Origin of the sequence: Prosthecobacter fluviatilis (assembly GCF_042655725.1) — a bacterium.
GTDB classification, from domain to species: Bacteria; Verrucomicrobiota; Verrucomicrobiia; order Verrucomicrobiales; family Verrucomicrobiaceae; genus Prosthecobacter; species Prosthecobacter fluviatilis.
The window spans coordinates 1260277-1307368 of the sequence record NZ_JBHSMQ010000001.1; the positions used below are offsets into that span (position 1 = coordinate 1260277).

The window sequence follows — 47092 nt, forward strand, 5'->3', positions numbered from 1 at the left end:
CGTCTGCGCGGGTGGCACCGGCGCCGGCATGCCTCTGCGGGAAAAACGCCCCGGTGGTGGCGGCGGCGGCGCTGCCCCGGCGCCCGACTTCGCACTCGCAGCCGGCGCGGCACTCTCACCCCCATGCCAGTAGCTGTAGAGCGAGTCGCGTATCAGGCGCGCCGCCAGGCTCCCATACGCGCTGCCTGGCAGCGCAAACGCGGGCGGAGCTGCCGTGGCATGCAAGGCCGTGCGCGAGCAGGACAGCGCATGTCCGCCCCACCAGAGACCGCCTGCGGCAGCCAGCGTCAGGAGCGTGTGCGAAAGAGACATAACCCAGAGATGGAGATGGCGGCACCCTGCAGGCCGAGCGTGCCTGCCGCAGCGGCAAAGTCCGCGAACGGCAGCGGGCCCATTTTAAACACCAGCCGTGGTGTCAGATCGGCCAGATGATAATGCGGCAGCGCCAGCCAGAACGACTGCAGCACTCCCGATTCCGCGCCACCCAGCAGCGGGGCCAGCCACGCAGCGCCAAACAAGCCCAGCAGCAGCAGCCCGGTGGGCACCAAAAACGCAATGACCTCCGCCGTGCGCGTGCCCAGCGCCACCGCCAGCAGGCACAGCGGCGCGGCGCACAGACTGTAGAGCAGGCCATATTGAAACACGAGCATCATCCACATGCGCGCCTCTTCAGGCCGCTTTGGCAAAGTCCACGTCAGACAAAAGACCACCGCGATCAGCACCACCGCCAGCATCCAGACCCAGATCGCCGCGCTGAGCTGCAGACACTGGCTGATGCGCCCCGAGCCTCCGGCATGCAGATGCTCCAGCATGCCCTCGCGCCGCATGCGGTGTCCGAGCGCCGAGGCTTGAAACGGCAGCCAGGTGAACAGCGCCATCCAGGCATAAAACCAGGCCGCCTGCGCACGTGCGGGCTGCAAAATCTGCGGGTTTTCCTCCCACGGCGTCAGCAGCGGCGCGACCCAGACAAACAGGCCGGCTCCCAGCAGCAGCAGCCAGCAGCTGCCACGCCCCATGAGTCCGGCAAAGCTGAGGCGAAACAAAGGCCAGGCGCGCAGGGAGCTCATGATTGCAAAGTGCGGTAGGTTTCCATCCAGGTGCTGCCGCTGCGGCTCGTGGCATGCCGCAACTGCCCCCCGGCAATGGTCAGCAGCGAGTCCGCCTCACGCACGCACTCCAGCTCATGCATGATGACGAGGCGCAGCGTTTGCGTGCCTGCCGTGGCCCAGAGCTGCGTCACCTGCTCGCGCGTTTCGGCATCCAGGCCGGTGAGGGGCTCATCCATGAGCAGCACGCTGGTTTCACTCTGCGCGGCCTTCACCTCGGCCAGTATCAGCAGCACCTTCTGGCGGTTGCCGCGGGAAAGCTTGCCGATGGGCGTGGCCAGATTCAGCCGCAGCGTATCGGCCAGCTTTTCCGCGGCGGCGAGTGATGCGCCCGTGAACCAGGCGCGGAAAAACGTGCGCGGTTTCATCTCGGGGTCGACCCGCAGCTCATCCGCGAAGTAATGCACCTGTGCCGCGGTCGTTACCCGGCCTTGCAATGCCGGAGACAGCCCGGCAAGCGTTCGCAGCAGGGTCGTTTTGCCCGAGCCATTTGGCGCCACTAGCAGGTGCAGCCCCATGCCGGCGCGGATGTCGCCGCCCACTTCCACCAGGCTGCGCTCCGCCCTCTTCCACGGCAGACCGGTGTAGTAGCCGAAGCGGGTTCCGCCGGGGATGTGTAAAAGAGTTTCGGTGGCCATGGGGCAGGAGTACACTTTCACTGCCCGGCATCCCAAAGTCCATCACTTCCGCTCGATGAAGGGTCATAGACGGACGAGCCCAGCAGCAAAAGCGGCGGCATGACGGTGTGATCGACAGTCAGAGGCTCATCATTCAAACTGACCAGGGCTGGCATCGTGGTCCACCCCTGCGGCAGATAGGGTTCCAGCTGATCGGTGGCCACCACGGCAATGTCCGCGGTGGGATGATCGGAGAGATAGGCGCGCTGGGCGGCAAACACCGCCTGGAGTGCCACTGAGGCATCCTTGCCACGCTGCCAGTCGCGCACGGCAGCGATGTTCATGCCTGCAAAGGTGGCCAGCCCCAGCAGCAGTCCGATCACAAGGCTGATCTCGATGAGCGTGAAGCCGCCATTGTGGCGGGCAGGACGGGAATGGAGTTTCATCATGCTTCAGGGGCGGGTTTTGAGGATCTGCGCCACTTCCGACTTGGGAATGATTTTCACGGCCCCCTGACGGACATTGACCATGGCGCTTGGCGCCGCGGCCTCCGCCGTTGCTGCAGGCAGGCTCTTTGTAATCTCCGCAGGCAGCGTGGCGCGGCGGTGAATGTACAACACACGCGCACGGTCCGGATTCGCACCAGCAGCAGCAGCCTGCTGTGACGACACCGGCTTGATCAATGGGGCCGCGGCTTTGACCGGAGCCGCAGCGGCCATGCCAGGGATGGGCCGGGGAACGAGCTTCTGCGGATCAGCCGCCACGACCGCCGTGGAGGCGAGCAGCAGGGAGAAAAACAAGCAGCGTGTTTTCATAAGGGTGGGTTGAGTTCACATGTTGCCCGACTGCATCATGCGCGGCCCCATCAGGAAGATGGGCAGCATGGAGCCGGTGAAGACGAAGCCGATGAGCACCACGGCCATGGCCAGGGTGATGAAATTGATGACCTGGGTGAAATCCGCCATGGTCGCGGCGGTGTCCTCCTCATAGATGTCACGCAGCAGCTCAAGCTGCTGTGGCAGGGAGGCCGAACGCTCGCCGATGCCGATCATGTGGATGACCTGCGGATCCAGATTGGTGTTGCGCTTCAGCGCCTCCGCAAACGGCACACCGGAGGACTCATAGACCTGCGAGGCCTTGATGAAGTCCGGATACATCGGCGTGCCCAGCAGCACCCGCGCGGACAATGCGGAGGCGCGGGCGAGATTGATGCCATTGGCATACAGCATCTGCAGCGTTCCGATGTAGGCGCTCTGGCGCAGGCCCATGACCAGCTTTGTCAGCAGCCGCCAGTGCTTCATGAAGAAGAGCAGCAGCTTCTGCCTGAAGGCCTCCGAGCGAAACAGGGCGGTGATGAAGCTCACCAGCGCGATGACAAAGAAAGGCCACGTGTGCTGCACCACATGGCTCACCGAAAAGATAAACACCGAAATCTGATCCGGCTCCTGGCGCACGCTTTTCAAGGTCTCCTCCACCTGGGACACGACAAATATCTGCGAATAAATGAAGAGGCCGATCTGAAACAGCACCACCAACGACGGCACCAGCAGCGCCGTGCGCAGCTTGCTGGCAAACATGAGCTCAATCTTGATCCGGCGCGCAAGGGAGGAGAACGCATCCCCCAGCTGTCCGGCATCCGCACCGGCCTCGATGATGGTGATGATGGTGCCGTCAAACGTCTGCTCCTTGGCAAAGGCGATGTGGACCGGCATCCCGGATTCAAGCCGGTTGCGGATGTTCATCAGCGACGATTGCAGCTCCGGATCCGGCAGCCCCTGCGAGTAGTAGAGCAGCGCGTCTGCCGTGCTGATGTTCGCCTTCAGCATGGAGGCGAGGCCGCGGAAGAGCTTGATGAGCTCTTTGCGGGGGATGGGCTTCCTGGACTTTTCACTCTTCGGCGTGCCAGCGAGGGACTTGACCAGGGCCACGCGGAAGCCGGGCTTGCTGACGATCAGCGCGGCCTGCTCGCGGTTCGGCGCCTCGCACTCGATCACCTTGGAGATCTCGGGCCGCTTGATGTTGCGGAGAGTGACTTGGAAGGCGTTCATGGCTTAGGTTTCGTAGGTGAGATCGAGCACCTTTTTCAGCGCATCCAGGTCGGTCCTGCCCTCTGCCATCAGCTTCAGGCCATTGTCGCGCAGCGACGGCAGCCCCGACTCCCGGCGCACTTCCTCCTCGAGTTCATAGGGCGTGATCTCCCCCTTGGCCAGCTTGTCCCCGAGCTTCGGAGTGATGGGCAAAATCTCCAGGATCGCGGTACGCCCGGAGTACCCACGTCCAAGACACTCGGCGCAGCCTTCCTTGTGGTGCTTGAACATCGGGCGCTTGGCCCAGGACGCATCGAGATGAAACAGCCGGATCTCACGTTCGGACACACCTTCGATGCTCTCCTTGCAGCTCGGGCACAGCAGCTTGACCAGCCGCTGCGCACAGGCCGCCTTCAGCGTCTGCGCGATCTTCCAGCGCTCCATGCCGAGCTGCTGAAAGCGCTCAATGATCTGCGAAGCGCGGGGTGTATGAATCGTCGTCAGCACCTTGTGGCCCGTGATGGCGGCCTCAATGGCCAGCTCTGCCGACTCACGGTCACGCACCTCCCCCATGAGGATGACATCTGGGTCGGAGCGCATGAAGCTCGCGATCATCGGTTTGAACTCGGTCGAGTCGCGCAGGTCGCAGTGCGTCACGCCGGGAATCTCGTCTTCGACCGGGTTCTCCAGCGTCAGGATGTTGTCCTCCGGGTGGTTCAGCTCCCGCAGCATCGCGTTCAGCGTGGTCGATTTGCCCGAACCGGTGGGGCCGGACATCACGATGATGCCGGAGGGCACCGACATGGCTTTGTCGAGCTCAAACAAGGTCTCCTCATCAAAGGCCAGCGTGCCCATGCCCAGCCGTGCCTCCAGATGCGTCTTGTCCAGCAGACGCATGGTGACGTGATAGCCCCGGTACGTGCGGTGCCGCTCATAGCGCACCCCCACGGCGCGTCCGTAGTAGCTGGCGGTGAAGCGGCCTGAGATGCCCGGACGCTTGCTGCGCTCCTCCGGTGCGAGGCGCATGAGATTAAGCAGAAACGCATCCACCCGGTCACGCAGCTTCACCGGCATTTCGAACCTCACCCCCAGCGCCCCATCAACGCGGAAACAGTACTGGAAGCTGGTCTTTTCCGTCTTGATGTGGATGTCCGAAGCGTGCTGTTTGATCGCATCACTCACCATGCTCGCCACCAGCTGAGCGATCGGCTCATCATACTGGCGCGTGACATCAAAGTCCGGCGCTTCGGTGGAGAACTCCTCCACTTCCACCGCCTCAAGTTCCGCACGGCTTGGGCCCGAGGAGCTGGAGGATCCCTCGATGATGGAGGACACCTCCGAGGCGAGCGTGACCACCTTCAGCACTTCATCCTCCGGGAAACGCGCCGCGCAGTAGTCGTCCGCCCGGTAGTCCCACGGATTTGCGACTGCCAGCAGCACCTGCTGCGCGTTGCGCCGCAGCGGCACGAACATGCCACGTGACATCACCACGGGGTCGCAGTAGCCGACAAACTCCGCGTCCGCCATCTCCCGCACCTGGGGAAAGGCCGGCAGCCCCGCAGCACGGCCGACGGCGCCCAGCATGCGCGTTTTCGACGTGCGGCGCACCAGCGCTTCATCCGACTGGCCTTCCTGACCGCCCGTGGCCGCCCGCAGCTGGCTGATGATCAGCCGCTGGATCGTGTGATTGAACTCGATGCCGAGATTCAGGTTCATGGGGCAAAATGTCGCTGCATGAGCAGCTGCCATGCAGGCAGGTCGGTGAAGAAGCTGAAGACAAACGGAGCATCGCCTTCAGACGTGCGGTTCAGTTCCTGGCTGATCCAGAATGACGCCGCCAGAGCTGAAACAGGATTGAGCGAGGTGACATGAACGATGCTCGTCTCTCCTGCCAGGATCGCAGGACAACCAAGCGCCATGCATACCGGGCGCAGGACCGGACAGTGCTCATACAAGGCCGAGGCCCGGCCTGACAAGGGACCGAAACTCCAGCAGTGCACCCGGTCGTTCAGGCTGTTGCGCAGCAGCCTCTGCATCCGCGCCAGTTCGCCCTCGGCCGTCAGCGCATGCTTTTGCGCCTGGTATTCTGCGGCGAATTCCAGAAAGTCGGGCATGAAGCCGGACGCCGCGGCGAGCTTCTCGCCATAGGCGGCCAGCAAGGGCGCGGATTCACTCTCCGCCAGATAATCCCCCTGCTGGAGGTACATCACCGTGGTTCCGGCGATGCGATCAAGCACCGGACGCATGCTGTTGCGGTCCGTCTTGGCCGGGAGCTGCAGGTTAGGAAGAAGGGCTGACATGAAAAGCTGCGTGATCGATGGCGCTCACGGGGCCGGAGACGGACTCCGGACACCGTCCGCGGTTGATTTACTGGCTGGGGGACTTTTTCGAGAACAGACGCTTGAACCACGAAGGCTTCGGCGCTGGCGGCGGCTCGGCACCCCGGTTTTTGACGTTGGGCAGGTTGTGATACCAAGGAGCAGAGGTCGGCGGCAGTTCCAGGGTGGTGTCCTGAATGTCATCCGGCTGCATGCCGGAGAGCTCACGCACATGCCAGTTCGCCTCAGCCTGGCCTGCACCCGCACGCGAGGCATCATACACACGCGGAGTGATGATGAACACCAGGCTGACCTGTTCGAGCTTCCTGTTGTTCGAGCTGAACAGCTTGCCCACCAGCGGAATGGTGCTCAGCACCGGCACCTTGTTGTTCCCCTCGCTGTTGCTGTAGTCATAGAAGCCGCCAAGAAACAGCGACTGTCCCGCCGGAATGCGGCTGATGGCCTCGACCGTGGACTCGCTCACCCGTGGGAACATGTTGTTGCCACGACCAGCGATGAGCTCGACAATCTTTGCCACCCGCGGACGCAGCTTCATGCGCACCGTGCCATCTGGCAGCAGCGTGGGCGTCACCGACAGCGTGACACCGATCTCGCGGTTCTTTTCCGGCTCTTCGGTCGCGCTCGGATCCTCCTTGTCGATCTTGTAGCGCACCACATCCGTCACGTTCTGGCCCGCCGCAGTGTTGGTGATGTTGGACGTGATGACGGGGAAGCGGTCCACGATGGAAATCAGGCCCTGCTCATTGTCCTCGGTGATGATGCTGGGGCAGGCCTCCTGCGTGACGACGTTCGCATTCACCAGGGCGCGCAGAATGGCCTGCACCTGCGTGTTATCAAACACGAGCCCTCCCCCCTGCTGGTTGATCTGATTGATCGAGTCCACCGGCGCAGACAGGCTGCCGGTGCGCGTCACCGTGCTGACGTCTGGCAGGTTGAAGAGCGCGTTCAGACTCTGGTGCATGGTCAGGCTGGTGCCGGTGTCCCCCAGGGCCCGGCTCCAGTCCACCCCCACCTGGCGGCCCTGGTCGCGCTTGATGCGCAGCACCCGGACGTTGACCAGGATCTGCGGCTTCGCCTTGTCGATCCCTTCCAGCAGCTTGCGCACCCGTTCGAGCTTGATGCTGTTGTCGCTGACGAGCAGCGTGTTCGTTTTCTCTTCAAACTCGATCTGTCCGATGTCGTGCGTGAGCATGGGGCGGATGATGGCCTTCAGCTTCTCAAAGTCGGACTGAACCGCACCCGGGGCTGACTTAGCACCACCACCACCACCGTCCTCATCACTGCTGTCCTGCGCGGCCGGGGCGGATATGCTGCGGTTGAGCGGAGCCCCCCGCAGGTACTTCAGCGTGTAGCTCATCACCTCCACCGGGAGCTTCGCGAGCTGGGCCTCGTTCATGAGCCTGACACTGGAACGCTGCTGGTGCAGCGTGAGACCAAAATTGACCGCCAGCTCCTCCATCTGCTGCAGCGGGTTGTCCGTACGGAGATGCCCGGTGATGCTGAACTGCGGATCGTTCAGTTCATTGTTGTAAAAATACTGCAGGCCGGCGCTGTGCGCGAGGTACTGGAACACCTCGTTGATCGGAGCGTTGTCGATCCAGTATCCGTCGTCCGCATGCTGCGGCGGCTTGGGCAGACTGTTGAAACGCGAGGTGACGTCCACCGTGGCGGCCGGCAGGGGTTGCAGCGTTTGCACCTGCGGCGCTGGCACCTCCGGCACTTGCGGTGCTGGCACTGCCGGCACTTGTGGTGCAGGCACCTCCGGCGCTTGTGGTGCTGGTACCGTCTGCACTTGTGGTGCAGGCACCTCCGGAGCTTGCGGTGCGGGTGCCGCCTGCGCTTGCGGCGCGGGTGCCACCTTCACTTGCGGTGCTGGCCCCGCCTCCTGGGCGGTGAGTGCAAAGCTCGCACCCAGGCTCGCCAGAGAAAAGATCTGCAACATGCATCGGCTCATGGTTTCGTGGGCTTCGTGGATTGTGTGGGCTGTGAAGGTTCCATCGGCGTCATCCGGCCCTCCATCTGGGAGGCGATTTTTTGCAACGGCTCGATGCTGAGATGCGGCAGGATGTCGTGCTTGAGCACGCCTGACTCATCGCGCTGAATATCGCGGAAATGCAGCTGCGTGGCGCCCACTTCCATGACTTGCGCCTGAAAAATCTCCCCCTTGTAGGCCAGCTCGATCACGTCGCCTTCCGCCGCACGGCGGCCGCCGATGAGGAACTCTTTGCGCTGCAGATTCACACCGTTGATCTTCAGCGTCTGCAGCGCCTGGTTCAGTGTGATTTTGGGCGTCGCACGATACACATCCTCGGTAATCACGGGCGCGTCATCCTCGCGGGGAAAGGTGGACAGTCCAAACGGGTCCATGTTGCGCTGACGCACGCCAATTTTTTTCGCCAGCGCCTCGATCTCCTCCGCCTTCGGCAGCAGCTCCGAGCGCGGCAGCCAGCTCGCACTGTCAATTCCGATGAACAACGGCGCGCGTTTGGCCACCGCAGCTTTAGTCTGCGCCAGGGCCTCGGTGGCTCCAAACAGCATGACAATGCACAGGATGTGTCTCATTTCTTCTCCTCCGCCGCCTTCCAGCAGGTATGCGTCATTTCCATCACCAGGAACTCACGCTGGTTCAGCAGTTGGTCGGTCTTGCGGGTGATCTTCAGCTCCTCCAGCACGGCCTGCGGCATGAGCGACTCCACCTGCAGCAGAGCCTCCTGCATCGGCCCCAGCCCCCCTTGAAAACTGCTCTTCACACGGGCCAGATCAGTCTTGACCTGGCGCCCGAGGCGGCCGCGGTCGAGCGGGAAGACCAGTCCGCTGCGCTCCAGTTCGATCTCCTTGTACTTCGGCAGCAGCGCGTCCAAAATTCGGGTGAAGAGATGGCCGGGATCCGCCTTGAGCAGCGCTTTCTGATCCTGAAAAGTCTTGCGCTTGGGCGCCAGCACCTCCTCCAGCTTCTTCATCGCGGCGAGGCGCTGCGTCTGCTCCTTGTAGAGTTCCTCCTTCTCCGCACGCACCGCCCCCAGCTTGCTCACACCGGCGACCACCCCGCCCAGCAGCAGGCAGTTGAACATCGCGGGCATGATCAAGCCGTAACGAAGGATGGGACGGGTATAGGCGCTCATGGGAGGGTTCAGAAGGGTTTGTCCAGCGGCAGGGAAAGAGCGTCCTTGTCCGTCAGGCTCTGGGTGATCGTGGCCTCAAAACTGAACGGAAATGCCAGCGACGGATCACGCGCAAGCTCGCCGGCAGATGCCTGCGGATTGAAGCGTGCGTTGCGCCCCTGGGTCAGTGCGATCGTCATCTGGCGGGTTGGCTCCGGCCGGCATGCCTCATCTCCGGTAACCTCGGCCACCCTTTCAAAAAAGGCGCTCAAACCACGCTGACTGTTCAACGTGCTCAGCAGCTGCAGCGCCTTCGATTTCACCAGCCCCTTGAAGATCCAGGTCCGCTCCATGCCGGTGGATTCGGCTTTGGCACCTTTGCCTCCGGCCATCGGAGCGCGGGACGCCTCAGCATTGTAAACAAAGCTGTCCAGCCTCACCCCCGAATCCTCTGGAAACAGCTGCAGCAGAAACTCGACCGTCACCCAGCCGCGCGAGCGCGGCTGCAGCAGACGGGTCACGATGTCGATCTCCCTTTTCTCTTGCAGCAGCTTGGTATGCTTGTCCTGCGTCAGCTTCATCTGATACGGCGTGAGCTCCCAGGATGGGTGGTTCATCGCGGCAAACAACGACCAGGTGCCGTACCCGCCGGTGCCGATCACGGCAAAGACCAGCAGGTAGATGAACCAGGATGAAAAGCGCAGCACCCGCAGATCACGCAGATCGGGATACAGCTGATCCAGCCTTGCCGTGTCCATGAAGCTCTGCCTCGCCCAGCCTCGCCACAATGAACGGAAGGTCTCCGTCCGCGCCAGCGGCGTGCTCCCGCCGCTCACCTGCTCGACTGCCGCAGTGTCATAGATCAAAAACTCAGGCCGATTCCCCGGCACCTCTTTCAGCGCCGGATGCTCTTCAAGATTCAGCAGCTCAAACTGGATCGGCTGACGGCTGATGGCGTACATCTCCAGCTCCTGCGCGACCGACTGCAGCGCCCGCGCCTGGGTGGAAACGACCAGCACCTTCGGCACCGCCAGCTCTGCGCCCAGCGCCATGTTCCACAGGATGTCCCCAAAGCCCGTCGGCACCTGGGAGCCGCCACGGTGGCTCAGACTCCGCGCCGTGCAGAGTTCGCCCTGGGGACTGATGGCAAAAACGGCGGTAAATTTGTAAAAACTGACCGCCACCAGGCAGCCACCTTCCAAGTTCGATTTCAGCAGCGGCAGCGCCGCCAGCGTTTCCATCGGGGCGCAGGTCACCGCCACGCGCACGGGTATCCGCAAATCCTCTGCGCAGTCCAGCAGCTTCAGCAGGAACGCCTCCCGGGTGCGGGACAGCGACACGGCGGTGCAGCGTGTCTGCCCCGGGGCCGAGCCCCAAAATGGCAGCAGGCGCCAGGTGTTTGCCTCCACCGAAACCTCGCGGTCGGCCAGCACCTCGCGCGGATCATCGACCAAATTGTAGCGCAGGATCTGAAAGTCATCCCCGGCCTCGCTGGTCACTTCTCCCGCTTGGGCGATCTCAGCCAGCCCAAACTCATCTGCGACGTGCAAAATCACCCCAAGGGCCTTCGGCTTCTCCTGAAAGTGAGCCGCAGACATCAGCTCACCGAGGATCTCACCCACCCCTTCTCCGGTCGTCAGATTGGCCAGAGGCAGCGTCGGCCCCGGCCGCCAGCTCTGATGCTGCTTGGAAAACACGGCGGAGCAGACCTCCCGACCGCCATCAAACCACAGATGCCACTGCCACGGCAGTTCCTCCGGCATCCGATACCAGTGGCTGTCCGCGCCCCGGCTCGTCTTTGACGCCACTGTGCGCGCCTGACGGTAAATGTCAGATGCTTTGAGTTCACAGGGATCAGTGATGCTGAGCATGGAACAGACAGGCTGGTGATCGGATGCAGGAGCGCTAACTTGTTTACCAGTCGGTTGTGTCGGTGGCCGCCAGGACGTGAGTCGAGGTCGCTCCGGTGCCTGCAAAATCGCAGTTGCCGTATGGGGTGCCGACCGTGGGGACAGTGCCCAGCCAGGTGTAGGCTCCGCCGGAGGGGCAGACCGGTGCATTCTCCATCAGGAGACCGGCACCAAAGACATCACCCTGTGCCAGAGCCGCTCCGACGTTCAGGTTTTGCATGTTGGCGGCGGATCGCACCGCCTTCTGGACGGCGGCGAGCTGCATCTTGCATTTGGCCTTGTCAGCACCCTGACGGTAGCTGCCCAAGCCTAGGAAAACCACCGCGATCAGTCCCAGGAGGAGAGCGATCACGAGGCTGATTTCAATAAGAGTCATCCCGGAACGGTTGAAGCGTTTTGGGAGACGACGATTTAGAGCGGGCTGTATGTTGATTTTCATTGCTTTAGTGTTGCCAAGGTAGGCAACACTATAATATCCACAAAACATCATTCGATATAATAATAAATGCTTCGCACTTTGACTAATTCTATCTAAATACATACTTAGCCGCATCTACCATAATCAGAGCAAAGTCGCGCCTTTGTTTTCACTGCCCTAAAAGACTGCTAATCAGCCTGTTATTAAATTTTGCCAAACAAGGAAGCCAGCATGAGTATTACAAAAGTCAGCCAGCGCATGTCGGAAAGTATGGATGCCGGTGAAAATGGATACCAGATGCTCGTAATCCGCTAAAACCACCTATCCTAGGTATATTTACTCTCAAGCACCCACCACTTGGGCAATGGCACAAAGCCTATTTTGGCTTCCAAAAGCTTGACCACTTCCAGACGTATTTCATGGGCCTGTGCCCGCTTTGCAGGTTCTTCTCCAACTTAGCCTTGGTCCGCCATTGGCTTCAGAGCAGCAGGCATTCATCCAGCGCTGAGCCTGCTGGTAAACGTTCTGCCGGTGCAGCCCGCAAAACAGCACGGCTTCACTCACCTGCATCCGCACGGCGCGGCAGCTCGCGCGCCTCGCGCAGCGTGGTGTCCACCGGCACCGCCAGCACGCTCCCCAGCACATGGCCCAGCGTGGAGCCGATGAAGAACAGCGGCGTCACCTCACTGCCCTTGAAGCCGCTGGCCAGCGTCACCGAGGTGAAGACCGTCTTCCACAGCCAGCTCAGCGGCTGTGGCTCCGTGTGTTCAAGGCTCTGCCGAGATCTCACGCGGTCTCCGGCATGAAGGTCGGGAAGACGATGCCTTTGGCACCCGCGACGGGTGCGGTGGATTGCGCGACGTGGAGCTCCACGTTGCGCGCGCCCCAGGAGTAAGCGGTGCGCACGAGGGCGGACGCGGCGCAGGGGGCGAGGAAGACGAGCGTCTGACCACGCAGGCCGTCGAGAGCGCGCCAGAGCAAGGCGAGGGCGGTTTCTTCATCGATGGCGACACCCGGACCGATCATGGTGAACGATGGGTGCACGCTCATGGCGAGGAAGCCGTTCACGCTGCCATCTGCGGCCTCGGAAACGAGCACACGCCAGGCACCGACTTCGTTGCGGATGAAAAACGCGAAGTCCTTTTCGCGACGAATGCCCTGCTGAGTTTGCTCGAAGTCGGAGATGCGCGGGACATCGGCCAAAACAGCATCACGCACATGTGCGATGCCTGCAGGCGCGGGGGCGGCCAGGCCGGTTTCGGGAACGGTGATGAGCAAATCTTGATACATGGCCCCGGGGACGAATCCGAGCCGCGTGTAGAGCGAGAAGGAGTCGAGGTTCAGCAGGCTCGAAACAAGCCGTGCGGGCTTGCCAAGGCGTTTCGCCTTGTCCAAGACGAGCGACATCATCTTCTTCGCGATCCCACGCCCCCCAGCATCTGGCGCGGTGGCGACGATACCCACGGAGACATGCGTTTCACGCTCGTGCGAGAAACACACGCCGACGATCTCGCCGCTGGCTGTGCGGGCAGTGACGCATTCGCCGGGATCGAGCGCCTCATAGACGTCCGGAAAGAGGGTGAAGGGCTCGTGGCTCCCGCCAAAGCGTGAGCCCTGGCCGAGGCGGCTCTCATACCAGTGCACCAGCGCCCGGTGCAGAAGGCGGGCGATGGGTTCGCGGTCGGGTGCTGTGAGGGCTGTGAAGTCAATGTGCTCGCTCATGGCCTAGACGATCTCCCAGCCTTTGCGGTATTGTTCTTTGATGAAGGCGTCTGCGGCAGGCAGGCCTTTGGCCTTCATCGCCGCGGCGTCCCACTCGATGGGCTTTTGCGCGCGCAGCGAGAGCACGCCCAGCAGCGCGATCTCCGTGAGGTGGGCCGCGTAGGCAAAGGGGCTCGTCGCGGGCTCGCCGCCTTTGCATGCATCGATCCAGTCGCGATGATGGCCGTTGGAGCGCTTCAGCCGTGGTGCCGGCTTCTGGTATTCCACGCGGCGTTTTTCGGGGAAAAGACGGGGCGGTCCGCCGCCGCCATCGCACTGGATCACTCCTTTTTCGCCGATGAAAAGGCAGCCGCGTTTTGGCAGCGGGAAAGCACCCAGCGCCTCGGGCGTGGGCGGCATCATGCCACCGTCATACCAGGTCATGCGGATCTCCGGCCGCGAGCCGGCAGCGGGGAAGGTGTAATAAATAAGCGCGCCATGCCCAGCGATGTCGCTCGTCATCAATCCGGCTGCGTGAGCCTCGATGCGCGAGGGCACGGGCAGATCAAAGGCGCGCACGGCGGTGTTCATGTCGTGGCAGGCGAAGTCGCCGATGCCCGTGCAGCCAAAGTCCCAGAAATCACGCCAGGCTACAGGGAAGTAGGCGGGATGAAACGGCCGCTCCTGGCGCGGGCCCAGCCACAGGTCCCAGTTCAGGCCCGCAGGCACTGGCGGTGTGTCGGTGGGCTTTCCAGCGAGCGTGGGATTCCAGCGCTTTGCGCCCACCCACACATGAATCTCCTTCACCGCGCCGATGGCACCGTCCTGGATGTACTCGATCGTCTCGCGTGTGCCGAGCGACGAATGGCCCTGGCTGCCGAGCTGGGTGGCCACGCCGGTCTCTGCGGCCACCTTGGCCACGTGGCGTGCCTCCCAGATGTTGTGCGTGAGCGGCTTCTCGCAATAGACGTGCTTCCCGGCCCGCATGGCGACCACCGAGCAGTAGGCGTGCAGATGGTCTGGCGTGGCAATGAGCACGGCGTCGATGCTCTTCTCCTTCTCCAGCATCTCGCGGAAGTCGATGTAGTCCGCGCAGCGGAAGTTCGGTGTCTTGGCGGCGTAGTGTTTCTCGATCTCCGCCTTCACCGGCAGGCGGCCACCCATGCCTTTGAAGTAAAAATTTTCCAGGCTGAACGACTCCGCCGGATCTGCCACGGCGATGATCTGGCAATCGTCAAGCGGCAGGAGATTGCGCACATTGGTGCGGCCCTGCCCGCCGGTGCCGATGATGGCCACGTTCACTTTTTCGCTCGGTGGGACAAAGCGCGGCCCGCCGAGAACATGACGGGGGACGATGTTGAAAGCAGTCACCGCTGCGGCGGTGGTCTTGAGGAAATGTCGGCGGGAGGAGCTCGGAGCGGGATTCATGCGGTGATGCAATACGCCGCCGTGAGTTGCATTCTTCAGACGTGTTGCCGCCGATGACAGATGAAAGGTTTGCAGTGCCGCCGCCGACTTGCATGGATGAACCGCCGCAAGCTCCTCGCCACTCTCGCCGCCATGCCAGCAACCTCGTGGAGTGTGGAGGAAGGTCGTGAGCTGGAAAATCCGTATGCAGCGGTGGATTGGGATACCTGGGAGTGCCTGCACTCGATGTCGCATCAGCATCAGGGGCAGAATGATGCCTCGCGCGATGGCTTCCTTGGCATGGGCTACGGCCATTTTGCCTTCAGCAACTACTACCCCTCCGCGCCCACCTATCCGCTGCCTGCGGAGTATGCCGCGAAGCATCCCCAGCTCATCGCCGCGCCCAATGCGGAGCATCATTCCTACACAGACGCGGGCCTGCATGCCAATGCGCTCGGGAGCCTGCTTGCCACGGGTTACGGCGGTTCGGTGAGCGCTGAAAAATGCGCCTCAACGCCTGTCTCGCACCGCTTTGAAAAACTGAGCGTGTTCGATGCACAAAAGCCCTGGCTGGGCGTTTACCGGCTGGATGTGCGGCTCGCCGCCAAAGATGCCAAAGCCATGGCCACGCTCAGCCTCGATGGCGCGCATGAGTGCGATTTTCGCAATGGCTTCGCGGACAAGGGACCGGTGCATGAGCGCAAACTCCCGTCTGGCAGCCACACGATCTATCTGCGTGCCACGAGGGACAGCATTGATGCCAGGCTCGACTTTGATGCCGCCGCCATGTCCGTGACGCAGTACCGCCTCATGCAGGGCACGAACCGCCCGTGGCGGGATGTCTTCCGTGAGGCCTTCGACAAGCTGCAATACCCCGATGGCGGAGGCATGACGCTGAATCATCCCACCGGAAAGCTGGCGGACTATCTGCCGATGCTGGACTTTGATCCCCGGGTGCTCGGCATTGAGGTGTGGAACCAGCTGACCTCCGGCTTTGGTTCCAGCCGTGGCTTCTATGACGACAGCGGCGCGCCCACTCTGCACTTCTACCAGCTCTGGGATGAGATCCTGCGCACCGGGCGGCGCTGCTGGGGTTTCTTTGTCAAAGACCACAACACTTACGGCCGTGGCCGGAATGTGCTGCTCGTGCCGAAGCTCGACGCCTTGCCGGCTGCCAAACGCGAATCCGCCGCGCTGCGTGCGTATCGCCAGGGAACTTTCTTTGGCTCCGTGGCCTCGCTCGCAGCCAGCGAGGCGGGGGAAGTGGTGGCGCCGTATGATCGCAGCAGCTTTTGCTTCAGCCGCATCGTGGTGCAAAACGACACCCTGCAAGTCGCCGTGGCAGGCAACGACGCCAAACGCCCCAGGCTGCAGATCCGCTTCATCACGGATCAAGGCATCGCCAGCATCGTGGATGGCTCGCAGGCGGAGTTTCCGCTGAAACGAGATGCTAGAGGCCGGCATGAAGCGGCTTTTGTGCGTGTGGAGGCCTGTGCTTATCCGGAGACTCATCAACGCGGCCAGCCACTCACTGCGGACATGCTGCGCGGCATGAGCGTGCATGACATCTCGTTGCTCCATGACCAGAAAGCCCTGCGAGGCCCCGCCTTCGCCAGCACAGCTCCCGCCCTGCGTACGCCCATCCCGATTGTGGACATGATCTTTTCCCAGCCGCTGCGCCGGGTCTAAGTTTTTTTTGGGGAAGCAAAAAATGGCTACTGTGCCGAGGCACGCTCGATGATCCTCGCCACATCTTCCTCCAGCAAAAAGCCCTCTTCGTGGAGTTTCTTCGCCGCGTTCGCGATTCGGGCAAGGTAGGCTTCTCGTGTCGGGTAGCGTTCTTCCAGCGAGAGGCGCGGGTCGCCGGTCTTTTTGCGCTCGGCTTTGGTTTTCGCAAAGGGGAGAAACATGCCGTCCAGCGGCGCGAGCATCGTTTCAGCGCCCGCCTGCGGCGAGCGGAGATTCCAGCCGGTGTAGGTGCCGCGCGGCACGGCCACCTCCGGAAGCACGATGCCGCTTGTTTCATTGCCATCGGCATTCACAGCGGGCAGCAGCGTGCGAAACGGCTTTCCGGCTTTGGGCGGGATGATGTCGGCGATGCCTTCGCTGTGAAAACGCGGCCCGAAATCAAGGCGCGGTGGCTGGTAGGCGTGCGTGGGCAGTTGGCAGCCCGGAATCTTGGGGAACTGCTCCTTCCATGCATCGAAGCTCACCAGCGTGTGATCTTCCATACGCGGATGGCGGCTAGGCGGCGGTGTTTTGCCATGCTTCACCCAATCGACGAGGTGCAGCAGCATGGCCCGCAGGACGGGGCCACGATCATCGAGCGTGTTGCGCGGCTGCTGGCAGATGCCTGGGGTGCCGTCGCTCTTGCCGAGATGCTGCGCCCCGGCCACGAGGTACACGCGCACATCGTCGGGCAGCGTGAGATCGCTTTTCCCTTCCACATCGGTGTGCAGCAGCGAGGCGGCGCGGCTCCAGTACTCGGTGGAGCTTTGCGTGAAAAGCAGGCGCGGCGTGTGGCCGGACTTTCGGGAACGCGCCAGCGAGTCTCCGGATGCGCCCGTGATGGGATCTGTCTGCGGCAGCGGTGCCAGCGGGAAGAATTCGCTGCCGGAAAGATGCCCTTCGTGCTGCGTGCCGAACTCCGTGCTCATGCGGAAGCGATGGTTGAACATGCCCTTTCCGGAGCCCGCGACATGGATCAATGCGCCGTCGAAGACCGCGCGTCCCTGCTCGTCGGTGTTCAGCCCCTCATGCTGGAAGTGATGAATGACCCGGCCCGACTGGGAGATGCCGAACACGCAGGCTTTTTGCACCGCGCCCGCCAGCGGATTTTCCTTCGCTGCCCCGTGACGGAAAAAGGCCACGCAGTCTCGCAATGCGGTGAGGCCGAGCCCGGTCACGCGAGGCTCCTTCGCTGTGTAAACGAGATCGTAGAGCCAGCCGGGGCGCAGACCGGCCTTCACATAAACGTGCGTTGCATCCGGGATTAGCCGGCCCTCCTCCATGCGCCCAAACGCCCACTCGCCATGAGGAATCTCGATGCCTTCTGCATCGCGCTGCGGGCGCATCGTGAGCGTCGCGTCCGTGTTGTCCAGACTCACCGATGGAAACGCCGCGCCGATGCCCCAAGGGCTCCACGAAAAGGCCCGGCTAAAGACTTTTTCCGTGGTGCTGATCTCCAGATGCGCCCGCCCGGTGATCGTCCGGCCGTCCTCGGTGGCCACCGGCAGTCCGCAGAGCAAACGCCGTGTGTCATCGGCCTGCACCTCGCCGTTCCAGCCGCACCACAGCAGGGAAAAGCCGTGCTTCATGAGAAAGCCATGGCCCGCATGCGACTCTGACTTCGGATCATTCGTGCGCTCGCCATCGTTGAAGGTCCAAAGAGCGAGCATGTTGCCGCGATTGTTCACGTCATAGAGCAGCACGCCGTTGCCCTTCGTGGCGTCGGTCGGTTTCAGCAGGAAGAAGTCCGCCCAGCTTTCCACGCGCCCTCCGGCGTTGTGCGGCGCCCGCTGAAGGTCGCTGATGCGTTCATTGGCCGCGTTGCGCGGGTCCGTTTCAAAATACATCCGCCCTTCAAGACGCTCATAGGCACCTGCGGCACCAAAGACCTTGCCCGCTGCAAACGGCGAGCGTCCGGTGATCTCAATACGGGTGACTTCCGCATGAGCCTGGCCGATGAAAAATGCGGCGACGATGATTCGGGAGAAAAAGAGGCTCATCAGAAGGGCAGGGGGGTGTTGGGGGCCACGGAGTCTTTCGGCCAGGGGTTGCCGGCATTGAAGACGAGCATTTCTTCTTCGGTCTCCACCTTGGCAAAGGTCTCGTTGATCTGCTCCTCCTTGGCCCAGGCGCGCAGGCTGTTGAGTCCGAGGTGACGGATGAAAAACGGATAGGCGGCCAGTCGCTTGCTCGGCCCATAGTCGTGCCCCTCCAGTGGGAAATGAGCGTTCACGACCTTGTCTGTGGCTCTGTAAAGGCTGTAGATGTGCTGGATGTAGCGGAACTCCACCTCCGGGGTGTGCTGGGTGTAGTCTGCGCCATTGGAAATGATGAGCTGAGGCCTTGGCGCGGTCATCGCAGCGATCTCGGCGTTGTTCGTCTTGTGGTTCGGCCCCCAATGAATGGGCATGCCGCTTTCACACGGGCAGCCGCCAAAGAAATGCGCGGACACCTGGCAGCTCGGCACCGCCACCGCGATGCGCTCATCCAGGGCGGAAGTGAGGAACGTCTGCGTGGCACCGCCGGAGTTGCCGGTCATGCCGATGCGCTGGGGATCGACCCCTTCGATGGACGAGACGAAATCCAGGGCGCGAATGCAGTTCCACATGATCAAGCGCTGAATCTCAGGCACTTTGCCATGATCCCAGCCCGCTTTTTTTGAGTCGCCATAACCTACCATGTCATAGTGGAACACCACAGCCCCCATGCGGGCCAGCACCGCACAGCGGGTCTGGCGCGATGGAAGGAAACGGCCACCGTGCCCGTGTGCGGACACGATACCGGCATAGGGGGGCTTCATCCCGAGAGGCCGATACAGCGTGCCGGTGATGTAGAAGCCGGGCCAGCTGCGGATGTACACACTCTCCGCCGTGTACCCCTCATAGGTCCGCTTGTTGGAGTACACAGGGTCCAGCGGCGGCTTCTCCGGTGGATTCGCCAGCCGTGCTCCTTCGAGGATGCCGCGACGAATGGTCGCCTTGCGCTTTTCCCAGCTCGCCAGATCGGGGGTGGCTTTTTTAAAGGCCTCCAGCTCGGCGATGGCTTCCGCAGGCGTCTGGGCCTGGCCCATCCGCAGATGCCACCCCTCGGGCAGTGGCTTCTGTCCCTCCTCTCCGAAGAGGGACTTCCCACACCAGCCGGACAGCAGCGCCGCTCCTGACTTGGTGAGCAAAGCACGACGTGTGAATGAAATCGGTGCAGGGGATTGGTTCATGGTGGGCGAGAATTTTCCAAAGCGGCGAGCAGACAAGATCGTGACGGCTGGTCTGACGAGGCATGATTCTACGCGCCTTGTTGGTGGCGCTTATCGTGTCTATTGGAACCGCTGTAGATTGTGGTATCGCTCTCGGAGCAAAAACGCTGACAAAAATCTTGTGGAAGCTGGGTATTAACCCAATGCGCCTTTTTCTGCTCTCTTTGTTCATCGCAACCTCTGCGGCTGTTGCTTCGGCTTCAGATCTTCATGTGGGCGCGGCCACCGTTGACATCACGCCAGACCGCCCCGTGGCGCTGGACGGACAAATGCATGTGCGGATCTCTGAGAAACCCGAAACTCACATCTATGTCACCGCACTGGGACTGGAGTCGCGCGAGGGAGACCGGGTGCTGGATCAGGCCATCATGATTTCCTGCGACATCGTGGCCATCCGCGAGGGGCTCATCAAGCTGGTCCGCGAGAAGGCCAGGGACAAGCTGCCTGGATTTGATCTCAACAAGCTCTTCCTCAATGCCACGCACACTCACACCGCGCCGGTGACGATGAAGGGGGATCGCTACAGCCTGCTCGGCAAGAATGTGATGCTGCCGATGGAATACACCGACTTCCTGGTAGATCGCATCGTGGCGGCTGCGGCGCAAAGCTGGGAGCAGCGCAAGCCCGCCAAAGCAGGCTGGGGCCAGGGACAGGCCGTGATCGCTCAGAACCGCCGTGCGACCTACGCGGATGGAAGCGCGAAAATGTACGGCCCCACCAACGTGCCGGAGTTTCGCGGCATCGAGGGCTATGAGGATCACAACCTCGAAGTGCTGTTCTTCTGGGATCTCAACAACAAGCTCATCGCCACGGCGGTGAACGTTCCATGTCCTTCCCAGGAAGTCGAGGGGCTCAAAGTGATCCACGCCGACTTCTGGGATCCGGTGCGCCGCCAGTTGCGCGAGCGTCATGGCAAGGATCTCCACATCCTGGCCTGGACCGGAGCCGGAGGAGACCAGGTGCCGCGCCCGATGTATGGCAAGGCGGCGGATGAGCGCATGCGCCGTCTCCGCGGCCTCACACGGCTGGAAGAAGTCGCCCGGCGTGTCGTGCGTGGCTGGGAGGAGGCGTATGAAGGTGCCAAACTGGAGCCGGTGACCGGCGCGGTGTTGCAGCACCAGACGAAGAAGATCGACCTGCCCTGGCGCAAGGTGACTGAGAAGGAGCTGGCCGATGCGCAGAAGGCCGTCGAGCAATACAAGGATGATCCCAAGGAGCAGTGGAAGTACCTTTGGAACCAGGGCGTGGTGGACCGCTACGAAGCTGAAAAATCCGGGAAGGCAGGTGTCTTCCAGATGGAGCTGCATGCCCTGCGCCTCGGGGATGTGGCCATCGCCACCAATGAGTTTGAACTCTTCACCGACTACGGCGTGCAGATGAAGGCCCGCAGTCCTGCAGTGCAGACCTTTCTCATTCAGCTGACCGGCTCGGGCGGCTACCTGCCGACACCGCGCGCCGTGGCCGGAGGCAGCTACAGCGCCATCATTCAGAGCAGCCGGGTCGGCCCCGAAGGCGGCCAGGCGCTGGTGGATGAAACCGTGAAAGCCTTCAACGATCTGTGGCCTGCGCCAGAAACCACCAAAGCCGGCAAATGAAGTCGTCAGCCCATCACCTTTCACGGCGGCAGCTCCTCGGCACTGCGCTCTCCGGTGCCGCAGCGCTTTGGAATGAACAGCGACTGCACGCTGCCGATGCCGACCCGCGAGTGCGCGGACCGTTTCCGATTCTCTCGACACCCTTCACGGAAAGCGGCGCGGTGGACTATGAGGTGCTGGCGAATCAGGCACGGTTTGTGGACTGGGGCGGATGCCCTGGCATGATCTGGCCGCAGTCTGGCGACAGCGTGGACCTGCTGACGATGGAGGAGAAACTGCGCGGCATGGAGGTGCTGGCGGAGACCTCGCGCAGCTTCAAGACATCAGCGCTTTGCCTCGGCGTGCAGGGCAGGGACACGGCGGAGATGCTCGTCTATGCGCGCCATGCGGAAAAGCTCGCGCCTGCAGCCATCATCTCGCGTCCGCCAGACTCGGGACGCACAGAGGAGGACCTGCGGCAGTACTGGCGTGCACTGGCAGAGGTGGCGCAGCGCCCCGTCATCTTTCAAACGACAGGCGGCGTGGCTTACAAAGGGCCGGTGCCGTCCGTGAAGCTCATGATCGAGCTGGCAAAGGAGTTTCCACACTTCGGCTACATCAAGGAGGAGGCCGCGCCGATCATTGCCCGCACGCGCGAGTTGTGTGCGGCGAAACCGGTGATCCGCCGCGTCTTCAGCGCCCGGGGAGCTCATGGCTGGCTCTTCGAGTCCCACCTCGGCACCGAGGGCCTCATCACAGAGCGTGCGGTGTATGCGGACGTGCTCACGCGGCTCTGGCAGCTCATGGACAGCGGCCAGGACGCCGACACGGTGCGCGACATCCACGCGAAACTGCTGCTGCTCTTCAACCTCGGCCAGCATCTCCCCGGCGGCGATCTGCGCGGCTTCCAGCTCCATCTGTGGAAGAAGCGCGGTGTGTTCAAAAACATGATCTCACGCCAGTACGGCCCCGGGCGCAGCATTCCGGACAAACCCATCTTTGCCGAGCTGGCGCTCACGGCCGACGAGATCGCGGAGATTGATTTCCGCTTTGAAACCTTGAGGCCGTATTTGAAACCCAATCCACCGCGCTTCGACGCCGCCACCCGATGACCCTGTACATGAGGCTTCTCCTTTTCGTGTCCGTTCTTTGCGGCCTGCACGGCCTTCGTGCCGCTGATGACTTTCATGCCACGGCCTGCGAGGGCGCCTACCCGCGCCATCTCCAGGGCATCTGCACCGATGGCAAGGGCTGCATTTACTGGTGCTGGACCGATGCGCTGGTGAAGACCGACGCCAACGGCCATGTGCTCAAGAAAGTGCCTGTGGCCAATCATCACGGAGATCTCTGCTACCATGACAGCCGCGTCTACGTGGCGACGAACCTCGGAAAGTTCAACCAGCCTGCCGGTGCGGCGGACTCGTGGGTCTATGTCTATGATGCCGACACTCTCGCGAAGCTTGCGAAGCATCGCCTGCCGGAACTGGTGCACGGCGCGGGAGGCATGGAGCATCACGACGGAAAATTCATCGTCATCGGCGGGCTGCCGCCCGGGGTGAACGAAAACTACCTCTACGAATACGACGAAAATTTTCACTTTCAGAAACGCCACGTGCTCGCCAGCGGCTACACGCTCATGGGCATCCAGACGGTGGCCTATGCCAATGGCGCGTGGTGGTTTGGCTGCTATGGCAAGCCTGCGGTGCTGCTGCGGGCGGATGAAAAATTTCAGTTCACCGGCAAATGGGATTTTAACGCCTCCGTTGGAATCGCACCGATCAGCGGCGGCCGCTTTCTCCTGGCCCAAAACACGGTCATCAAAGGCGACGATGGCAAAACCAAGGCCAATGAGGCCCGTGTCGTCATCGCACGCCCCGACGAAAAAGCCGGGCTGATCATCGACAAGCCATGAACGCATTTGCCCCACCATGAAAACCACGCTCCTCTTCTGCCTTGCCCTTTTGCCCATCGTCACGCTGGCGCAGGACAAAGTCTTCAAAGCCGGTGCCGCCACCAGCAACATCACTCCGCCGATCGGCATGACGATCGTGGGCAACTTTGCTCCGCAGCCCATCTCAAAGCAGGTGCACGACGAGCTGCATGTGCGCTGTCTGGCGCTTGATGACGGCAAGACGAAGCTCGTCTTTGCCGTGGCGGACAATCTGCATCTGGCACGTGATGTCTGGGACGAAGCCAGGAAGAAGCTGGAAGCCGACACGGGAATCCCGGCCTCTCACATGATGTTTTCCTCCACCCACACGCACTCAAGTGTGTCGGTCATCAACAACAAAGATGCCGGGTTCGACTACCGCAGCCTCGTCATCTCCCGCGTGGTGGATGGCGTGAAGCGCGCGCTGAACAACCTGGAGCCCGCCCGCATCGCCTGGGGCACGGGCAAACTGCCGCAGTGGGTCGGCAACCGCCGCTGGATTCTGAAGGAAGGCGTCACCAATCCCAATCCGTTTGGCGGACAAGACCGTGCTGTGATGAATCCGAGCAGCATGCTCATTCCGCGCCTGGAAGGCCCCGCCGGCCCGACGAATCCCGAGGTCTATTGCCTCTCCCTGCAGGCCACTGATGGCCGCCAGATCGCACTGATGGCAAACTACTGGCTGCACTATGTCGGCGGCGTTCCACGCGAGGATTTGTCGGCAGATTATTTCGGCGAGTTCTGCCGTCGCATCGAGCAGTCTCTCGGTGCGCCGTGCGTTGGCCTCCTTCCCAACGGTCCCTGCGGTGACGTGAACAGCAACGACTACAGCGGCAAGACGCCCGCGGTGAATTACAAGCCGTATGAAAAGATCAAAGCCGTTGCAGGCGACCTCGCGCAGGAGGTGCTGCGTGTGCACAAAAACCTCAAGCATCAGGACTGGGTGCCGCTTCAGGCAGCCGCCAGCGATCTGGAGCTCGCCGTGCGCCGCCCGACTCCGGAGATGGTCAAGTGGGCCGAAGCTGTGCTCGCCAAGCCGAAAGACGCCGCGCCTGTGCACCGCCTCGAACAACCCTATGCCGAACGTGTGATGGAAGTGAAGAGAGCCAAGCCCGACACGATCCAGGCCTACCTTCAGGCCTTTCGCATCGGCGGTCTCGGCATCACGTCCATTCCTTTTGAGGTCTTCACCGAGACAGGGCTTGAGATCAAAGCAAAGAGCCCCTTCAAAGACACCTTCACCATCGAGCTTGCTTCGGGCAGCAACGGCTATCTCCCCACACCGCGTCAGCACGACCTCGGCGGCTACGAGACCTGGCTCGGCACCAATCGCGTCGAGCGCGAGGCGTCCGTCAAGATCACCGCCAAAGCCCTGGAACTGCTGCAGAGCGTGCATGCCGCGCCATGAAACCCAGCTTACCAACGCCGCGCTGGTGTGCGTTGAACTGCGAATGAACAGAACGTGTTTGATTGGAAAACAACCCGAATGAAGTCCTTCCTTTATGCTCTCCTCATGCTCGTGTGCGGTGCTCTCCCCACCTTCGCGGCGCCACCCATCACCTGCCAGGCCGAGGCAAGCGGGCATCTCCAGGGATTCGATGCCGATGGCTCGTTCATCTACTGGTCGATGTTCACGAATCTCGTGAAGACGGACTTTGCCGGACGCGTGGTTGCCGAGCGGCCTGTCGACCCGCATCACGGCGACTGCTGTGTGCACGACGGCAAAGTCTATGTGGCGACGCAGAACCGCACGAAGGAAAGGCGCGGCGTGTTTATCAATGTCTATTCTTGTGACGACCTGCGGCCAGCGGGAGAGTTTACGATCAACTTTCCCTTTGAGGGCGGGATCGACGGCATCACCTATGCGGACGGTTTCTTCTACGTGGGAGAGGGGAAGCCGAAGGACAGCGTGCAGCCTTTCAACTGGGTGCACAAGTTCACGCCTGAGTTCGTCGCCGTTGATAAGATCAAGGTTCCCGGTCAAACGACGTATGGCATTCAGACCATCACCTTTGCCCACGGATTCTTCTGGCTGGGCACCTACAGCAAGGAGCGAACCTACCAGTGCGCTCCCGACTTCAAACTCGTCACGCACCACGAAGTCGACATCTCTGTCGGTGCCTTTGCCCTGCCGAAAGGCCCCGGCGGTGAGCCACGGCTGATGGTGGCCAGAAACATCAAGAAGGAGAACGGTCTCTGGACGGCGTCGGCTGCTCCGGCGATCCTGAAAGATGGACGGCTCGTGATGGAAAAGTAGGCTCCGCGAGAAATCACGCGCTCGACATCAGCAAGGGCCGCAAACTCTGGCGGGCATGGTTTTACAAACGAGCATCGATTCCTCTTCAACCTCTCCCCCATTCCTCATGCAAACCGAAGCACGCAGCTCTGACCTCCAACTCGGCACCTGGTTGCAGACGGGATCTCCCATTGTTGCCGAGCTCGCTGACCTGAGCGGCTTCGACTGGTTGCTCATCGACCTTGAGCACGGCTGCGGCACGGAGGCGGCGGTGCTTTCACAGATCCAGGTGATCCGCCATGCTGCCGCCATCGTCAGGGTCGGCGCACCGCATCCTGAACTCATCGCGCGTTCGCTGGACTGGGGAGCCGCCGGCATCATGGTGCCGATGGTGTCCACCGCAGAGAAGGCGGCCGCCTGTGTGCGTGCCATGCGCTATCCACCGCATGGTGACCGCGGTCTGGCTGGCATGGTGAGGGCGTATGATTACGGCCTCCATCGCGACATGCCGAAGCCTGTTTTCTATGCGCAGATCGAGACCATCGAAGGCGTGGAAAACGCGCGGGCCATTGCCGCCGTGGAGGGTGTGGATGTGCTCTTCATCGGGCCGATGGATTTGAAACTCCAGCTTCAGTCCTACCCGGAGCGCGCCCGTCACGACTTTGCCGCCTGCCTGCGCGAGGTGGCGTCTGCTGCCCGGGAGGCTGGCAAGGCCTGTGGTCTGCTCTGCCGGCAGACGGATGATTTTTCGGAGCTGCAGGCACTCGGCTTCACCCACCTCGCCATCGAGACGGACATCACGCTCCTGCGTGAGAGCTACCGCAACGTCATTCAACCTCTTCGCGGAAAGAAAGCATGAATCTGAGAGCCCTGATGGTGTTATGCGTCCTGTGGCAGGCCTCAGGCATGGGGCTGCACGCGAATGATGGCAGGCCGGTGCTGCAGCTGGACTTTGGGCAGGAGGAGTCGGCTCCGTTGATCGCAGTGGGCGGCGTGGTGCGGGATCAGGCGGGACCGCGGCCGCCGGAGTTTCCGGACTTTGAGGCGGACAACACGGCCATTCAGCTGCAGGGCAAAGGCTCGCGCTACGAGATCAAGGACACGGGGGCGCAGAGCCCGTTCGATTTCACGAATGGCGACGCCATCACGCTGGAGACGTGGGTCAAGGTGGACAAGATCAGCCCTGGACAGCCGGTGTATCTGATCGGCAAGGGACGCACCAACTCGCCGCATTTCGCGCGCAACAATCAGAACTGGTCGCTGCGGGTCATCGGCGGGAGCGAGGGGCTGGCGCACCTGAGTTTTCTTTTTGCCAGTGCTCCTGCGCCCGGTGGTGGAAACACCTGGCACCTCTGGAATTCGGCGGCGTCCTTTCAGGTCAAAACGGGCTGGCATCATGTGGCGGTGGCGTACGAATTTGGCAGGCCGGAAACGATGCGCGGATGGATCGACGGCGTGGTGACTGATGGAGTCTGGAGCGTGGACGGAGCCACCACGAAGGCACCCGTGGTGGATGATGACGATGTCTGGATCGGCTCATCGCTGGGCGGCAGCGCGGGGAACAGTCTTCAAGGCTTTCTGGATGGTCTGGCCATCCATCGCCGCGCTCTGGGTGATGCGGAGATCGCCAAACATTGCCGGCGCACGGGCGGCCCGCTGGTGGTGCTGCCTGAGAAACCGGCGATGCCAAAGCTGGGGCCAATCGCCGATGGAAAGGTGCTCGTGCAATTTAGTGAAGGGCTCTCCGCCTTCAACCGCTGGCCCGCCAAGGCGGAACTGCCGGCGGAGACGGACCGCTGGATGAGCGATGCGTTTCTGCTGCCGCGTGTGCCGCTGCGCTACGATGACTGGGGCATCCGCTCGGAGTGGAAATCCCCGCTGCTGCTGCGGATGGCGGCGGATGTGGCGCTGCCAGAGGGATCGCGGCGGTTTCTGCTGCGGGCGCGTGCGCTGGCCCGGCTGTGGGTGGATGGCGTGATGGTCGCCGAGACGAAACCAGCCGATGGTAGCACGCCAAACGGACACGATGACGTCACACCGCTGGCGACGCCACCGCTGCCTGGTCTGCGCGTGAAGGACTATCATCATCAGGAGGTGTTTGGCACGGCGAAGCTTCGCGGAGGCAAAGGGCGCATTGTTTTGGAAGTGGTGGTCGGTGGAAAAAACCAGCGCACTGAAACCGGCGAGCTGTGCGTGGCCATCGAGACGGAGGACGGGAAGTCGTTTTCCATTCTCCGAGCTGGCAGCAAGCCCGGTCTGGCATTGACCGATGCAGCGGTGGAGCCTGTGCTGGCGCACATGGAGAAAGCCCTGTCTGATCTGGATGACACTCATCGGCGGACTGCCGCACGCTCGCGCGATGCATTCTGGCAAAAACGCCACGACCTCGCCCGCGAGTGGGTGGCGCAAAATCCCGCGCCTGCTCCCCCCAAGGGCGGTCATCCCATTGATGCCTTCATCGATGCGAAGATCGCCGCCGCCGTTGCATCCAACGCCGCTGCGTCCGGCGACTCGGGCGCTTTTCAAAAAGACATCCTGCCCATCCTCCAGGAAAAGTGCTTCCGCTGCCACGGCGAAAAGGACAAAGGCGGGCTGAAGCTGACCTCGCGAGCAGCGGCATTGCACGGAGGCGATTCGGAGATTCCCTCGATCGTGCCGGGCAAACCGGAGGCCAGCGAGATGATTGTGCGCCTGCGCTCGGAGGACGATTCGCTCGTCATGCCGCCATCGGGCGAACCGCTGGGCAAGGCGCAGATCGAGAAGCTGGAGACGTGGATTCGTGATGGAGCCGTCTGGCCCGCCACGCCGGTTGCACCCGAGAAGCTCGCCAGATCAGCGCTCACCAGCGACGAGGCCTTTCTCCGCCGCATCAGCCTCGATCTGATCGGCCTGCCGCCCACGGCGGCAGAAGCGCGTGCATTTCTCGCTGACTCCGCGCCCGACAAACGCACGCGCCTGATCGAGCGCCTGCTCTCAGACGCACGCGGCGCGGAGCACCAGATGGCCGACTGGCTCGATGTGCTCGCAGAAAATCCGACGCTGATCAATGCCTCGCTCAACAGCACCGGGCCGTTTCGCTGGTTTCTGCTCGATGCGTTGCGCGACGGCAAGGGGCTCGACCGCATGGTCACGGAGCTGATGATGATGCGTGGGGATGTCGGGCGTGGCGGCAGCGCGGGATTCGGTCTCGCCGGAGAGAATGACGCGCCCTTTGCCGCGAAGGGCCACATCATCGCCTCAGCGTTTCTGGGCATCGAGCTGCAGTGCGCACGCTGCCATGATTCGCCCTACCACAGCACCACGCAGCGCGATCTTTATTCGCTCGCAGCGATGCTCTCGCGCAAGACAGTGACGGTGCCCGCCACGAGCCGTGTGCCCGCCGGTTTCTTCGAGAAGAAGGGCCGCGAATCTCTCATCAAAGTCACGCTCAAGCCCGATGAGCCCGTCAAGCCCGAGTGGCCCTTTGCCACCGCCACGGGCACGGCTGATGGGAGCCGCATCGACCTCCTGATGGACGATCCGAAGGACACGCGGGAGCGTTTTGCCGCACTCGTCACCGCGCCGGAGAACCGGCGCTTTGCGCGTGTCTTTGTGAACCGCACCTGGAAGCGGCTCATGGGCGCAGGCTTTGTCGAGCCCGCCCACGACTGGGAAGGTCGTGATGCCAGCCACCCTGAGCTGCTCGACTGGCTGGCCGCTGATTTTGTCGCCCACGATTATGATCTCCGGCATCTGCTGCGGCTCATCGTGACCTCCTCCGCTTATCAGCGCGAACCCACGTCTGACAACCTCGCCGCGCTGCCAGCCAACGAGCGATTTTTCAGCGCGCCAGGGCGGCGTCGGCTCACGGCGGAGGAGATCGTGGATTCGCTGCACGCCGCTGCTGGAAAGGCCATCGACTCCGAGGAGATCACCTTCGTCCATGATGGCCGTCACGCGCTGGAACGCAGGCAGACACTCGGCGTGCCGCGGCGCGCGTGGATGTTTGCCAGTCTGAACAACGAACGCGACCGCCCGAGCCTGGCCCTGCCTCACGCGCAAACAACGGTGGACGTGCTGGAGGCCTTTGGGTGGAACGGCTCGCGGCAGATGCCCATCTTTGATCGCCCCACGGACCCAAATCTTCTCCAGCCTGGCATCCTCGCGAATGGCACGCTGGTGCAAGCGCTCTCCCGCGCCTCATGGCGCAGCGAGTTGGCCGATCTCGCGATGCAGGCGCAGTCGCCCGAGGCGCTCATCGAGGAAGTCTTCCTGCGCTTCCTCAGCCGCAAGCCGCGTACGGCGGAGCGCGATGCCTTCCTGCCCGCGCTGCGCGAAGGCTTCGCCACGCGGTTCGTACCTGCCGCCGAGCAATCCACGCCCCAAGCCGCCGAACCACTGCCACAGGTGACGTGGCTGAATCACGTGAGTCCCGAAGCCAACTCCATCCAGATCGAAGTCGAAAATCGTGTCCGCCAAGGCCCGCCGCCTGACCCACGACTGCGCAGTGCCTGGCGGGAGATTTACGAAGACCTCGTCTGGAGTCTGATCAATGACCGCGAGTTTGTGTGGAAACCTTGAACATGCTTTTTTGATGAAACGCCGTCACTTCCTCAGCTCCACCGCCTCGCTCGCAGGCGCAGCTGCGTTTTCCCGCCCGCTCATCGCCGCACCGGCGCCTCCGCTCATCCAGGGCAAGGCCGAGCACGTTATCTCCATCTGGCTCGGAGGTGGCATGGCGCAGACGGACACTTTTGATCCCAAGCGGCGCGGCGATCCCAAGGCAAAGAAGGCAGGCTCCTACTATGACTCCATCGACACGGCGGTGCGCGGCGTGCGTGTGTGCGAGCATCTTCGCAGGCTCGCGCCGCTCATGGATCGCGTGACGGCGGTTCGCACCGTACATCACGATGTCATTGATGAACACGCCGCAGCGACCAACCGCATGCACACCGGCCGGCCGATCAGCGGTACGATCAGCTACCCCTCCATCGGCTCGATCATTACCCACCAGCGCGGCCCCGCCTCAGACAAAGCGCCGCCATATGTGCTCATCGGCTATCCGAACGTCACTCGTGGTCCCGGATTCCTCGGTGCGCAGTCCGGGTATCTCTATCTCACGGACACCAGCCGCGGCCCGGCAGGTCTCTCCCGCCCGCCCGATGTCAGCACCGCACGTCAGCAACGCCGGGGGCAGTTCCTCTCCGCGCTGCAAGCCAGCGCACCACCGACCAGCGACCCGAGGCTGAAGAGCTACGATGCCGCCATCGAGCAAAGCCTGAGGTTCAGCGGCCCGGCGTTCAACCGCGTCTTCCAGCTTGATGAAGAGCCCGCTGTGCTGCGCCAGAGTTACGGTGGCGAGTTTGGCCAGCGCTGCCTGCTCAGCCGCAGGCTGGTGGAGCAGGGGGTGCGTTTTGTCGAAGTCTCCCACAACCTGAACTTCCTCAACGGCACCGGCTGGGACGCGCACAATCAGGGCATCTTGAAACAGCACGAGCTGATCAAGGAACTCGACGGCGCCGTCGCCGCGCTCATCACCGATCTCGAAAGCCGGAGGCTGCTCGACAAGACAGTCATCATCATCACCACCGAGTTCGGTCGTCCGCCCGAGTTTGACGGCGGCGGTGGGCGCGGACATCAGGGCAGCGCCTTCTCCTGCGTGCTGGCCGGAGGCGGCCTGCGACACTGCGGAGCCTGGGGCGAGACCGATGACCTCGCCAAAAAGATCGTCACAAATCCCGTCAGCGTGCCCGATTTTTTTGCCACCATCTGCGCCGCCGTCGGTGTGGATTACACCGCCAGCCTCCACGACGGCGACCGCCCCGTGCCGATCACGGATCAGGGCAGTCCGATTGCATCACTGTTCGCTTAGCGGGCACAATCAGCGCGCAAAAGTGAGCCTGCCGCGTGCGCAGGCTGCACTCGGCATGAGTCTTGCGTTTCCTGCTCAACCCCGTCTAATTCCAAAAAACAGCCCAGGTGCACTTTGGGTTTCAATCTGCAGCGCGCTTCCGTGAGGAGAGCGTGCGGACTTTGCAGGAGGGCTTCTGGCTGCTTGCACTCGTTTGGAGCGCTGGCAGGGTGAGGGATGCCGAAGCGTATTGCTATTTTTGGAGGCAGCTTTAATCCCCCCGGGAACCACCATGCTGCCATCGCGGCGCGGCTGGCGCAGGAGTTTGACGAGGTGCGGGTGATCCCGTGCGGACCGCGGCCGGACAAGCCGGTGACGGACGGTGTGCCTTCGGTGTACCGGGCGGCGCTGGCGGACATTGTGTTTGGCGGCCTGGCAAAGGTGACGGTGGACCTTTCGGATTTTGAGCAGGAGACGTTCACACGAAACCATGAGCTGCAGCGGCGCTTTGAGGGCGATGGAGAGCTGTGGCATGTGGTGGGGGCGGATCTGCTGACGGGCGGCGCGCGTGGCGAGTCGCTGATCCAGCGGACGTGGGCGCGGGGGCTGGAGCTGTGGCAGCAGGTGAACTTTGCCGTGCTGAAGAGGCCTGGGTACACGCTGGAAGCGGGGGATCTGCCGCCGCATGCGCGGGTGATCGAGCTGCTGGTGGAGGGCTCGAGCACGGAGATCCGCGAGCACCTGAGCCAGGGGAAGTGTGTGAGGAGTCTGGTGCCGCCGAGGGCGGAGGCCTACCTGGCACGCTATGGCCTGTACCGTGCGCCGGTGCCGGGGAACTGGGCGCGGGGGACGCTGGAGGGGGCGAAGTTTTTCCTGCAGGCGGATGTGGAAAACCCGAGGGTGCAGGAGCTGAGCACGCTGCTGGAGGGCCGGCACGTGGAGGCGCGCGAGGCGGATTTCATCAATGTGATCGGCGGGGACGGGGCGATGCTGCGGAGCATCCGCGAGCACTGGCGCACGCGGCTGCCGTTCTTTGGCATCAATGCAGGCCACCTGGGATTCCTGCTGAATGCGCGGGAGCAGGTGACGGCCAATTCATTTCCTCCGAGCGATGTGATTTTCCGGCAAATGCCGATGCTGTTCCTGGAGTTTGAGGATGAGGAGGGGCGCAGGCACCCGGCGCATGGGTTCAATGACTCGTGGCTGGAGCGTGCGACGAGCCAGTCGGCGTGGCTGGAGATCACGGTGAATCATGTGCGCCGGATTCCGAAGCTGGTGTGCGACGGGGCGCTGGTGGCGACGGCGGCGGGCTCGACGGCGTATGCGCGGAGCATGGGGGCGGCACCGCTGCTGGCGGACACGCCGGCATGGCTGCTGGTGGGCTCGAACGTGCTGCAGCCCGCGCACTGGCGCAGCGCGCTGCTTTCACCGGACACGACGGTGGAGATCCGGAACATCGACCCGAAGCACCGGCCGGTGCAGGCGTATGTGGACGGGCTGAGCATGGGGCGCGTGGTGGCGCTGCATGCGCGGATGTCGCGTGCGGCGGCGGCGGAGCTGGTGTTTTGCGCGAGCCATGACATGGCGGAAAAAATCGCCGCGATCCAGTTTGGCGCATGATCACGGCCTTCCAGAAAGATGAGGCGCTGCTGGCGGACATGGAGGCCGCCACGCTGGACGAGGACACGCTGCATGTGTGGTGGCTGGGGCAGAGCGGATTTCTGGTGCAGTGGGCGGGCGAGAGGCTGCTGTTTGACCCGTACCTTTCAGATTCGCTGACGGAGAAGTATGCGGCCACGGACAAGCCGCATGTGCGGATGACAGAGCGGTGCATCGACCCGCGGCGGCTGACGGGTATCAGCCGGGTGACGGCGAGCCATGTGCACACGGATCATCTGGATGGCGCGACGCTGGTGCCGCTGGCGGAGGCAAACCCGGGCTTCCGGCTGTATCTGCCGCACCCGATCATCCCGGAGGCGCAGAGGCGGCTGGGAGACAGCCCTGTCACCTATTGCGGGATGGGGGACCGGGACGTGTATTTTGAGGGCCGGTGGGAGCTGCGCGGGGTCATCGCCAAGCACAACGAGGTGCTGCGTGACGAGGCCGGGAACTGCCACTGCACGGGTTTTTTGGTGAAATGCGGGCCGTTTACGATCTACCACAGCGGGGACACGCTGTGGCATGATGACATCGTGAAGATGCTGAGGCAGCACGCGTGCGATGTGATGCTGCTGCCGATCAACGGCAACAGGCCGGAGCGGCGGGTGGCTGGAAACCTGAACGGCACGGAGGCGGCGGCGCTGGCCAAGGCGGGTGGCGCGGGCCTGGTGGTGCCGTGCCACTACGAGATGTTTGAGTTCAACACGGAGACGCCGGAGGAGTTTGTGGGCGCTTGCGAGAGGCTGGAACAGCCGTGCCGCGTGATGCGGTGCGGGGAGAGGCTGGAAGTGAGAAGGAGCGCAGCTACGGCAGCCTGCTGATGCGCTGAACTGCCCACCCGTGAAGGCACATGGGCCTTGCGGGGGGAGACATGCCCATCAAGGGCGGGTCTGGGCGGCCGGCTGTCCGCCAGTTGCAATCTGCAGTGTGGCGGCCGCCGGCTGCTGCGGCAGTGCGCGGGCCGCCTCTCTTCTGGCGGGGAATTGTTTGTCGTAGTCCACAATGACTCCACGGGTGCTGCAGACGATGCGTGCGCCGGGGGTGAAATGAGCGGAGGCCGCGCTCCATTCCTTTTTAAAGTCCGGGCAGGAGAGGCCGCCCATGTCGAGGAGGGTATGAAAGGTGCAGGAGGCGCTGAAAGGGGTGTTGCGATTGGCCTCCAGGGAGCTGACCCTTTCAGGGTGTGCCTGGGCGTAGCTCGGGGAGAGCCACATGAGCATGGGAATTTCCACGACCTGCGGGGTCACGGTGCCGTGCATGAATTTGCCAAAGATGGATTTGGAGGTGTTTTCACCGTGGTCTGAGAGGTAGCACAGCCAGGATGAGGCCTGGGTCTGCTTCAGCTCGCCGATGAGGGCATCGAGCAGGACATCAGTGGCGCAGATGGTGTTGTCATAGGCGTTTTGCACGAGCTGGAGGTCCTCTGGGGCCGTCTCCAAGCCGCTGAGCAGGCGCAGCATGGTGTTCATGACGGCCTTGCCGTCTGCCGGGAAGCGGGCCGACTCGGGTGGGTAGCGGGCAGGGTAGGGGCCGTGGCTGCCGATGGTGTGGAGCACCAGCAGCACCTTGGACTCATTGCGGTGCAGGATGTCGTGCACCAGCGGCAGCAGATCGGCGTCATGGGCGGCCCGATAGGCGCCTTTGCCTGCGGCATCGAATTTTCCTCCCAGAAAGACGGCTTCGTCTGCCTCTGCGGAGAAAATGGAGGTGAGGGTGTCAAAGGTGCCATGTTTTTTCTGGGCGGAGAGCCAGTAGATGCGAAAGCCGGCCCTCTTGTAGGCGGAGAGGATGCTGGCCTGACGGGTGGCTTCGAGCACCTGGCCGGGCGGTGTGGCGGTGAGAATGGCCGGGACGGCCATCAGCGTCATCGTGGCTGTGCAGGAGACGTCGCGGAATGAGAGGAGGCCGGGGGTCTTTTCCAGGAGAGGGGTGGTGGGACGGTCGTAGCCATAGAGTCCGAAGCAGCTCTTGGTGGCGCTTTCTCCGATGACGAGCATGTGCACCTGACGGGGGGATTCGTCGAGGAAGCCCGGCTCCTGAGCGATGGGCAGGTGCTCGGCCAGGTCTTTGCGGTCATGGACGCGGGAGCGTATGTCGAAGGCCTCATGAGCACAGCGGAAGGTGGAGTATGGAAAGGTGTTCATGAAGCTCACCCGGAGCTGCGCCATGCAGGCCGAGGGTCCTCCCTGGAGCAGGTCGCCAGCCGGGGGGAGCAGCAGCGCGGCGAGGACCACGGTCCGCCCCCAAGGCCCCAGCCGCAGATCTGCGGGCACCCGTTTGTGCACCGTCCAGACGTAGCAGGCGGCCAGCAGCAGGGTGCCTGCCACGGCGTAGATGATGTAGGCCTGAAAGACTGCGAGTTCTGCCTGGTTGGATTCGATGAGCGCGAGCAGCAAAAAGGTGCTGGGCAGGCTGAGGAGGGCGTAGAGGGAGAGGAGGGTGGCCGGGACCAGCAAGATCAGCGGAGATGCCAGCCAAAGCATGCGGCGGACGCGCACCCCAAAGACGCAGGGGAGCAAGATCAAGGCGAGCCCGAGCAGCCAGAACTTCAGGATAGCCCAGCTAAAAACGGGGACCAGGGCGGCGATGAAGTTGGGCAGATTGATCAAATTGACCGCCAGAAACACCGAAAACCACGCGTGGCCATTTCGCAGCAAGGCATGGCGCAGAGGGGATGATTTGATAAAATCCATATAATTTATAATTTATATATGGGTTTAGTCTTTATCAATCGAATGTTTGTGGATGTGTCCCATTAAGATCCCCAAAATAAAGGCCCGGGCATGAGGTGGAGGGCTGGTGACAAAACGAGGTTTGCCCCGGCCGCTGAGCCGCCTCTTTTGAGCCGTTTCTCTTCCTCTGCAGCTGTGAGGGGACTCGGGGAGGGGCGGTCCATCAGCAACCGCCTATTTGGCGGGTGCGCTGTGGTGCCGCCTGGCGCTGGTGCACGGGCTTACCGTGCCACGGCCTGACCGCTGGCGACCCAGGCGTTGAAGCCGCCTTTGAGGAGCAGGATGTTTTTGAAGCCCATCTGGTGCATCTTGACGGCGATGAACTGGGCCCGGCCACCGATGGCACAGTGGACGATGGTGGGACGGGTTTTGTCGAGCTTGTCCAGGGCGTCGAGGGTTTTCTGGCTGTGGAAGTAGTCGTGGTTCAGGGAGTTGAGGATGTAGCCGCGGGTGTGGCGCTCGTCCTCGGTGCGGACGTCGATGATCTGGGTGTCCGGGTGATCGACGAGCTGGCGGGTGACTTGCTCGGGGGCGATTTCGTGGACTTCTGGCGGCACCACCACGGCGGGGGGAAGTGCGGGGCTGCCTGGGGGCTCGGCGGTGAGGGCTGCTGTGCCGAGGCTGAAGAGCAGGAGCGCTGACAGGAGGCGGGTGTGCATGAGGTGTGGAAATGTACCTCCTACGAGGCGAGTTGGCGAGCAGAAGTCATGTGCACTCGTTGCCCGACGGGCGACCACCCTGGGTGTGATGACTCCAAGGGGGGCTGGCAGTCAGTCTGCAGGTGCTTTTACTGCCCGAATGGAGATGGCCGACTCAGGGAGGTGGCACACCTGTGGCCAGAGTGGCGGTCTTTGCCATGGGCAATGGCTTGTGACTGGCAGCCTGGTGAGAAGAGAATTTTTTGTCATAATCGACGAGGGTGCCGCCGGAGTCGCAGACCATGCGGGGGCCGGGGGCAAAGCGGGGGGAGGCGGCGCTCCACTCCGGTTTGAAGGTGGAGCAGGAGATCCCTCCCATGTCCAGCAGGGTGTGAAAGGTGCAGGCTGCGCTGAAGGGGGTGTCCAGGTGGGATTTCAATCCGGCGACTTTTTCGGCATGGGTCTGCTCATACAAGGGGGAGACCCACATGAGCATGGGCACTTCCACGATCTGCCGGCTCACCATGCCATGCATGAATTTTCCGGTGAGGGACTTGGAGGTGTTCTCCCCGTGGTCGGAAACATAGCACACCCATGAGGAGGCCTGGATTTTCCTGAGGTCATTGATCAGATTGGCGAGCAGGAAGTCCGTGGCACAGATGGTGTTGTCGTAGGAGTTCTGGGCGATTTGGAGATCTTCGGGATCTGTGGAGGTGCCTGAGGCAATGCGAACCAAAGCATTGATGGCGGCTGTTTTTTCCGCAGGGAAGCGTTCCATCTGAGGGGAGTAGCGCACGGGGTAGGGGCCATGGCTGCCGATGGTGTGAAGCAGAAAGAGCACCTTTGGCTCTTTGCGCTTGAGAATGCCACGCACCAAGGGCAGCAGGCTGGCATCTGTGGCGCCTTGGTAGCCACCATTGCCGACGAGGTCGAATGAGCCGCTCTTGAAGACGGACTCGTCTGCGTCGCCAGAAAAGATGGAGGTGACGGTGTCGAAGGTCCCATGCTTTTTCTGTGAAGAGAGCCAGTAAATGCGAAAGCCCGCTTTCTTATAAGCAGAAAGGATGCTGGCCTCGCGGGTGGCTTCCAGCACTTTGCCCGTAGGCGTGGGGGTGAGCAGTGCTGGCACGGCCACGAGGGTGAAAGTGGCGGTGCAGGAGACGTCTCGGAAAGGCATGAGGCCGGGGGTGTTTTCCAGCAGGGGAGTGGTCTGCCGATCATAGCCGTAGAGTCCAAAGCAGCTTTTTGTAGCGCTTTCTCCGATGACCAGCATGTGGACCTGACGCTGCTGCTCATCACGGAATGCCGGTTCCTGGCTGATGGCCAGCTGTTCCGTCACGTTTTTGCGGTTCTCCACCCGGGAGTGCATGTCCAAGGCCTCATAGGCACTGTATATCGTGGAGGAGGGGAATGTGGCGAGGAGGTGCTGCTCGACGCTGGCAACGCTGAATGCGGGGCCTTTCGCGATCAAATCTGACAAGGCTGGGATGAGGAGGGTGAGAACCACCAGGGTCCGTGCAAGCGGTCCCAGGCGGAAGCTGGCTGGGACGCGCTTTTTGACAAACCAGACATAGAAGATGACTAAAAGCAGGCTGAGCGCTCCGGCGTAGAGGGTCTGCCCCTTCAGTGCGGAGAGCTCCGTCTGGTTGGTTTCGAACAAGGCCAGAAACAGGAACGTTGTTGGCAGGTTGTTGATGGTGACGAGGCAGATGAGGCAGGCGGGGACCATCAGCACCAGCGGCAGCGCCAGCCATAGTAAGAGACGGACTCGCAGGCAAAAGACGCAGGGCAGCAAGATCAAAGCCATGCTGAAAGGCAGGAGCTTTGCAGAGGTCCAGGCAAAACTGGGGACGAGGCAGGCGATGAAATTAGGCAGATTGACCAAACTCACGGCCAGAAAGATCGAGATCCAGACCGTGTGATCTCTGAGGACTTCTGTGGTCAGGCAACTTTTTAAGGTTCTTTTAATTTCCATATTAGATAATAAAAACCAAAATTCAGGAGGCGGCAAACTGAATCAGACGGGGCTGTTCTTTCAGTGCAGAAACAGAGCTCAAGTGATGATGCCATGGATGTGCATGAGCATGGCATCAGTGGCGGATGCACTGCGGCACTGTGCCTAGAGTCGTGAGCTGGGTTTTCAGTGAAGTGGGATTTCAGGGCTTCTGACAGCGCTTCACTGAGGGGGGAAGCACGATGCTGACGATGGACTCGACGGTGGCTTGCTAGGGGGGAGGAGGCTGAAGGGTAAAAATGCTGGTGGTCCGTGGGTTTGGAATGAGTGAAAGCGGGAATTTGCCTCTGTGAGGACACTGTCGGCCGTTAACTCCAGTCTCAGAGTAACAGATTCCTTATTTTTGATGCCTTTAATAATTTTCACATGAAAATTGAAGAGGCGGGGCTGTTAAACCGGTTTTTTGACCGCTGCAAAAATTAGGGCGAAATGGCCTTAGCAGGGTGGCTTAACCGGGCTCTCAGAGATGAGATTCCGCAGATACTTTGCCCGTATTCGAAAAAAAGACGAGGTCGTGTTGTAGCGCGCCAAGTAGCGGTTTTAGCTAGGGAAAACGAATTCGGCGATTGAAACAGAGGCTACTAGATTTCCTGCAATTGTAAAAAATATGAAAATAATTATTGAATCTATCTTTGTAATAAACTACAATTTCCATAATTCGAGGCTGAGCAACTCCACAAAGCTGAGCACTTCGAACTAACACCAACAGCCAAAACACACACACAACACACTATGAAGAACATCAAGATCAACCCCTCCCGCAAGGCTGGCTTCAGCCTCGTGGAAATGCTCGTCGTCATCGCCATCATCGGCATCATCGCCGCGATCGCGATCCCGAACATCGGCAACCTGAACGACAGCGCCAAGACCGCCGCCGCCAAGCGCAATGCGCAGACCGTCTCCTCCGTGCTTAACGCCGCCATCGCCGCTGGTGTTGACACCTCGGGCTGGACCACTGCAAACCTGCTCGACAAGGCCCAGACTGGCGTGAGCCCCCTCACGGGTGCCTTCGCCGGCAAGACCTTCACTTCCGGCCCGATCAACGACACGGAAGAGTCTGCTGTGGCCAACTACCTGACCTGGGACGACGACAACAAGCAGGTCAAGTATGATCCAGGCACCTACTAATGCTGGTGCTGACGCGCCCGGCACTGGGGTTTGAACTCAGTTTCGGACGATTCACGTCCGCCGGGGAGGTTGACTCCCCGGCGTTTTTTTTGCAGCAGGGAAACAGGGCGTTGCTGGTTATGACAATGACATTTCGCAGACAGAGAGAGGCAGGATTCAGCTTTGTTGAGGCAATCTTTACGATTGCGATCATCGGCATCATGTCATCGATCGTGGTGGCGGCGATTTCGAATGCCTCACGGGATGCGAGCCGCGTGATGGCGCGGCAGCAGCAGGCGTCTGTGCAGAGTGCGCTGACTGCGTGGGTGATGGCGCAGATGCGCGTGAGCAGCAATTCGGCCCAGTTTCAGAGCCTGGAAAACATTCGTGTGGCCTACAACGCCATGTCCGTCAGCCAGCGATTTGATCAGCTGGTGCCGAAACCAAATTCCTCAGACCCGAACCGGCGCGCCGGTTTTCTAGACCAGACGACGGCGGACCATTTTGCAGATTACACGTCGAACGCCAGCCAGCTGCAGACACTGGCTTTGTACAATTCGCAGCAATACCTGACGCTGCCCGACTGGCAGACGGGTGATTTTCCCCATGTGGACCTGGTCAACATGTAGCGAGGCCGAGTACCCAATTCATTCATGATGAAAGCCCTACTTCCAAAGCTCCGCTTTTCCCTGCGAGGTTTCTCGCTGGTGGAGATGATGGCGTGTGTTTCGATCATCGGCATCATCGCTTTCATGGCGATCCCCTCCGTGACCCGCATGCGGGGTGACAGTGAGCGGAATCTGGCGATTGCGCGCGCGGAGTCGCTGAACCTGGCGCTGGCGAGCTACATCCAGGTGCGCGGGCGCACGCAGGCGGCGCTGGAGTGGACGGCGGCCTCTTCACCGGAGGCGAAGTACCAGCTGCTGAAGTCCTACCTGAGCTTTGCGGAAAGGGACCTGGCCACTTTTCTGCCGTCCGGATACAGCCTGACTTTTCCGCTTTCGATCACGCCCATGACGAAGGCGACGCTGTCCAACCCGACCGGCGCGACCATTTATTACTGACCGACTCTGGCATGACGCCCACCCTACATCGTGGAACACGAGCCTCTTTCCTGCCCGCCGGCAGGGATGGGGGCTTTTCCATGTCTGAGATGGTGATGGTGATCTGCATTCTTTCGGTGCTGGCCGGGATCGCAGTGCATTCTTTCAGCCAGTTCCTGACGGGGGGCAAGGATGCGGTGGCGGAGGCGCGGCAGGAGACGCTGAACCAGGCGCTTTACCGGTTTGCCCAGCAGAACTACGAGCTGCTGTTCACGGCGCAGAGCGGGTCTGTGACGGACGAGATGCTGGTGCTGCGGACGCTGCAATACCGCGATCCGAACAGCAACCGTGCGCAGTCGGGCTCCCCGTATGTGGACCCGAGGTACAACCCGATCTCTTCGAGTGATGCGGACGTGCACCGTCTGCGCTGGACGGGGAGCCTGTTTGAGCTGCTGAAGCCGGGGCAGAGCGGCATGGGGCTGCTGATGAATTTTGAAGGCAGCGATTTCACCACGGCATTTGTCTTTCCGCCGAACTTTCAAATGGCGGGACGCTGATCCTGCCCAGCTAAAAACTCATGGCCGCCACCCTCCAGATCCCGACCAACCCGCTCACACCAAAATCCTTTGGTGCTGCGAGTAATCCGCCAAGCACGATAGTTGAGGCGAGGCAGTCGGCGATCCTGGCGATCCAGTCGATCGAAGGACTGGCGCTGCAGCATGGGATGCTGCCGGTGACGCTGCTGCGTGAGAGCTGCTCTCCGGATGCGGAGAGGCTGATCCGGAAGCTGGGGCGGGTGCCGTACGTGGCGGACCCGTGGCTGCCGGTGAGCACGATCGGGCCGCTGCTGGTGATGGCGCACCACAACCCGCGGGCGGGGGATCTGTGGGGGGTGCCGCACTTTTTTACGATCCGGGTGCTGATCACGCAGGAGCAGTACCAGAACACGCGGAAGGATCTGGTGCAGCGGTTTGGCCAGATGCCGATCTCGCAGTCGAATGCGATGGAGCAGCTGCAGCCGCCGGTGTTTTCTGACCTGGGGCTGGATGGCACCTTCCAGTGGCTGCTGGAGCATTACCCGTATGAGCCTGCCGAGATCACCAAGCTGAAGGGTTTTTACGATGCGCAGAAGGGCAAGGCGGAGTCGCTGGGCATCACGCATTTCAATGTGGTGCAGCGGAACATGGGCATCGCGCTGCAGCATCTGGTGAGCGGGTGCCGCACGCTGGTGTACAGCGCCACGGAGGCGCAGAGGCAGAGCTTTTTCCCGATCCCGCTGCTGGAGCGGCACAATGTGTACCCGCTGTACATCGGCAAGCAGGTGGTGTTTTTGCTGAGCGAGAGCAGCGACTGCTACGCGTTTGAGGACGAGTGGCTGTCCATGGGGAATCCGGCGGTGAAGATCGTGCCGGTGCTGGCGGATCTGGCGAGCATCCGGGAGGCGATCAACCGTGCAGGGGCGACGTTTGACCCGAGCGCGGTGGCCACGATCGAGGGGGCGGCGCTCTCTGTGGCGGATGATGCGAGCGTGGTGGAGATCTCGCCGGAGGACATGGGGCGGATCAATCCGCAGAATCCGAACCATGAGCCGGAGCAGCTGGTGCAGTGGGCGCTGTTTACGGCGATCCGCTGCCGGGCCTCTGACTTGCACCTGGAGAAGTTTTACAGCTTCACGCGGTTCCGTGCGCGCATGGACGGGACGATGAAGACGATCATGACGGCGCCGGAGAGCCAGCTGAACCGCTATGTGGCGCTGCTGAAGAACTATGCGGGGATGAGCCAGAACCGGCAGGAGTGCCAGGACGGGCGCATGGCGCTCTCGATCGGGAGACGGCGGGTGGATGTGCGTGTGGCGGCGGTGCCGACGCGGCGTGAGTTTCAGAAGGTGATCATGCGCTTTCTGGACAAGCAGGACGGGGTGAAGCGCCTGTCGGATTTCAATCTCTCACAGCGCCAGATCGACATCCTGACGCGGACGATGCAGCGTGACCAGGGGCTGGTGCTGGTGACGGGGCCGACGGGCTCCGGCAAAACGACGACGCTGTACGCGCTGCTCAACAGCGTGAACGACGAGAGCGTGAACATTCAGACGATCGAGGACCCGATCGAGTATGAGATCGAGGGCATCAACCAGACGCAGACGAACAATGCGCGGGGGCTGGACTTTGCGAACGGGCTGCGTGCGCTGCTGCGTGCTGACCCGGACATCATCCTGATCGGTGAGTCGCGAGATGCGGAGACGGCGGGCGCGGCGGTGAACGCCTCGCTGACGGGGCATCTGGTGCTGACGACTTTGCATGCGAACGATTCGCTGCGCGCGGTTTCGCGACTGCTGTCGATGGGGGTGGAGAAGTACCTGCTGGCAGACTCCCTGGCGCTGAGCCAGGCGCAGCGTCTGGCGCGGAGGCTGTGCAGCTACTGCAAGCAGCCGATGCAGGCGCCGCAGGATGTGCAGGACCTGCTGGCGAAGCAGGCGGTGATCTCGCAGCCGCTGACGACGCCGATCTACACCGCACGCGGGTGCGACGAGTGCCACGGCACCGGCTATTCGGGACGTGTGGCGCTGATGGAGCTGTGCGAGGTGAACAACGAACTGCGCGACCTGGTGGAGGAAGGCGCGCCGCTGAGCGCGATGCGTGCCGCCGCGTTCAAGAACGGATTCCGCTCGCTCTACCAGGAGGGGCTTCAGCAGGTGATCGGCGGGCATACCTCGCTCGATGAAATCAAATGTCTCAGCTACACCGCCATGTAAGGCGGGAATTTTTTTCACACATACAATATTCCGCGACCATGAACCCGACAACTCAGATCTTGCCCCGTGAATTTGCCTCGCGTGCTGTCGCGCGGGTGCTGATCGTGGATGACGAGCCGCATGTGCTGGCGGTGGGAAAGGCGGTGCTGGAGGCGCATGGCTTTGAAGCTGTGGCGTGCCGCAGCGGCGAGGAGGCGCTGGAGCTGGTGCGTGTGGGGATGGAGGATGGGCAGCGCTTTACGGCGGCTATCCTGGACCTGACGATGCCGGGCGGGGCCTCGGGATTTGAGGTGCTGGAATGGCTGCGTGCGTGTGACCCGCGGCTGCCGGTGATCGCGTGCAGCGGGTACTTCCAGGATGATGTGAAGGATCTGTGCCAGGCGATCGGGTTTGTGGATGTGCTGTACAAGCCGTTCAACCTCGAAAGCCTGTGCCTGGCGGTGCGACGCGCGATGGTGCCGGATCATGACGCGGCGGAGTCGGGCTACTCGGTCTTTAAACCTGCTGTCGTTTCATGAGGTTTCACTTCCAGATAGCGAACCGCTTCACGCTGCTGGGCATGTTTGCCGTGCTGGTGGGTGCGGGTGCGACTGCCGCGGGCTTCATGTGGCAGGAGTTCATCACGCTGCGCTTTGTGCAGAGCTCGTACCTCGGTGCGGTGGCTCTGGCGGGGCAGATGGAGCTGAACCGCCAGGCGCTGAGTGAGAGCGAGATCGCCGGGGTGGCACCGCTGAACTGGGAGAACGAGGCGCGCATGCGCATGCGCCTGCAGACGGTGGAGATACCGCCTGCGCTGCAAAATCTGGGCCTGCAGGTGGAGGTGGTGGCACCACGCCAGGCGAAGGACGGCGGGGCGCCGCCGATGGCGAAATCGCCGCCGATCGTGATTTTGCCCGGGTGCCAGAACTGTGCCATCGAGGAGCCGTCTGCGGCGCACATGGACAGCCTGATCTACAGGGTGATGTCCGGCAGCTCGATGGTGATGGATGACACGAGCGACAGCCAGGACATGGAGATCAACGGCGGGGACCACTGGCTGATCAGCGCCGCGCCGCTGCACTCGCGCAGCGGGTATGTGGCGGGTGCTTTCATCGCACGCCAGCCGCTGGTGCAGCTGAGGCACCTTTTCAATGCGCAGAGGCTTACGGTGCCTGTGCTGGGAGCGTGTGCGGGGCTGGCGCTGGCGGTGTTCAGCTTTTACATGATCGGGCGGCGGATCACGAAGAAGACGCATGCTCTGGTGAGCGCCTTTCGGGCGATGCGTGCGGGCAATCTGAACGTGCGGGTGCCTGCCAGCGGCAACGATGACCTGGACCTGGTGCAGGAGGAGTTTAACACGATGATCACCCACGTGCAGGAGGAGGATCAGCGGAAGCACACGCTGCTGGTGGAGTATGAGGCGGCCAAGAGGCAGGCGGAGACGGCGACTGCGGCGAAGGGGAGCTTTCTGGCGAACATGAGCCACGAGATCCGCACGCCGATGAACGGCATCATCGGCACGACGAGCCTGCTGATCGAGATGGGGCTGGACCCGGAGCAGGAGGAGCTGATCCGGATGATCCGCTCCAGCGGGGAGTCGCTGCTGCACGTGATCAATGACATTCTGGACTTTTCGAAGCTGGAGTCTGCCAAGATGGACATGGAGAAGATGCCGGTGGACATCGAGAAGCTGCTGAGTGAAACGACGGACGTCTTTTCGCACAAGGCGGCGGAGAAAAACATCGAGCTCAACGTCCACATTGATGCGGCGCTGCCGCGCAAGGTGCTGGGGGACTTTCAGCGCATCAAACAGATCCTCGTGAACCTGGTGGGGAATGCGATCAAGTTTACGGAGAAGGGGGAGATTTTGATCCTGGTGCGGCAGGTTTCACGCCAGACGCCGCAGGGGGACAAGACGCTGCTGCATTTCTCCGTGCGTGACACGGGCATCGGCATTCCGCCGGAAAAGATCGGGCAGCTGTTCCAGGCTTTCAACCAGGCGGACACCTCGACGACGCGCAAGTATGGCGGCACGGGGCTGGGGCTGGCGATTTCCAAGAAGCTCATCAAGATGATGCAGGGGGAGATCAGCGTGGTGAGTGAGGAGGGGAAAGGGTCTGACTTCTTCTTTGAGCTGCCGCTGATCGTGGCACCTGATGATGAGTCGCGGGAGGAAGAGCTGGCGTGGCTGGATGTGGTGAGAGGGCGGCCTGTGGCGGTGCACAGCGCGCATCCGACCACTCTGCAGGTGCTGAACCAGGCGCTGATGCAGTGGGGCATGACGGTGAGGCTGCTGAAGGACCGTACGCCCGCTGAGCTGGATGGGGTGATCGAGGAGGCGGGGCTTTTCATTTTCGATGTGACGGGTGTCCGGCATGAGGATGCTGTGCAGATGCTGAATGCGGCGGCGATGCGCGGCACCGCCATCATCACCATCATGCCGATCACCAGTGCGAAGCTGGACCGTGACCGCTACAGTCCGCCTGCGGGCAGCCGGCATACGCGGCTGTCGAAGCCGATCAAGCGCCGTGAACTGCTGAGGTCGATGGCGGAACTCTACCGCATGCCGCGGCGGGTGATCCTGACCCCCGTCGTCACTGCGGCTGCGCCATACGAGGGGCCGGAGGCTGCGCCTGCTCCGGTGCCATCGCCCCATTTGCGCCCGATCACCACGCCTGTGCAGCAGATGCCTGGCCACTACCAGCAGCCCCCGATGCTGACGCCGATGGGGCAACCCTGGGGCCAGCCAATGGGCCAGCCGATGGGCCAGCCGATGGGCCAACCGATGGGCCAACCGATGGGCCAGCCGATGGGCCAACCGATGGGCCAACCGATGGGGCAACCGATGGGTCAACCGATGGGCCAACCGATGGGTCAACCGATGGGTCAACCGATGGGTCAACCGATGGGTCAACCGATGGGTCAACCGATGGGTCAACCGATGGGTCAGCCGACTGGTCAGCCGATGGGGCAGCCAATGAGGGCCACGTTTGAGTCCCCGTCTGTGCTGGAGACGCCAGCTCCTCCACCGCTGTCCATGCAAGGTGCTGCGCGTGCCGCAGCTGGTGGGCATGATATTCACGTCTCGCAAGCCACGAACCGGGCGATTGCCAAAGCTGCCAAAGCTGATGCGGACAACTTTGCCAGCCAGAATCCGGCGAACATCCTGCTGGTCGAAGATCAGCCTCTGAACCAGAAGATTGCCTCGATGCTGCTGCAGCGTCTCGGCTATGTGAGGATGGACATTGCCAATAACGGGGAGGAAGCCGTGAGCATGGTGGGGCAAGGGGGGTACGACATCGTGTTTATGGATCTGCAGATGCCAGTCATGGGGGGCGTGGAGGCGACCCGGCGCATTCGTGGGAACTTCCAGCTCAAGCACCAGCCAGCCATCATCGCGATGACCGGGCATGCGTTGACGGGCGTGAAGGAGGAGTGCCGTGAATGCGGGATGAATGCCTTTCTGACGAAGCCGGTGTCGCTTGATGATTTCCGCCGCGTGATCCCGCCGGCGCTGTCGGTGGAAGCTGCGCAGATCCCGATGAGTTTCTAGCAGGTGAAGCCCAGCGAGTGGCGGGCAGGGGACCCGTCCTGGGGAGCATCCCACAGGTGACACCGACCCGACGATGGGGGCGCTTTTTGGCACCCGAAAACCCTCCCGGGTATTGGGGCGGCCGACAGGCCAGCCGGAACGGATTCGCGTGCGAGATGGGCAGCTGCGAGCAGCCGCGGACGTCGAGCGACAGGGGCTGAGAAGAACCTGATCAGCCCTATGGGGCCGCCTTTGAGAGATATCGGGGATGGCCTCCAAGTCGAAAGGGTGATAACTAAATGCCAGGCATTTAGTTAATTGACTTCGCGCCTTGCAGATTGAAACCCAAAGTGCACCTGGGCTGGTTTTTGGAATTAGATGGGTTTGAGCAGGAAAGGCAAGAGGGAATGAGGTGATTGAAAGCCGAGTGTTTTGCGTGGTCGGAAGTTAAGTTGGTTT

General features: G+C 62.1%; 38 protein-coding genes and 1 pseudogene (1 of these 39 cut by a window edge). 18 read left to right on the top strand and 21 right to left on the bottom strand.

Features of this window, described 5'->3' with window-relative positions; genetic code table 11:
• From ACFQDI_RS05035 to ACFQDI_RS05110, 16 genes and pseudogenes are all read right to left on the bottom strand, one after another.
• Nucleotides 1–312, bottom strand: the 5' portion of a protein-coding gene (locus ACFQDI_RS05035; protein ID WP_377164053.1) for a hypothetical protein. It extends 603 nt beyond the left edge of the window; only the first 312 of its 915 coding nucleotides appear in the window; the start codon lies at nt 310–312; its stop codon lies off the left edge, out of view.
• The gene (locus tag ACFQDI_RS05040; RefSeq protein WP_377164055.1) at nt 288–1067 is read right to left on the bottom strand and encodes a hypothetical protein; all 780 of its coding nucleotides are present in this window, start codon (nt 1065–1067) and stop codon (nt 288–290) included. Before ACFQDI_RS05040 ends, ACFQDI_RS05035 begins: the two co-directional genes overlap by 25 nt.
• Nucleotides 1064–1744 (bottom strand): ABC transporter ATP-binding protein, encoded by a 681-nt coding sequence (locus ACFQDI_RS05045; protein WP_377164057.1) that lies wholly within the window; start codon nt 1742–1744, stop codon nt 1064–1066. Before ACFQDI_RS05045 ends, ACFQDI_RS05040 begins: the two co-directional genes overlap by 4 nt.
• 17 nt (nt 1745–1761) lie before the next feature.
• Nucleotides 1762–2172 carry a type II secretion system protein gene (locus ACFQDI_RS05050; RefSeq protein ID WP_377164059.1) on the bottom strand — a complete coding sequence of 137 codons (411 nt, stop codon included), beginning with the start codon at nt 2170–2172 and terminating at the stop codon, nt 1762–1764.
• A gap of 3 nt (nt 2173–2175) precedes the next feature.
• Nucleotides 2176–2538 carry a hypothetical protein gene (locus tag ACFQDI_RS05055; RefSeq protein ID WP_377164061.1) on the bottom strand — a complete coding sequence of 121 codons (363 nt, stop codon included), beginning with the start codon at nt 2536–2538 and terminating at the stop codon, nt 2176–2178.
• Nucleotides 2539–2553: 15 nt separating this feature from the next.
• A complete protein-coding gene (locus ACFQDI_RS05060; RefSeq protein WP_377164063.1) occupies nt 2554–3771 on the bottom strand; it encodes a type II secretion system F family protein in 1218 nt (405 codons plus the stop codon).
• A gap of 3 nt (nt 3772–3774) precedes the next feature.
• Nucleotides 3775–5466 carry a GspE/PulE family protein gene (locus ACFQDI_RS05065; RefSeq protein ID WP_377164065.1) on the bottom strand — a complete coding sequence of 564 codons (1692 nt, stop codon included), beginning with the start codon at nt 5464–5466 and terminating at the stop codon, nt 3775–3777.
• Nucleotides 5463–6050: a hypothetical protein gene (locus ACFQDI_RS05070; protein WP_377164067.1), complete on the bottom strand. Its 588-nt coding sequence runs from the start codon at nt 6048–6050 to the stop codon at nt 5463–5465. Before ACFQDI_RS05070 ends, ACFQDI_RS05065 begins: the two co-directional genes overlap by 4 nt.
• A gap of 67 nt (nt 6051–6117) precedes the next feature.
• On the bottom strand, nt 6118–8031 hold the full coding sequence (locus ACFQDI_RS05075) for a secretin N-terminal domain-containing protein (protein ID WP_377164069.1): 1914 nt from the start codon (nt 8029–8031) through the stop codon (nt 6118–6120).
• Between the two features lie 8 nt (nt 8032–8039).
• Nucleotides 8040–8651 carry a hypothetical protein gene (locus tag ACFQDI_RS05080; protein ID WP_377164071.1) on the bottom strand — a complete coding sequence of 204 codons (612 nt, stop codon included), beginning with the start codon at nt 8649–8651 and terminating at the stop codon, nt 8040–8042.
• Nucleotides 8648–9211 carry a hypothetical protein gene (locus ACFQDI_RS05085; RefSeq protein ID WP_377164073.1) on the bottom strand — a complete coding sequence of 188 codons (564 nt, stop codon included), beginning with the start codon at nt 9209–9211 and terminating at the stop codon, nt 8648–8650. Before ACFQDI_RS05085 ends, ACFQDI_RS05080 begins: the two co-directional genes overlap by 4 nt.
• Before the next feature lie 8 nt (nt 9212–9219).
• A complete protein-coding gene (locus tag ACFQDI_RS05090; protein ID WP_377164075.1) occupies nt 9220–11061 on the bottom strand; it encodes a hypothetical protein in 1842 nt (613 codons plus the stop codon).
• A gap of 43 nt (nt 11062–11104) precedes the next feature.
• Complete coding sequence (locus ACFQDI_RS05095; RefSeq protein ID WP_377164077.1) at nt 11105–11476, bottom strand: type II secretion system protein; 372 nt, start codon at nt 11474–11476, stop codon at nt 11105–11107.
• Nucleotides 11477–12128: 652 nt separating this feature from the next.
• A pseudogene (locus ACFQDI_RS05100) lies at nt 12129–12269 on the bottom strand (chloride channel protein); the annotation flags it as partial.
• A gap of 35 nt (nt 12270–12304) precedes the next feature.
• Entirely contained in the window at nt 12305–13240 is a 936-nt protein-coding gene (locus ACFQDI_RS05105) for a GNAT family N-acetyltransferase (RefSeq protein ID WP_377164079.1), read from the bottom strand.
• 3 nt (nt 13241–13243) lie between these two features.
• On the bottom strand, nt 13244–14647 hold the full coding sequence (locus ACFQDI_RS05110) for a Gfo/Idh/MocA family protein (RefSeq protein ID WP_377164081.1): 1404 nt from the start codon (nt 14645–14647) through the stop codon (nt 13244–13246).
• Nucleotides 14648–14743: 96 nt separating this feature from the next.
• Here ACFQDI_RS05110 and ACFQDI_RS05115 point away from each other — a divergent pair, with 96 nt between their 5' ends.
• On the top strand, nt 14744–16315 hold the full coding sequence (locus ACFQDI_RS05115) for a hypothetical protein (protein ID WP_377164083.1): 1572 nt from the start codon (nt 14744–14746) through the stop codon (nt 16313–16315).
• Nucleotides 16316–16341: 26 nt separating this feature from the next.
• Here the strand turns inward: ACFQDI_RS05115 and ACFQDI_RS05120 are convergent, their stop codons facing one another.
• Nucleotides 16342–18354, bottom strand: coding sequence for an alpha/beta hydrolase domain-containing protein (locus ACFQDI_RS05120; RefSeq protein ID WP_377164085.1), 2013 nt, complete (start codon nt 18352–18354; stop codon nt 16342–16344).
• Nucleotides 18354–19568 (bottom strand): alpha/beta hydrolase family protein, encoded by a 1215-nt coding sequence (locus ACFQDI_RS05125; RefSeq protein WP_377164087.1) that lies wholly within the window; start codon nt 19566–19568, stop codon nt 18354–18356. The genes ACFQDI_RS05120 and ACFQDI_RS05125 overlap by 1 nt, the downstream gene beginning before the upstream one ends.
• A 182-nt stretch (nt 19569–19750) precedes the next feature.
• Between ACFQDI_RS05125 and ACFQDI_RS05130 the strand changes: the two genes are divergently transcribed.
• The 10 genes from ACFQDI_RS05130 (at nt 19751) to ACFQDI_RS05175 (ending at nt 33657) form a co-directional block, all read left to right on the top strand.
• Nucleotides 19751–21202 carry a hypothetical protein gene (locus ACFQDI_RS05130; RefSeq protein ID WP_377164089.1) on the top strand — a complete coding sequence of 484 codons (1452 nt, stop codon included), beginning with the start codon at nt 19751–19753 and terminating at the stop codon, nt 21200–21202.
• On the top strand, nt 21199–22293 hold the full coding sequence (locus ACFQDI_RS05135; RefSeq protein ID WP_377164091.1) for a dihydrodipicolinate synthase family protein: 1095 nt from the start codon (nt 21199–21201) through the stop codon (nt 22291–22293). The genes ACFQDI_RS05130 and ACFQDI_RS05135 overlap by 4 nt, the downstream gene beginning before the upstream one ends.
• An 8-nt stretch (nt 22294–22301) precedes the next feature.
• Nucleotides 22302–23093 carry a Kelch repeat-containing protein gene (locus ACFQDI_RS05140; protein ID WP_377164093.1) on the top strand — a complete coding sequence of 264 codons (792 nt, stop codon included), beginning with the start codon at nt 22302–22304 and terminating at the stop codon, nt 23091–23093.
• Between the two features lie 16 nt (nt 23094–23109).
• Nucleotides 23110–24519: a hypothetical protein gene (locus ACFQDI_RS05145; protein WP_377164095.1), complete on the top strand. Its 1410-nt coding sequence runs from the start codon at nt 23110–23112 to the stop codon at nt 24517–24519.
• A 78-nt stretch (nt 24520–24597) separates the two neighbouring features.
• Nucleotides 24598–25368, top strand: a complete 771-nt coding sequence (locus ACFQDI_RS05150) for a hypothetical protein (RefSeq protein WP_377164097.1) — start codon at nt 24598–24600, stop codon at nt 25366–25368.
• A gap of 106 nt (nt 25369–25474) precedes the next feature.
• Nucleotides 25475–26206: an HpcH/HpaI aldolase family protein gene (locus ACFQDI_RS05155; protein WP_377164099.1), complete on the top strand. Its 732-nt coding sequence runs from the start codon at nt 25475–25477 to the stop codon at nt 26204–26206.
• On the top strand, nt 26203–29907 hold the full coding sequence (locus ACFQDI_RS05160) for a DUF1553 domain-containing protein (RefSeq protein ID WP_377164102.1): 3705 nt from the start codon (nt 26203–26205) through the stop codon (nt 29905–29907). Before ACFQDI_RS05155 ends, ACFQDI_RS05160 begins: the two co-directional genes overlap by 4 nt.
• A gap of 13 nt (nt 29908–29920) precedes the next feature.
• Nucleotides 29921–31198, top strand: a complete 1278-nt coding sequence (locus tag ACFQDI_RS05165; RefSeq protein WP_377164104.1) for a DUF1501 domain-containing protein — start codon at nt 29921–29923, stop codon at nt 31196–31198.
• Nucleotides 31199–31414: 216 nt separating this feature from the next.
• The gene (locus ACFQDI_RS05170) at nt 31415–32797 is read left to right on the top strand and encodes an NAD(+)/NADH kinase (RefSeq protein ID WP_377164106.1); all 1383 of its coding nucleotides are present in this window, start codon (nt 31415–31417) and stop codon (nt 32795–32797) included.
• Entirely contained in the window at nt 32794–33657 is an 864-nt protein-coding gene (locus ACFQDI_RS05175; RefSeq protein WP_377164109.1) for an MBL fold metallo-hydrolase, read from the top strand. The genes ACFQDI_RS05170 and ACFQDI_RS05175 overlap by 4 nt, the downstream gene beginning before the upstream one ends.
• A 57-nt stretch (nt 33658–33714) precedes the next feature.
• Here ACFQDI_RS05175 and ACFQDI_RS05180 read toward each other — a convergent pair whose 3' ends face one another.
• The 3 genes from ACFQDI_RS05180 to ACFQDI_RS05190 all read right to left on the bottom strand — a co-directional run bounded on the left by ACFQDI_RS05180 (nt 33715) and on the right by ACFQDI_RS05190 (nt 38097).
• Nucleotides 33715–35529, bottom strand: coding sequence for a phosphoethanolamine transferase (locus tag ACFQDI_RS05180; RefSeq protein ID WP_377164111.1), 1815 nt, complete (start codon nt 35527–35529; stop codon nt 33715–33717).
• Nucleotides 35530–35789: 260 nt separating this feature from the next.
• The gene (locus tag ACFQDI_RS05185) at nt 35790–36227 is read right to left on the bottom strand and encodes a rhodanese-like domain-containing protein (RefSeq protein WP_377164113.1); all 438 of its coding nucleotides are present in this window, start codon (nt 36225–36227) and stop codon (nt 35790–35792) included.
• A 154-nt stretch (nt 36228–36381) separates the two neighbouring features.
• A complete protein-coding gene (locus ACFQDI_RS05190) occupies nt 36382–38097 on the bottom strand; it encodes a phosphoethanolamine transferase (RefSeq protein ID WP_377164115.1) in 1716 nt (571 codons plus the stop codon).
• A gap of 855 nt (nt 38098–38952) precedes the next feature.
• Between ACFQDI_RS05190 and ACFQDI_RS05195 the strand changes: the two genes are divergently transcribed.
• From ACFQDI_RS05195 to ACFQDI_RS05225, 7 genes are read left to right on the top strand one after another with little or no spacing between them, the layout of a single operon-like run.
• Entirely contained in the window at nt 38953–39348 is a 396-nt protein-coding gene (locus ACFQDI_RS05195) for a prepilin-type N-terminal cleavage/methylation domain-containing protein (RefSeq protein ID WP_377164118.1), read from the top strand.
• Entirely contained in the window at nt 39348–39956 is a 609-nt protein-coding gene (locus tag ACFQDI_RS05200) for a type II secretion system protein (RefSeq protein WP_377164120.1), read from the top strand. Before ACFQDI_RS05195 ends, ACFQDI_RS05200 begins: the two co-directional genes overlap by 1 nt.
• Before the next feature lie 24 nt (nt 39957–39980).
• A complete protein-coding gene (locus ACFQDI_RS05205) occupies nt 39981–40391 on the top strand; it encodes a type II secretion system protein (RefSeq protein ID WP_377164122.1) in 411 nt (136 codons plus the stop codon).
• Nucleotides 40392–40402: 11 nt separating this feature from the next.
• Complete coding sequence (locus tag ACFQDI_RS05210) at nt 40403–40927, top strand: prepilin-type N-terminal cleavage/methylation domain-containing protein (protein ID WP_377164124.1); 525 nt, start codon at nt 40403–40405, stop codon at nt 40925–40927.
• A 20-nt stretch (nt 40928–40947) separates the two neighbouring features.
• Complete coding sequence (locus tag ACFQDI_RS05215) at nt 40948–43122, top strand: GspE/PulE family protein (RefSeq protein WP_377164126.1); 2175 nt, start codon at nt 40948–40950, stop codon at nt 43120–43122.
• A gap of 38 nt (nt 43123–43160) precedes the next feature.
• A complete protein-coding gene (locus ACFQDI_RS05220; protein WP_377164128.1) occupies nt 43161–43640 on the top strand; it encodes a response regulator in 480 nt (159 codons plus the stop codon).
• Complete coding sequence (locus ACFQDI_RS05225) at nt 43637–46654, top strand: ATP-binding protein (RefSeq protein ID WP_377164130.1); 3018 nt, start codon at nt 43637–43639, stop codon at nt 46652–46654. The genes ACFQDI_RS05220 and ACFQDI_RS05225 overlap by 4 nt, the downstream gene beginning before the upstream one ends.
• Nucleotides 46655–47092 lie beyond the last annotated feature (438 nt).

Bases quoted from the DNA above. Each gene is read 5' to 3' on its own strand.
- ACFQDI_RS05040 (WP_377164055.1), bottom strand. From the start codon at position 1,067: ATGAGCTCCCTGCGCGCCTGGCCTTTGTTTCGCCTCAGCTTTGCCGGA.
- ACFQDI_RS05045 (WP_377164057.1), bottom strand. From the start codon at position 1,744: ATGGCCACCGAAACTCTTTTACACATCCCCGGCGGAACCCGCTTCGGC.
- ACFQDI_RS05050 (WP_377164059.1), bottom strand. From the start codon at position 2,172: ATGATGAAACTCCATTCCCGTCCTGCCCGCCACAATGGCGGCTTCACG.
- ACFQDI_RS05055 (WP_377164061.1), bottom strand. From the start codon at position 2,538: ATGAAAACACGCTGCTTGTTTTTCTCCCTGCTGCTCGCCTCCACGGCG.
- ACFQDI_RS05060 (WP_377164063.1), bottom strand. From the start codon at position 3,771: ATGAACGCCTTCCAAGTCACTCTCCGCAACATCAAGCGGCCCGAGATC.
- ACFQDI_RS05065 (WP_377164065.1), bottom strand. From the start codon at position 5,466: ATGAACCTGAATCTCGGCATCGAGTTCAATCACACGATCCAGCGGCTG.
- ACFQDI_RS05070 (WP_377164067.1), bottom strand. From the start codon at position 6,050: ATGTCAGCCCTTCTTCCTAACCTGCAGCTCCCGGCCAAGACGGACCGC.
- ACFQDI_RS05075 (WP_377164069.1), bottom strand. From the start codon at position 8,031: ATGTTGCAGATCTTTTCTCTGGCGAGCCTGGGTGCGAGCTTTGCACTC.
- ACFQDI_RS05080 (WP_377164071.1), bottom strand. From the start codon at position 8,651: ATGAGACACATCCTGTGCATTGTCATGCTGTTTGGAGCCACCGAGGCC.
- ACFQDI_RS05085 (WP_377164073.1), bottom strand. From the start codon at position 9,211: ATGAGCGCCTATACCCGTCCCATCCTTCGTTACGGCTTGATCATGCCC.
- ACFQDI_RS05090 (WP_377164075.1), bottom strand. From the start codon at position 11,061: ATGCTCAGCATCACTGATCCCTGTGAACTCAAAGCATCTGACATTTAC.
- ACFQDI_RS05095 (WP_377164077.1), bottom strand. From the start codon at position 11,476: ATGACTCTTATTGAAATCAGCCTCGTGATCGCTCTCCTCCTGGGACTG.
- ACFQDI_RS05105 (WP_377164079.1), bottom strand. From the start codon at position 13,240: ATGAGCGAGCACATTGACTTCACAGCCCTCACAGCACCCGACCGCGAA.
- ACFQDI_RS05110 (WP_377164081.1), bottom strand. From the start codon at position 14,647: ATGAATCCCGCTCCGAGCTCCTCCCGCCGACATTTCCTCAAGACCACC.
- ACFQDI_RS05115 (WP_377164083.1), top strand. From the start codon at position 14,744: ATGAACCGCCGCAAGCTCCTCGCCACTCTCGCCGCCATGCCAGCAACC.
- ACFQDI_RS05120 (WP_377164085.1), bottom strand. From the start codon at position 18,354: ATGAGCCTCTTTTTCTCCCGAATCATCGTCGCCGCATTTTTCATCGGC.
- ACFQDI_RS05125 (WP_377164087.1), bottom strand. From the start codon at position 19,568: ATGAACCAATCCCCTGCACCGATTTCATTCACACGTCGTGCTTTGCTC.
- ACFQDI_RS05130 (WP_377164089.1), top strand. From the start codon at position 19,751: ATGCGCCTTTTTCTGCTCTCTTTGTTCATCGCAACCTCTGCGGCTGTT.
- ACFQDI_RS05135 (WP_377164091.1), top strand. From the start codon at position 21,199: ATGAAGTCGTCAGCCCATCACCTTTCACGGCGGCAGCTCCTCGGCACT.
- ACFQDI_RS05140 (WP_377164093.1), top strand. From the start codon at position 22,302: ATGAGGCTTCTCCTTTTCGTGTCCGTTCTTTGCGGCCTGCACGGCCTT.
- ACFQDI_RS05145 (WP_377164095.1), top strand. From the start codon at position 23,110: ATGAAAACCACGCTCCTCTTCTGCCTTGCCCTTTTGCCCATCGTCACG.
- ACFQDI_RS05150 (WP_377164097.1), top strand. From the start codon at position 24,598: ATGAAGTCCTTCCTTTATGCTCTCCTCATGCTCGTGTGCGGTGCTCTC.
- ACFQDI_RS05155 (WP_377164099.1), top strand. From the start codon at position 25,475: ATGCAAACCGAAGCACGCAGCTCTGACCTCCAACTCGGCACCTGGTTG.
- ACFQDI_RS05160 (WP_377164102.1), top strand. From the start codon at position 26,203: ATGAATCTGAGAGCCCTGATGGTGTTATGCGTCCTGTGGCAGGCCTCA.
- ACFQDI_RS05165 (WP_377164104.1), top strand. From the start codon at position 29,921: ATGAAACGCCGTCACTTCCTCAGCTCCACCGCCTCGCTCGCAGGCGCA.
- ACFQDI_RS05170 (WP_377164106.1), top strand. From the start codon at position 31,415: ATGCCGAAGCGTATTGCTATTTTTGGAGGCAGCTTTAATCCCCCCGGG.
- ACFQDI_RS05175 (WP_377164109.1), top strand. From the start codon at position 32,794: ATGATCACGGCCTTCCAGAAAGATGAGGCGCTGCTGGCGGACATGGAG.
- ACFQDI_RS05180 (WP_377164111.1), bottom strand. From the start codon at position 35,529: ATGGATTTTATCAAATCATCCCCTCTGCGCCATGCCTTGCTGCGAAAT.
- ACFQDI_RS05185 (WP_377164113.1), bottom strand. From the start codon at position 36,227: ATGCACACCCGCCTCCTGTCAGCGCTCCTGCTCTTCAGCCTCGGCACA.
- ACFQDI_RS05195 (WP_377164118.1), top strand. From the start codon at position 38,953: ATGAAGAACATCAAGATCAACCCCTCCCGCAAGGCTGGCTTCAGCCTC.
- ACFQDI_RS05200 (WP_377164120.1), top strand. From the start codon at position 39,348: ATGCTGGTGCTGACGCGCCCGGCACTGGGGTTTGAACTCAGTTTCGGA.
- ACFQDI_RS05205 (WP_377164122.1), top strand. From the start codon at position 39,981: ATGATGAAAGCCCTACTTCCAAAGCTCCGCTTTTCCCTGCGAGGTTTC.
- ACFQDI_RS05210 (WP_377164124.1), top strand. From the start codon at position 40,403: ATGACGCCCACCCTACATCGTGGAACACGAGCCTCTTTCCTGCCCGCC.
- ACFQDI_RS05215 (WP_377164126.1), top strand. From the start codon at position 40,948: ATGGCCGCCACCCTCCAGATCCCGACCAACCCGCTCACACCAAAATCC.
- ACFQDI_RS05220 (WP_377164128.1), top strand. From the start codon at position 43,161: ATGAACCCGACAACTCAGATCTTGCCCCGTGAATTTGCCTCGCGTGCT.
- ACFQDI_RS05225 (WP_377164130.1), top strand. From the start codon at position 43,637: ATGAGGTTTCACTTCCAGATAGCGAACCGCTTCACGCTGCTGGGCATG.